This window comes from Pseudoalteromonas umbrosa (genome assembly GCF_030125375.1).
Taxonomy (GTDB): domain Bacteria; phylum Pseudomonadota; class Gammaproteobacteria; order Enterobacterales; family Alteromonadaceae; genus Pseudoalteromonas; species Pseudoalteromonas umbrosa.
This window is the reverse complement of sequence record NZ_JASJUU010000001.1, coordinates 1436725-1494395: the sequence shown is the minus strand read 5'-3', so window position 1 is coordinate 1494395 and position 57671 is coordinate 1436725. Positions and strand designations below refer to the sequence as shown.

Genomic DNA, 57671 nt, shown 5'->3' with positions numbered 1-57671 from the left:
AGGATGCGAGATATCAATAAACTATTCGAAAGTATGCTAATCCCGATAACTACTCTTGTTTTAATGGTAACTTACAGTTTGCTTTTACTATTAGAATATAAAAAAACGGCTTTAGTATTAGGCGGCTTTTGCGTCTTGTTTCTAGCTGAGCACGTCTGTAATTTTATCGAAAGAACAAACGTTAAAGTCGTAAAAAAATTATCCGGTACAATCATTCAAAGAACAGTGTCTTTGCTTATACCTGGGTTAATGTTGTTTAGCTTGTATTATATGTTTGGCATATAACAAACGCTAAAACCAAAGAGCACAATACAGCAGGCTTGTGCTTCTTCTTAGCTAATTTTAGCCAGTTATTTTATGCCGTTTAAGGGGTCGTTACGTACCTATGAAAATTCAATTAGCATTGGTGTTAATTCTTATAGCTTTGATTACTTTAGCTTGGCAACCAGCAAAGACTTTTTTACTTCAAGATTCTTGTTTAGATCAAGGAGGAAAGTGGGCATCGAATGGCAACTTTTGTATATATCAAAATTGTGCTGAAACCAGCTCTTGCAAACCAAGCTATAGGAATAACTCAATTTGTGAAGAGCTAAAATCAGGCATATCTCAAGACGAGTTATATTTTCATTTAGGTATGCCTGAATCACGCTCTGACAATAATTTCGTATTCACTGCTGGCGGTGGAGAAAAGGAAATTACAGCAACTATAATGTCTGGTAAAGTTGTTAAGTTGCAATGCGGTACATAAAAAGCGAATTATGAACGGCACCAAAAAGCTTGACTTGGTTCGTACATCATCAATTATAGCCAAGTATTTTGTTCCGCATATGTGGGCATTAGTTATCAGTCAGAAATTTCTTGCCTCTGGGTACATCTAAATATCCTTCTTAAGTTGATTTTATTTTCTTAATTATATCTACAATATCTTCAGTACTTATAAAGCCGGGTACTGCTTCTCCATTGGCAAATAAAATGGTTGGCGTGGCGCTAAAGCCAAATTTTTGCGCCAAAGTTTTTTGAGTATTGAGGTTGTTAATACATTCTGGAGTTGCTTGAATGTTTGTTTCAAAATGTCCCGTATGCATTGCAGAGTCCATCGCTGCTTGCGGGTTTGTGGCGCACAGTGCATTTACGGTTTTATTGAAAGCTTTACTACCCGCTTTTCCTCTGGGCAACATGACATAATCGACGCTGATACCTAGCTGGTTTAAGTCTTTAATTTGAGCGTGAAGCTTTCTGCAAAATGGACAGTCAATATCGGTAAAAATAGTTATTTTATGTTGCTCTTCAGCTGCTGAGTAGGTGAGAAGTTTCTCTCTTGGAATAGATGCGAGTAGTGTTTGTCTATGATGCTGATTTGCCTGTTCAATCAGGTCTGTGCTTGTAGAAGTGTCGATCACTTTACCCCAAAATAAGTGTTGCCCATCTTTACTGGCAAGTAAGATTTGATTGTCGATTGTGACGCGCTCAAAAGTGTCATTAAATGATGTTATTTCAAAGCTTGCCTTAGGGCCAAGCATTTGATGTAGCTTTGCATTTAGAACTGGGTTTGAGTAATCAGGTGATTGATTAGTAGGTACTTCTGCGGGTGCTACATTAGGGCTGGTAAAAGATAAAGTAGCAAACGCTAAAATTGATAATCGATTAAATGCTTTCATTGGCTGCTCTCAAGATTAGATAAGAAAATACCTTTATAAAGTGAGCTGCCCATTTTATGTCAGTATAAATGCCTCTAAGTTTCTATAATTATATATATTAACTTACTATTCATTGGTTTACGTTTAAGTGGTGAATTGTCTTATGCCTATTAACTGGGCCGTGAATTCAATGTTTTCACACTCAAGTTTTGAAGTCACAGAGTCTTTAAGTTCTTTACAAAGTTGCGCGTATTCGCTTTTTGCTATTTTATTTTCTGCGTGACTTGATAGGGCCTCTTCACTGTCGATTTGCATGCCTACCTCTGAGTTAAAAGGGTTATTTTGCTGCTTACTGACTAAGGCTGCGATTTGTTGTTCGAACATGTGCGCACTGCAGATTGCAAAACCTTCTTCAGCGGATTCTTTTCCTTGAATTGCAAAATCTAGAGCATCTTTAAAATTATGCTGCATCGTGGCTATTCTGCTCAATAAAGAGAGTGCTTGTCCTCGATAATAACTTTGTGATTTATTTTCTAGAACTAGTTCATGTGCTAATTGCTTAGCATGGGCTAGCTGCTGTTGATTGAATTTTATTTCGGCTAACAGTAGCTTGGCTTCTTGAGAATATGGGTTTTCCTTTAGGCTGAACTCCAGCCATTTTTGAGCTGTTTCGTAGTCTTGTGAACGATAAGCATCAACTGCATTTGTATAGCTGCTAAAAGCTGGTGGTAAAATAGGTTCAAATGCATTGTTTTCTTGAATTAAAAAGCTCGTTGAGGTGGCACAACAAATGGCCAGGCATACAGCAATGGCATAGTTTGTTACTTTATTTGACTTTTTTACTGCGAGTTTATCGATAGGAGCTAGCCAGTAATAGCCATGATTAGGTTGAGTGCGAATAAGGTTTTTATTGGGCGCGAGCTTACGTATTTCACTGATCACTTGAAAAAGGCGGTAATCTTGGTGTGGTGAATTGCCCCATAAAGCAGTATGTAATTCATCTTTGGTGATCAAAATTTGAGGGTTATTAATAAACATCTCTATTGCTTGCGCTGTTTTAGGTCGGATATGAATGGTTTTACCTGACTGACATAATTGATAGCTTTGATCACAAAAGGTAAAGTCTAAGAATTTAAAAGTTGCCACACGTTATCCTTTTTTCGCAAGTTAGATGACATTTATAATGCTTAATTTATGTGTAAGCAAGTTGGTCAAGCTTCTAAAAGTCACTTAAATTGGGCTGTGTATGTGCCATAAGGTAATTATGCATAGATTCTCTTTTACATAGTTCAATTATAATTAAGTAAATCTATAGTGTTTTGAGATTTTCTGTTTAATAAAATGAACCTGATAGTAAGAAATAATAACGGCATGAAAGATGTTTTAAATAAAGGATTAGAAGCATTAAAGTCCGCCTCGAAAAATTTCAGATGACATAGTTTCAGGTTTTTCGATGGTTAAAGACAAAATATCAAAAACCAAATAAAACAGGCACAAATTTATTGCATCAAGTGATTGAGGTGCAATAAGTTATGAAATCGCATAAAGGGGGTTACCCAATAGAGATGACATGAAATAGTACTTTTGGTATATCTTGCGTATATATATGTGGATATATATAGCGCCTAGTATTTGTCAAATATCACTGTTATACGACAAGTGACGTACTTTAACCATTTCTAATTTGGTGACATCTGCTTAACTTATTGTTATGGTTTAGAGTATTGAAGTGCATATTTAAAAAGCTGTTGTTATGCGGCATTTGTCTTAGATAAAAATGTTAGCACTCCCCATATCTTCAATAACAAAGGTGTACAGAAGTGGATATGAATCAATTAGCTGAAGCTTTACCTAAAGAAGCTATTACAAAAATAACAGATTTGGCTTGCACAACCTTTCAAAAGGTAACTTACCCTTTAACTGCTACGACTGCTGGAATTGGGCTACTTATAGAAACCAAGTTTGAAGCTTTAAATGAAATGCAAAAAGTACTTGCAGCCAAAGCTATCGAAAAAGCTAAAGAGAAAGTGGAACAGGCTAGCACCGCTACTTCAGAATCAATTAAACCTCAAATCTATTACATAGCATTAGAGTGTGCGGACACATTTGTAGATGAAGTTCAGGAAGAAATTTGGACCAATGTACTAGCCCGTGAAACCGTGCTGGGTGAAATACATCCAGAAATTGCAAGACTTTTGTCAAAGCTAACAACTGCGGATCTTATGCTTTTGAACGATATAGCGATGAATCAAGAGAAGAATTCCTTTAGCCGTATATTAGCAACGTTTAAGAAAGATAAATCAGCGTTAACACCCGTTAGAAAAAGCTTCAACCACTTTTTTCTCAGTGAGCTCGGTCTAATTACCCATCAGGAAAACCAGTGGATGACAACATATGCAGGTGTAGAATTACTCTGTAGCATCGAGCCTTTAAGTCCGTAGTGCTAACAAAGCGATCAAGAGGGATTCCCAACGCTCGGCATTTTGGGTTTGATTCAGTTTTCGTGATTACGGCACAATGGTTTAAGTTATGTGGTCTACGTTACTCACTTCTTAACGCGGCGTTATGTTTCAAGGAGGCTTAGTTGAAAATCGGATTACAGAGTAAAACTCAAGTTAAGAATGGAGTTATCCAATCATACTGGTTTGAAAACGAGAGCATTGGCTTACCTAAAACTCTCTTTCATAGAGTAACTCTTCCTCTTACAGAGTTTGATTCTGGTTTAGATTATGATGAGCAGCCTACTAAAACTGAAATTATTTTAGATTGGTATAAATTGGACTTAGGCTCACCTTCAAGGTTAGATGGAATGAATTTGAGTCACTCAATATATACAGATGCCGAAGGTTCTGTTTATATTGGTTGTGTTCATAACTGGTGTGATGTTAAAGAGCTAAATATTACGAAAAATGAAGATGGAAGTTTCAGGGTGTCTGGAACTATTTTCATTGAGTTTGACAATGAAGGTGTCGGTGAAAACGAAAGCTTCACTTTTCAAACGTGTTGCGAGTACATTGAAACATAACAAACGCTTCAACCAAGGGACGCAAAACAGCAGGCTTGTGCTCCTTAGTCGCTAATTTTAGCCTGCTTTTTTGTGCCGTTTACGGCAAGCGTTATGACTAAAGGAATCGTCAACATGAATATTATTATCCCGATCTTTCTTGCTTTTGTTCTTCTACAAGGCTGTGACGCTGCAGATGACATGATAGGAATGTTTGAGAAGCAAGAACTCGCTCAAGAGTTAATTAAGTCTAAGTATGGCTGGGAATCTCAGCTTGGCTTTAGCATTGATAATGGCGTCCTCACTCATGTGACCGTAATACTTGATGCTGACGAAGTCCGAGGGGAAACAGTGGAGAACCTAGAAGCAGTCAGTAGAGAAGTCGTCTCAAGCGTCTTCAAGAGCACTCCAAAAGCAATTTACATTCAAATTGCCAGTGAACCATAATAATCTAACGAATCTAGTCCGGTAAGCGCCGCTCACTGAGCAGCTTATTGGGCGTTATACGTATATCAAGTTATGAAAATACCCGAGTATTACCAAAAAGCTAAGGAAGTAGCTGAAAACAGTGAGCTACAAGGCTCCAATGAATCTCAAGAGATTTTGAATGCGCTTAATTACGATCGCTTAGATGATCACCCTTCATGTTGGGTGCCTAATGTTCAAAAGGCACTGTTAGAATGCTTTAAGGCAAGATCTGATATTAAGTCTTCACAGTTAGCGTTAGATCTTTATATCGAAGGGGAAATAATGTGGAGTAAAGCAGAGAGAAAGACAGCTGTTAAAGTTGGCTTCACATGTTTAATTTTAGGCATTTTAATAGGGGGGCTTGTTTGGTCGTAAATACGTATAACAAGGCGCAGCAACGAACCTACGGCCGCTGCGTGTGGCGTTATAATAACTTCAAGGCAAGAGTTTGTGTTCAAGAATAAATGGGAATTATCATTTTTTAAAACCAGATGGGACAGACACAAAGTCGTTTACTTCACCAGTTTTAAGTCAAACTTTTTGACTTGCATTAGCACAGCGCTATATAACTAAGGACAATCTTGAGTATGCCCAATCTTTTCATTCCTCAATGTTTCGAAATACCCAAATGCTTTGACACTGAAGATTTCCATTTTAGGGTTCTTGATGACGCAGTTGCAGAGTTAGATTTCGATGCTGTCATGTCTAGCCAAAAAAGGCTTCAAGGAGTTTTTGGCCCAGAATCAAAGTGGCCCCAAAAAGAAATGACTCTTGAAGAAAATATAGAAAGTTTGAAAGTTCATAAGCAAGAGTTTGAATCACGAGAAGCATTTGCTTATTCAGTATTTAACTATTCAAGAGATAAATGCCTCGGCTCTGTTTATATAGACCCAAGCCAGTCGCCAAACTATGATTGTGAAGTATATTTGTGGGTTAGGGACGATAATATCACTTTAGATAAGGTACTTTATCAAACAGTCTTGAAATGGCTTCAAGAGGTGTGGCCTTTTTCTATGATAGCTTTTCCAGGAAGAGATATTTCATGGGAAGAATGGGCTAAAGACTTAAACCGTGTATAACAAGCTGTTAAACAAGGAAAAAATACTAACCAAATGAGACAGGCATGACAAGAGCACGGGAAGCACTGATATAGTTGTCGTCGACGCCTTATTATCACTTGATAGCACGGAGTGTATACCGTGCTTTTTTTATGTTGAGAAGATAAGTACATAGGTAAAATCTTTTACCATAGTCAATTCCAAATGACATCCCGCCCAGCATACAAAACAGCGCCATAAACAGTTTGTTTATATCTATATTTACAGCATTTGATAACGCGATAAAAAAATTTTGAAAAAATTGGAGAAAAAACCTTTGGAATGCGTGTCTTAAATTCCATTTTTTATGCCTTTACATTAGATGTGAATTTCAAGTTTATTTATAACTTCTAAATAAATATGAAATGCACAACAATATTAATGTTAAATAGGAAAAGAAAATAATGAATAGAAATTTACTAGTTACAGTTGCAATGACTCTTGTTTCTCTGGGAGTTTCCGCAAGTGCCGAAGAAAGTAATGGAAGCTCATCACTACCTGCTTTCGAACAAAAAAAATCTGTTTTAGTAAATTCGAAGCCAGTGATACACCAAGCCGAATTGAGTTTATTGAGGGCCGATTCTGCGGAATTAGCCTTAACATATTTAAGTGCGGATAGAGAGAACTTTGACGTATTAGATGCTCATTTTGAAAGTCTATCGAATATGGATAAATTTAAATTGTTGTCTTTGGCAAAGAAAATCCAAATGTTTTCTGTGGATTCCAAAAATAGTAAGTGGTTTCAGAGTGATCATCAGGTATCTCTCCAGAATAAAGTGCTAGAAGAAGCGGTTAAAATTGCAGATGAACGCTATGGTACCTTTTTCGGATACTTAGCGGATAAGGAGGTTGAAGAAGTATTTAACGATGCTCTGGTGATTAAAGGGCTGACAAAAGAAGATGTTTTCTCAATAAGTAGCACTTGTGATCTTTATGTTTATGACACTAGTGTTACTTATAAAAAGAAAACGTCTGGTACGGCATACACTCCAAATAATGTTGTTAGGGCTATTAATGATGAAGGGGAGTGGCCTTGTGACTATGAAGTTCGTTATTTAAACCCTAAAAGTTATGTTTTTAGTAATAATTACTTCGTGAAATCTTTAATAACCGCAGAAAAACTTGGTTACGGTGGAACTCTCATAGCTAGAAATCAAGGAAGAAACATACTTTTTGGTTTTGGAAAAACGCTTTTTTGGGTTGGAAGTCCAGACTTTGTTATGAAAACATTTAAAGAAGATGTTTTGGCTTATTAGTTAATAAATAATAAATATATGGACAGACACAAATAATAACAGTAATTCGATCTGCTTTTCTAAAGTGCCTGTCCAATTTATTTCTCAACTTATTCAAAACTCTCTGTATATCCCTAAGCTCTGTGGTTTCATCGTTTTTTTAAATTTCAGCAAAAATGTTTTGTTAGTCTTTTTTTTAAGGACGTAGTTGTTTCTCAAGCAGCTTAATTCAACACACACAGAATTATCAAAAAAATAAGTGTGCTAAAGCAAGAAAGGATATTTATATGATGAGGCATAAAACAGTCGCGAAAATCGTACTATTGGTTTCAGCAATCTCTACTCAATGGTCTGTGCAAGCAGATGACAAGTTAGCGAAAATTTTAAACAAGTTAGAACCGAATTTATTTGCACCAAATACAGTATCGACCAGCCAATTTGAATATGGTTCTAGTTTATCTCCCGATGGGAAAAAGTTTGCGTTTGTTAGAGCATTGGCCCGATTCTCACATAGTGCTTTAGTCATTACCCACAAAAAAGGGGGTACATGGCAAACCCCAACATTACTGCCCTTTAGTGGTGAGTTTCATGACACTAACCCGTATTTTTCCAAAGACAGTGACACTTTTTACTTTACCTCTAGAAGACCAGTTGAAGGTGAGGATAAAGGGATCTTTAAAATGTGGCAAGTAAGCTATGATGGCAATAAATTTGGACAGCCTCAGTTAGTGCCAGGTAAAATTAACGGAGATCATAATGTGATCTACCCAACTGTGCACGTCAATAAAGATATTTACTTCTCATCTGTGATTAAAGGGTCGAAAGGTGGTATGGATCTCTTTATGTCTAAGTATCATCCTGAAGGTTATCAAGCGCCAATTGAGATTTCAGAGCTGAACTCCACGGCCAGCGATGCAGACCCCGAGCTTTCAACGGACGGAAAACTGTTGTTTTACACTTCAATGAGGCCGGGCGGTTTAGGCCATTATGATTTACATGTGTCAGTTAAACAAAAGGATGGTAAATGGGGGAAGCCAATAAATCTAGGTGATAAAATCAATTCACGTAGTATGGACTCAGATCCTATTCTATCAGCTGATGGTAATACCTTATTCTTCTCAAGTGATAAAAATCCCGACGTGAAAGCTGTGAAGAATTATAATGAATTGCTACAGCGGCAAGAGAGTATTCATAATGGCCTTATGAATATCTATAGCGTTGATATAACCGAACTCAATAATTACCTTCGCAATAATATATAAATTTCAGATAAATACTGAGTGCAATAATAGAAAGCCTTACAGATTACTCTTTAAGGCTTTCGACCCCTGACTATACTGCTAGAAGACACTCTGATGTTATTCTTACTCCACCCTTTAATTCTTCTGTGATTTTTAATAATAAGCTGGGCTATAAAATTGTAACAATCTGTATTGATATCTAAACAGAGATATTTTCGGATGTATATCGGCTGTAGCATAGATGAAATGGCGATTCTATATCAAACTCAATTCTAGCTTTTGTAAGGTAAACAGTCCCCAAGACTTGCTAAATATAATTATGATACCAAGGTAATCGTACTTTGATTGTTTCTAATTGTTTCCGATATGGTTACATATGGTTAAGTTGTTGTTATTGTCTAATGTAATCGAATGCGTATCTGGATAGCCATTAATATGAGGCAGGAGATACGCTGTATTAAGAGACAAAAAATGGAGTATTAGAATAATGTCAAAGTTCTCTGAATATCAGGTAAATATCAAAATTAAGCTTTGTGCTTTATGGTCTGCTGTAATGTCACTTTACATCTATTGTGATTATTTTGAACTTTATACGCCTACAAAAATCGAGTCTATGATAGACGGTACGACTATTTTTGGGGCTGGCGATCAGACTGCTTTGCTAGGATTGTCTTCGATAATGTTAGTAACGAGCTTAATGATCTGCTTGTCAGTTTTATTACCAGCAAAAATAAATAGAATATTGAATATATTAGTAGGGGTCATAATGACAATTATGCTTATGTTTCTTGCTTATGCTGTAGGTTGGTATTTTTATAAAATGTATGCTGTTGTTGAGTCGATTTTGACAATGGTAATTGTGTGGCTTGCTTGGAAATGGCCTCAAGAGTCCAACGAATAACAAAGCCTCAAAGTAGGGCCTGTATCGGATTGATTCGGGCTCGCTTTGCTTCTCTTTTTTATAATCAATTGCTCATCACTTGAGCCGGTATTTCAGCCCAAGTTTTGTGATTTTAAGTTCAATAAGTCTATTTTATTAAGGAAAAGTCATGTCTAAAAATAGTATTGCTAGGCTAGCTGGCTTATTTTATTTGGCAGTCGTTTTAACAGGAATATTTAACCTTATTTATGTACCATCTCAACTTATAGTATGGGGTGATGCGGCAGCAACGGCTAATAACATTCTAGATTCTGAGTTTTTATTCAGGTTAGGCATTGTGAGTGGGGTACTTTGCTACATCAGCTTTTTTGTATTGCCGTTTATTTTGTACAAATTATTCGAATCAGTTGACAAAACTTACGCATTTTTGATGGTGGCGCTCGCTGTTGTCAGTGTCCCTATATCTATTTTCAATATGGTCAATAAAGTCGATGTACTTACACTTCTTAGTGGAGCTGAATATTTAAACGCATTCGATGCAGAACAAATACATGCACAGGTGATGTTATTACTTAGATCATATAATAATGGGATTTCAGTTGTTCAGATATTTTGGGGCCTTTGGCTATTTCCTTTTGGTTATCTAGTTTATAAGTCAGGCTTCCTTCCTAAAATATTTGGTATTTTGCTTATGGTAGGCTGTTTTGGATATTTGATAAAATTCTTCTCTTATCTCCTATTTCCAAATGTTGCAATTCCTATCTTTGTCGAACTGCCTGCTTCTTTAGGAGAAATTGGAATATGTTTGTGGCTTCTAATTATGGGAACTAAAGATAAACCAACAGAAAGGAATGCTTAATTCATGTTAAAGAAGTTTTTATTTATCTGATGGCATAAAGTAAGGGAAGCCAGCATGAAGTAAAAAAGCGTCACTTCGCTATGTTTTTCCTCTGCTGGCAGACTTAAGGTTCTGAGACTATGGGTAGGTTTAAATCGGCTGTTCATAATATTGGGCATCATGTTTTAAGTGCTCATTGTGCCATTTTATCTGCGGGTTAAGCTTTTTGTGAGAGTAAGCGTACGCGTGAGAGTAAAGAGGTTCTCACTATAGATCTCTTAAATTCAATTATTCATTACTCTAAAACGTAACTTAGGACAGGCACCAATTTGCATAACTTAGGAGACATAACTTAGGACAGGCAGAAATTTATTGGTTGGATAAAGCCCGTTTACCGATTTTAAAGAGTCAGTTAGTGGCTTAGCTTAATGGCACAAAATAGGGGAGTAGGTAGAAAGGAAGCTATTGTATACGCCTATGTTTTTTTAAGTTTTGAAAAGGCGCAGTTTGTAAAGCATAGCATCTCTGAAATAATCATTAATCTATATCAGACGTGTCTAGAACACCTATTTAAATTGGTAGAAAATTTTGTTTTCCAGAGTGAAGGGAGGCGACTTTAGGTTTTGGGGTGACCTAAAGCCGTCATAAGTGGTTACCTGACGCTTGCCATTGTACGTCTAGCAAGGTCAACAGGAAAGCCTCGCTCTTGTGCCAGGTGTTCTGCTTTTTGAGCAATTTCCTCCTCAGCTATATCGCTAGTTACAGAAATGTCCATAGAGGTATTTAGGCTTTGTTTTGAGAGCTTCTCAGTTAACAAACCTAGTTCGACTAGCTTATCAATAATCGTGTTCGCAGCTGGCAGGGCTGATGAAGCCTTAACAATTTCACATCGTGCATAGCTATTTGATTGAAAAGCAACATCAGCAACTCTCAGTGTTGCATCTGCCCCTGGTATTTGCTGCGCCCCATACATCGGCCGGCCACCAATGTCGGCACTATTAAAAGCGGGGATAAAGCCTGCTACTTTCTCAATAGCTTTAGAGGTTCTTTCATTGATGACTTGTTCATCCCACTTATGATTTACTTTGTTGATGTATTTGTTTGGCAACTCAGGCTGAGCGCTTTCTTGCTTCGAGGAAACTAGGCCATCTTCGAAAAGAGTGATGTCGGGCGTCATAGCATGTATTTGAAAATAACCGTTAGGGTAAGGGGTTAATTGGGTCATGCCATTTTCGGTCCCTCGAGTACCATGAAAAATAATTTCAGGCCAATTAGTTTGATAGTCATTCCAACGGCTTATATAGGCAGCTTTAAATTCAACCATACGTTTTGGTTTAAGCCCGACCATGTCATCGATAGTGCCAGTTCTAAATCCACAAGCATTAATTAAATAATCAACTTCAAATGTTTCTTCTACACCCGAACGATTTGCCTCTATTATCCACTGTTCAGCATCGTTTTGTGCTACTGATGTGACTTTTGTACTTGTGAGTAACTCACAATGAGAACTACTTTCTAGTGCCAAACTGGTCAACGCTGCTAACCTAAAAACGCTAATGCCATATTCTTGTACCAAAAAAACGGGAAACTTGAGCTGAGTCAAATCGGTTTGCTTGGCAAAGGCAATCATCCATTCATCAGGCGTTTGAGGGTGATTTGGCACAGGTAACTGTGATAGGCGTTCAAGATCGATTTGTTGATACAGCCTAAAATATTCTGAGGCTGGTCCAAGTATTTCATTTTGTGGATCTGACGCGATTAGTCTTTGATACTCTTTTTGAAGCACTGTCAGCCTTGATGTAACGTCGTTCGGCTCTCCATTATCGTGTAATGGTACTGCTACGATTGTCGGTCTATAATCTATGGCTTCTCGATATAACTTTGCAGTATTAATCGATTGTTTCAATAAATCGATACATTGTTGGTCTGATATTTCTCTATATAAATTACCACCCGCATGAAGATGACACATGGGTGGACCATTAACTAGGCTACTTTCTTTTTCGAAAAGTAGTACATCAGCGCCTTGTTGGCTTAGTTGTAATGCGATAGTCGCACCGCCAATACCACCGCCAATGATTCCTACGCGGGTTTTGGCATACTCAGAATGTTTATTTAGCATGTTCTAGACAAATAATTGAAATGTTAAAACGTAAACCTTCAAAAGGTTGATCTTATTAATCTACTAATTCCGTAGCGGGGACTAAAGCATCAATAATATCCGCGAAATTATCCAATATTAGTGATGCGCCATGGCTATTAATGTCTTCACCATGGTTATATCCATAGGTTAACCCTACACTTTGCATTTGAGCTGCTGTAGCTGCAAAAATATCGTTTTTCGAGTCCCCTATCATTAAACAATTTGAGGGAGCAACGCCTAGTGTTTCACATACGTAAGTTAATTGCATTGGGTCTGGCTTGCGTTTTGGTAAGCTGTCGCCACCTACAACCATTTCAAACAAGTCATTTAGGCCTAAATGCTTTAGAATAGGTCGAACAAACTGTTCAGGTTTGTTTGTGACAATCACCAAGCGATAACCGCTGCGATGTAGGGTTTCTAATGTACTTTTTACATTAGGGTATAATGTCGTCTCAACACATACATTTTGCTCGTAATACGTTAGGAATATTGAAAGTGCTTTTTCAACATATGCAGTGTTTAAATCAGGGCTAATCTCAATACTGCCTGATAGTGCTCTTTTAGTTAACACTTCAGCACCGTTACCAACCCAGCTGCGAATGATATCTGTAGGGTAAGGTTTCATGTCTAATGCATTAAGCATCTGATTAATACTAAGTGCAAGATCTGGCACACTGTCAATCAATGTTCCATCCAAATCAAATAGCAATGCGTCTTTGTTGGTGAATTTCAATGTAAATTCCTACTGTTAGCCCTAATCTAAATCGCGCTAGTGTAACTTTAAAAGGACTCGCTTTCTACGGTTAACCTTGATGGATCTTTGCAAATTGCGAAATCTTAACAAGCTACATAACTTTTATACTGTTTTTCACTATTGTGATTTGGGGTCATTTATTTAAGTGTGGTGTTATACGGCGTTTTGGCGTTTTCGGTTCAATAATTAAATACCATGTCTATTTTATTGTTTTTTGTAGTTTATTGTTGCTTTGGAGTTTGGATTCTAGAGTTATGGAAGTTTTAATAATATATGTTCAGGATAGGCAACATAGGGCAGTAGGTAACGAGGTAACCTAGCAGATCTGATGATCTAGGACAGGCATTAATTTATTGCTTAAGTCGTGCCATTGAACTACTGTTTAAATATCCAGTTAAATATAGGGTTGAATCAGTATGACAAGGGCAAGGAAAGCACTGATAGATTTGTCATCGACGTCTTATTACCACTTAATAGCACGGTGTGTCCGCCGTGCCTTTTTATGTGGTGAAGATAAGTACACAGGCAAAAATTTTGACCATAGGCGAACTTGGTTAGTAGAGCGAATAAAGCTGCTAAGTAGTGTATTTGCGATCGAAATAGCAGCCTATGCCATTATGAGTAATCACTATCATCTGGTTGTTAAAGTAAATAGACTGCAAGCACTTAATTGGTCTGATAAAGAGGTGATATTGAGATGGTGCAAGCTATACAAAGGCAGCCTACTGACTGATAAATACTTATTAGGAAAAATACTGACTGAGACAGAGCAACTATTTGTATCTGAGTTGATTGAAAAGTGGCGTGCTAGGTTGTACGACATAAGTTGGTATATGAAAAACCTTAATGAGTACATTGCGAAGAAGGCGAATAAAGAAGACAACTGCACCGGTAAATACTGGGAAGGGCGATATAAGTCACAAGCCTTGCTAGATGAAACAGCGTTGCTCAGCTGCATGGCTTATGTAGACTTGAATCCAATTCGAGCAAACGTTGCAAGTAGGTTAGAAGATAGTGACTTTACATCGATTCAAGAGCGCATACAGCATTTTCAAAATACTAAAGGAATCGACAAAAAGTTAAATCAAAATGAAATTGAGGGTCAAGCTAATCAACCGAAGTCACTAAAACCTTTTGGAAAAAGAGAGCATGAACACACATTGCCTTTTTCATTTTTGGATTATCTTGAGTTAGTAAAATGGACAGGTAATCAAGTTCACCCAAACAATAAAGGGTATATATCAAATGGTATGCCTAATCTAATTGAGTCACTTAAAATGGAAGAAGCGACTTGGCTGGATAGGGTTCAAAATTATGGTAATCACTATGGTGATTATGCCGGTTCGCAAACAGTCTTAAGGGCACATGCTGCTAAAAATGACATGAATTGGTATAAGGGGGTTGGGTAGAAGTTAATTGCAATCTCTCTATTCCATTTCATTTCATTCCTCTTTCATTTGTTAAGCAATATGAAAATTTTCCTTAGAAAAATCTATTTTTAAAATAGGGTGGCTTCTGACAGTTTTACCCAGTGAGAAAGCTTCATTTAGAAAATTTAATTGTAGTAGTTCGATTAGCTTTTCAAAGTGTGCCTGTCCCGCGTATTCATTTCAAAGTGTGCCTGTCCTGCGTATTCATTAATACGTTACCGCTACTCTAGGTATTCTCTATTTGAGACAAGGTATTGGTTCCTTAGACTTTTAAGGAGCTATTTTAAATAGCCAGCTCAATTAATAATAAGTTACTACCTTAATGTGATTACCCTAAAATCGGTCACACCAGTGTAAATAGTACAATGATCATAACCTGATATAGATACCGGACTTCCAGACGCATACGCAGTTAATATTATACTCATATATTGTTCACCTTCAGTAGTAGAAGTATCTAATACATAATCAAAATTCTTGTTTGATTGGCAGCTAGATGTACTTTTCATTGTCCCTTCAATCTTTATAAAAAACTTTTTACCATACACTGGTCCCATTAATACGGACTTGATTTTTCCATCATGACTTGATGGCACAAAGCTCAATCCACTATAAATTGCTAATAAAAAAATTAAAAACGCATATATAATATCCTTTAAAGTTAAATTTAATTATAAATTAGGTAATCACAATTTGATATAAGGAGGGAAAAGATAAGTGTATTACACATTACGAAAAGCAAATGTTGATGATTTAGATTTTTTAATGAATCTGCGCAGAATAACAATGGATAACTATTTATTAAATGATGGCGTAGACATAAGTGATAGTGAGCATCTTTTTCGCATAAAGCATAATTTCGAAGATGCACAAGTAATCGAAATTAACAACACAAGTGTAGGTTTGTTTAAAGCCAGTTTTATACCAGAAAAATCACAATGGTACATTTTTCAAATACAAATTTTGCCTTTATATCAAGGTTTAGGAATAGGCAGAGAGATAATTACCAGTTTATGTGAAAAAGCCAACAAGGAAAAACTATCTGTTGGCTTAAGCGTTCTCAAGAGCAACCCAGCCAAGAGCCTTTATGATTCTCTTGGATTTCGAGTTATTGAGTCAAATAGTTCGGAATACGAAATGGTGTATGATATCTCTTAAACACAGGAAATAAACGGAAAGTAAAAGCGTTTGGCTATAAGGCGGAACTTAAGTTTTTGCCAAGGGTATATTGTAGTGTATTGTAGCTGGTTCTATCTTTGTCTAAATGTATATATTTAATAAAAATTTATATCAGTAGGAGGTTTTATGTTTGTTGTTGATCAAAAATCTTGGTCATGGACATTATTTCAAAATCATAATGATATGTATCTAAGTGTTGTCTGTGGAGGAGTTGCAACGTATGAGGTTGATATTCAATTAACTGTAACTGAAGTATCTTCGTTTAAAACGTTTGGGTGCTCTTTTATTGATGAACTAGCAAAAAGTATATCTTTTAGTCCAGGCTCTTATTCAAATAGAAAATCAAACTTTCGGAATGAATTTGATATATCTTGTGCGATTTCTAAGTGGAGAGAATCAAATTAACTTTGGCAAGAGCAAAGTTGCTAGCATCTGTAATCAAGTTGGCTATGAACATACATTATGGATATTATGTTGTTACATTTGCCGTTTATTTTTTATGTTATTAAATAAGTTAGATATGGAACCTGAAAAGCCAACAATACTTGGAGAGAACAAATTTAGACCATCAGCTAGGTGTCCTAATTGTAATTTAATAATGTATTTGGGAAATCGTTGTCCCCATTGCTACTATTTGCTAAATCACTCTGAGCAGAACGCGCAGCATCAATTCTGGAAGAGGACGCAAAGAGAGGGATACATTAAAGGGGCTATTTTCTTTTCGTTATTTTTTACATTTGTACTCCTCATTTTTGGCTTATGATGAAATCCGTTATTTTGAATGTCATTATCTAGTACTTCCAGAAGTGTAGTTTGGTTTTCTCTTTTTAGAGTTTTAAAGATTTTGAGGTGATTATTTAGTCAAAAGGAAGTGTGTGTCATATTTAAAGCTAGTTTTATTACTCATTTACACAGTGAATGGAGTTAATAATGATATTACACCATGATGCCGGTATGTACATTGCTATGATTTAATTTTATAAAATTAAATTAGAAAAATATTTAACAACTGGCACATTATTTATGTGCCAGTTGTTGAGCTGTAGTTTAGTAATAACTCGCCATGTAACACATGTCACCAGTACAAGATACATTGAAGTCGAGCGTCAAATAATATAGATATTCAATTGAGCTGATATCGACTTCTGACAATGCATTTTCGTGTAACGTGAGTGAGTTTAATTTACTATTATTCGTGAAATCAACAGCAGTTAGTTTATTGTTGTCGATATATAACGCTTCTAATGCAATATTATCTGAAGTATTGATTTCTGTTAGTTTGTTGGTGTGGGCGTGCAGGTTCTGTAATGCCGCACTTTGTGTGATATTCAATTGAGCGATATTGTTTAGGCTTACATTCACCTCGGTAAGTTCAGGCTGATCTGACAAGTCTAATGCACTCAATTGGTTGTTGGCTGCATATAAACTCTTCAAAGCTGATCCAGAGGCGATGTCAAGCTTGGTCAAATTATTATGGCTCACTTCTACCAACTGCAATGCTGGGCTTGCTGTAGTATCTAGCTGAGTCAGAAGGTTGTTACTGACATCTAGAGTAATAAGGGAAGGACTAGACGATAACTCTAGCTCTGTAAGTTGGTTGTCAAATGCTCTGAGTTCAATTAGTGAGTCATTGCTTCCCAAAGCCAGAGACGATAAGTGGTTGGCATTCAAATTGACCTCAATCAGCGATGGGGCATTGCTCAGGTCAAGATGAGTTAGTTGATTAGAATATGCATTCAAAATTTGTAATGTGGAGGAAGACAACTCTAACTCTTCTAACTGGTTTTCGTAAACATGAAGCTCCTTGAGTGCGTCCATATCTGCTAGCTTGATTGATTTTAGCAAGTTATTATTGGCATAGAGATAAGCTAGAGAAGGTGCATTTTCAACTGTTAGAGTCTCTAGTTTGTTACTACTTGCATTTATTGTCTCCAGCTTGACTTGATCTGAAATGTTCAATGAAGTTAGCTGATTACCCTCTACATATAGGAGAGTCAAGGCTTTGTTGGCGCTTAAGTCTAATTGCTCAAGTTGGTTAACATACAATACTGCAGACTCTAAAATCACATTGTTAGTTAAGTCAATCTCGGTTAGCTGATTGTAAGCAGCATTTAGGTACTGCAAGGCGCTATTGTTGCTAATGTCTAATTGCTTAAGTTGGTTATCAAAGAGTGTGAGATACTCTAAAAGAAGATTGTTGGATAAATCAATATCGGTAAGTACATTGTCAGAAGCATGCAGTGACTTTAACTTTGTGTTGTTAGAAATATCTAGCGTCTCGAGGGCATTACCGCTAACATCCAAGTAATCCAGTTTTGTATTGTGCACTAGACTGAGGCTTGAAAGTTGTGACCATGTGACATTCAGAGATTCGAGTTCAGGTACATGTGACAGGTCAAGGTGCTTAAGTGGCAAGCCTTGCAGCCATAAATACTGGAGTTGAGGGTAAACAGATAGATCTAAGTCACTTATTTGTATAGAGTTCAACTCTAAGTTCGTTAGTTGTGTTAAATGAGATAACGCTATGTCGCTCAGGTAATTACTGCTTAAGCTGAGATTTTTTAAATCTGGTGTGGCAGAAAGATCAAGCTCAGCAAGTTGCCAAGCATAAATCGACAGTTTTTCAAGTTGAGAGTTGTTAGATACATCGAGCGAGGTGATCCGACCACTATATACTGATAGACTTTTAAGTTGCTTATTACTTGATGTGTTGAGGTGATTCAGTTCCCAAGCCGAAACATACAGCTCTGTTAATGACTCATTTGAAGAAATGTCCAGCGCATTAAGTTGTGAGTTATATATTCTCAGTGTTTCCAGTGCTGCATTGTTGCTCAAATCAAGCGTTGAGAGTGCTTTCCCCTCGATTACTAAATGAGAAAGGAGGACATTTTTTGACATATCTAGCATTTGCAAACTTTCTGAAAAGACTGTTAATTCTGTCAAGTTTATATTTTTTTCTAGTTTAATGGCGCTTAGCTGAGAGCCTGATACAGACAGCTTTTCAAGAGCTTTAAAGTTCGAAAAATCCAGATTAATAAAACCATCCCCAGAAACAGATAATTCAGTCAGTGATTCGTTAACCGGAAAGTTGAGCTGTGTCAGTTGGTTATTTGATAAATGGAGTGAGGTTATCAACGGGTTACGTGAGATATCTAGTTCAGTTAGCTGGTTGTTTTGTATATAAAGTTCAGAGAGATTAGGTAACCCAGTTAAATCTAACGCTGACAATTGGTTGTTCGCAAGTTGTAAATAAGACAATTCTGTATTATTTGACAGATCAATCGAATTTAAAGCATTACCGTAAAGATCAAGTGATTTCAGACTCGGTATATTGCTTAAATTAATGCTTGTTAATTCATTAGAATGCAGCATTATCTGTTCCAAAGCAGTGTTCTTGCTGAGGTCAATCTCTGATAATTGGTTGCTTGACGCTGACAAATATATTAAGTGCTCTGCATCTGAGATGTCCAAGTTGGTAAGTTGGTTATTAGACAACTCAAGATGAGTTAATTTCTGCGTATTAGCTAAGTTTAAACTGGTTAGTGGCGTATTATAAATATACGCATCAAGTAACTCTGGGTTCTGCGACAGATCCAACTGAGTGATAGCTGTTGCGTTAAACCATAAGCGCTCAAGTTTAGGGTTACCAGAGAGCTCTATACTAGTGAGAGCTGTGTTGTTAATGTTTAAATTTGCAAGGTGTATGTTAGCACTTAGGTCAAGATTGGATAGGACTAGGCTGTCTATTGACAGGGAAGTCAGTTCTTTTTGCTTTGATACATCAAGCGTTTCTAATTGAGCTGCTTCAATGCCTAATTGACTAAGTAGCGTGTTATGTTCAATATTTAGGTTGTTTAAGTGCTCGCTGTTTATAAGCAAATTGACTAGGGCTTTGTTGTTGGAGATATCTAAAGATGTTAGCTGGCTATCATTTATTGTTAGATACTCGAGTTGATTGTTATTGGAAAGGTCAAGGCTTTCAAGAAAAGGACTGGATACGGTCAATGAGCGCAACTCTAAATTTTCTGATGTGTCCAAGCTTGTTAGTTCTTGATTTTGTAGCTCTAGATGATTGAGCTTTTCAAAGTGTTTAATAACATCAGTATTAATGGGCTGAGGACAGTATAAGTAAGTTACTTCATCTGCGTACACATAGTTGGAATCGTCAAATTGGCACTGAGTGAGTAACGAGTCGACATCTAGTGAATCTAGAGTAACACGAGGCTTAAATTGAATATCAACGGTACAGTTCGACTGTATGTTTTCAATAATATATTGATTGTCAATCAGTACGCCCCCACAGCCAGTAGCTGAGCTTAAGTAGTGACCGAAATCTGGCTCTACTAAGAAGTAGGTAGAACTACCTTCTCGCACCGATGGCTCTAAGTTAGTGACTTTGCCGGAACCACTAATATTGGTATTTAGAGTAAAGGTTTTAACTGGTGTTATGGTAGAAGAGTTACTCGATTCATTATCACTATTATTGCTGTTACCACCGCCGCCACCGCCACAGCCAGTCAATAAAAGCGAGAACAACGCAGCTACAAGGGAAAAAGGTTTATGTGTCAATTGGGTACTCCAGATGTTTTTCTATAGATTGCCAAACTGCACAGGCTCTGAATGTGCGGGCAATGAATTTGCCGCTATTGTAATCGTGTACATAAAAAAACTACAGAGTAAATGTACTAAAGCTTATAATTGATAATAAAATTAATGTTAACCCTTTGTATGCTAGAGAATTTTATCTTTTAAGTGAGTTGTTGGTTATTTGAACTACTGGAGTGTTTGTCAGTCAGCCCTGTAAGCAATGCTACAAACTTGTTGCATTGCTTTTGCTAATTAATGCAAAGGATCAGTATCTTTTGTGCTCCTTTTTATGGTTCAGTTTAAAATCGAATCTTTTGTTTTATAACAAGACCCTTCCGTTTGAGATACAGTGGTATGATGCTTTAACGAACCATGGTGAGACGGAAAATACTTGGTTAAAAATGCATCTGTAGTTTTAATTGTCCAGAGTGGGAAGTGCTGGGCTTTTCACATTCGATAGATGTATATCTAGACTTTACTGGTTGGCGAAACTTAGCTTAAGCCTCTCTGCGACTAGAACGTCAACGAAGAGGAATTGTTATTTTTGAGACTTTTTTAACGATGTGATTAAGCTACTCTAATAAAAGGATATGTTATGGTGACTAACAACAAATACAAAAGGCTAGACGCTTGTAGGGATTTTATAGTAGATAATTATCATGAAACGCTTAGTTTATCTGTTATTGCAAAACACTCATGTATGTCACCATACCATTTCTTGCGTGTTTTTAAGGATACCTATGGTGAAACACCAAATGAATACTTGATACGGCTTAGGGTCGAACAAGCGAAGAAAATGCTCATTACGGAGCAATGCAGTGTTTCTGAGGTTTGTGAAAAAGTAGGTTATACAAGCCTTGGTAGCTTTTCCTCTTTATTTGTTAAGCAAGTTGGTCTAACGCCGACTTCATATCGTCGCAAGCTGTGGGCTTTATCAGCAGAAGCATATTGTTTTCCCTCTCAAGCGATACCTGCGTGTTATGCATACCATTTTTTGGGTAAATTGGTGAAATGAGCAAGATTGAAGAAATACTCTGTTAATTATTTTTGTAAGATGAAGATGATTTAACAAATAGGGAATATATAGATGATCACATCCATAGCACACGCAACAATTTATGTACTCAATCAAGATGATGCGCTTGATTTTTATAAAAATAAACTTGGCTTTGAAGTAGGGGATGATATGAAGGTGGAGGGGGGCTTTCGATGGTTGACAGTGCACCCAAAATCTAAGCCGCAGCTCCAATTAGTGTTAGCTGAGCCCAAAGAAGGGCCAATGTTTAGTAAAGATGCGGCAGATAAAATACGCAGTCTAATTGCAGAAGGAGCATTTGGGGCGGGTGTTTTTGAAACAGAAAACTGCCATAAAACATATGATGAACTTATTGCTAATGGCGTCGAGTTTATCCAACCGCCAACAGAGCAGCTGTATGGCATTGAGGCCTTAGCTGTAGATAACTCTGGGAACTGGTTTAGTCTGGTCCAACGTTGAGTGAAATCTAATGAGGGCGCCGTTACTGGCGTTCTTTATTGGCATGGCTTATTTTTTCCAATAGTAAGGAAAACATGAAAATACTATTTGGACCATACTGTTAAGTTTAAAAAGTCGGAAGTTTAATGAGTATTTCATTACGTATTTGTATTTGCATATCTAACATGTTGTTTTTTCGCTGAACTCTTAATGTACCTTGCTTTAGCTGTAAAAAGTGGCAATGTACTTTCCTAAGCTTAAGACGTATATAAATTATGTATAAAAGAGCTGGCGACTTTTGAACTTAGTATTGTGCCAACTCTTTTGAATAACGTTATCTCTGCGCAGCCTTATTCGGCTCTGTTTTTAAATAAATGCGGGCAGAATGTGCTCAGCGATTATTTGTTGGAAAGGAATGCTGTTATCATTTGCCGTATGTACTATCAGCAAATCTAGTTCTTCAACTATCATAATGAGTTGGCCATTCCCGCCTTGAGCTGAAATACCCACATAGCTTTTTTCTCCAACATTCAAGTTGACCCCCCACCAAAAATAGCCATATCCTTGCTTAGATACATCTTTACCCCCCCAATGCACCTCATCATCACCAGTCATAACAAGCCTGCTCATACCATCAGTAATAAACTTCTCAGGTATAATTTGCTCGCCTTGCCACTTTCCTTTATTCATGGCAAGAGTGCCCCATTTGACCATATCTCTAGATGTCATACTGGTGCGCCAACCCGCTTCAGGCAGGCCTGATGCTCCGTTTGTTCGCCATCTAAAATTATTGATCCCCATTTTATTGAGTAACTCTTTTTTGATAAAATCTTTTGCTGATCCAGGTACAGATGCTTCAAGTACATGCATGACCAAGAGCGGGCCATAGCCGTACTTGAATGTTTGACTGTCTGAAGTGATGGGTGAACTGTGTTCGAGTAATGTTTTAATTTCTCCTTGTCCCATTAATTGATTTGGTAATTGATCAATCTTTGCTCTTTGCGCATCACTAGTTCGAATACCTGAAGTCATAGTTAATGCGTGACGTAAGGTTATTTTATTCGCGCTTTTTTTAACGGATTTATCTAAGTTTAACTCAGTAAGGAAACTTGTGATTGGCTTGTCTAAATCCTCCATGGAGAGGTAACCTAATTGGATAGCTCGACCAAGTGCTAAGCCCGTGTAGGTTTTTGTTGCTGAAGCTTGATAATGGGGAAGATTAGCTCGTCCTTTTGCATAATAGGATTCTAAAACAAGCTTCCCCTTATGTGAGATCAAGAGACTGTCGTAATGGCCATGTTTATATGCTGCAAGGTCATTTGCAAACTGCATGAGCATTTTTTTATTACCACCATAATTTCCTAGTTTACCAACAGGGATGCCGTCCTGTTTATCTTTTGGAGATGTATCAATAAATGCTTTATCAAGATAGGGAATTTCTGAATACCCGATATGTGCATCGGCTTTTGCAACTTCAGGCGCTATGTGTATATTTTCCTTACTGTTTGCTGAAGTAAGGCCGCTATAGCTGGATAAGACAGCAATGGTGAGTAAGCTTTTCACTGCGCATTTTATAATCATTATTTATCCTTGTTACCTTGTTGATAATTATTATTTAAACTGGATTGAGGTGATTTACGTTCGTTATTATTCAAACCAGTTCATCTGCTGCTAATTACTATAACGAAATAACAAAGATGGGCTTGAACTCTCTATGATTTTTAGATTACAACTTGATGATTGGAATTATATTTATATATATCAATAATTTGAGTTTTTTTGATTGCAGTTAGGTTAAGTGAAACTCGGTTTTTTCAAAGCGTTTATGCTGATTATCTGTTTGTTTTGAGGCTTAAGTTTTGTAGTTTAGATGAATTGAGGTAAAAGTGGAGTATAAAAATGGATAGGGCGGTTAAAGCATGCTGGCAGCATTACCCAGAGCATGTACGAGACCGGCTTGAATTACTTCGAGAGGTAATTTTTCAAGTTGCCCATGAACTTGATTTGGGTGATGTTGAAGAGTCTCTTAAGTGGGGAGAGCCAAGCTATAAAGTAGCATTAGGTAGTCCGGTAAGAATCGATTGGAAGCCGAAGACTCCTAATAATTACTTTCTGTACTTTCATTGCCAAACAAAGTTGGTTGATACCTTTCGAGAGCTATATAGTGAAGCGCTCGAATTTAATGGTAATAGAGCGATAGTGTTACCTTTAACTGAGCCCTTGCCAAAAAGTATCATCAAACATTGTTTAGAATTGGCGCTTACCTATCAGCAGAGGAAGCATTTACCACTTTTGGGTGTTTAGCTATGACTTAAGCTCTAACGATTAACGACGGCTTGTTCTTTAATGCTTGGTGTTAAGCAACTCTTTAAATGTACTTGCTAGCAATGCAATTTGGTTTTATGTCTACACCAATTAGATTTTAAAGTTTTTCTCGGGATGTTTTGATTGATGTATCCAAGGCCAGCAAGGTTGAGCTGGTCAAATCAAAAGTATAAAACTGGGGAGATTGGCCTTCTTGCGATATAAGCAACTTATTGTTTTCAATTGTTCTAAATGATCCGACGTCTTCCAATATTAGGCTTAAGTCTTTGCCATCAAAGGTTGAGGTAAATAACTTGGCTGAATCTTCATGGTCAAGATACCCATTTCGATTAGTGTCTTCATTAATGATCCGGTAAATGTTTTTATTTAATAAGTGGTTCTCTTCACTTGATGAAAACCTTGCCTTTGAAAACTCAAGTAGTAGTCCGTCTTTTCTCAATAACATATGTGGTTTGCTATTTTCTCTTACAAACATCAAGTTAACGGCGTTTCTGGATAAGAAGTGTCCGTTATATAAGTCATGCGACACTTTTGAGCCTGTAAACATAGAATAAATCTCACTGTTATGATGTTGAGTAATATCAATTTCTTTGGAGATCAACTCAAAAATGTACACATCTCTTAACTTTGTTGAATACTCTTTTGTGTACTGTGTTTGTTTAATTTGCTCTTGAGTATCACTGTTATCGACGAGTGCAATTTTAGGTGGTTCATATCTGTGGTCGAAGAAATCTGAAATAAACTCGATGGAAATGACGACTATAAAAAGTGTCACCGCCAAAAAGAATAAGACGTGATTAGATTTTTTTATGAAGTTTAGCGCGTTATCCATAATATTCCTTGGAAAGTAGATATGTATTCCTGCTGTGCTTATTTAAAAAGATCATAGCGAAGATGGCACAAGTACTGTTCGATTGAATTTAAGATCGAATATTGAGTGTATATTTATGTCTGAGTTTTTGATAATCAAGGTAGGATTGTAACTTCACCTAACATTTGTGCTCTAACATGAATAAATTTATATATTTTATAAAAGAGCAAAACCATAGAGTTATACCTCATAGTTATCCAGTGCTCTGTTTGGGAGGGGATTCGAGTTTTACCTTTTTCAACTGCACCCTTCTATTTTAGGGTGTTAGCTGTAATTAAAGGCGTTACAACCTAAGGGACAGATTATTATTTCCTTGGCTACTATTAAATGTGTGATGAAAAATACCAAAAAAATCACGAGTTAGTAGCCGTCGGTTTCCATTGAAAAATTACTTGGCGCACTTAAGAGCATTTTTTACATTATGTAAGATGGGCGCGTTGATTAACAAAAAGCACTTCTACAAAGCGTTTTTGTAAACGTCTAGTACATAATGCTCAGTTACAGTGTTTATATCAGAGTAGGTATTCTTATGTTGGCGATATGAATATACACTGTCGCCATGAGTGTTACGAACTGCTTTTATCATTTGGATATAGTGGTCACTATTTTTGAGTAAAATGATAAACAAGCAAGGTTGCTACATGAAGACACAAAAAGCTATTTCGTTATCTACTGCCACTTTTCTGTTTCTACTTTTTGTCACTAGCCTTTTTGCTGCTCAAAGTGCAAATGCCAATACATCTATTGATGGCGGAGGCAAAACAATGGAGACGCAAGCGCTAATCGGGTTAGAGCAGTATGTCGACTCTTTGATAGAGCGGGGCATGGCACAGCATTCAATACCAGGTGTCAGCCTTGCCATTGTTAAAGGTGACGACGTAGTAATGCTCAAAGGCTATGGTTATGCTGATGTGAGTAGTCAAAAGAAAGTTGACCCCCATACGACCTTGTTCCGTATAGGGTCAGTTACTAAAACGATGACCGCTATTGCGGTTATGCAATTGGTAGAGCAGGGTAAGCTTGCTCTTGATGTTGATATTAATGAATATCTAACTGAGTTCAAAATTCCAAATACATTTGAAGCGCCAATAACTATTGCTGCTTTACTCAGCCACCGAGCTGGCTTTGAAGAAGCGGACGCAGGTCATTTAATCAGCGACCGGCCTGAACACATGCTAAGTACACCTCAATATCTGGCTAAATACATGCCAAAAAGAATTTGGCCTGTTGGTTACAACATGTCTTATTCAAATTATGGGTTTGGTTTGTTGGGGCACTTGATAGAGCAAAAATCGGGTATGGATTTGGCCTCCTATATGAAGCAGAACATGTTTGCTCCTCTAACTATGAAAAATACCACGCTACGTGAACCGCTTGGTAGCAGCTATGGTGCTGCCAATATGAATGACACTCTGCGGCAACAGCTGGCAACGGGGTATTTCAAAGACACTGTTGGACGAAATTTGGCAAAGCCGTTTGAATTTCTAGGGCACATTGGCGGTGCCGGAGCGGTCTCTTCAACTGCACATGATATGGCACTGTATATGCGTGCCCTGATGCGTGAAAACAATCAACTAGTCTCGCCATTAACCAACGAAAGCATGAAGCACAGGCTTTATGACGATAGAACGCTCGCTGCAGATGTCGTTCATGGTATGTTTGAAGGTCACTTTAGAGGGCATCATTACTACCATCATTCGGGGGCTACGCTCACGTTCTCATCTAATATGGTAATTTACCCCGAGTTACAGTTGGGTATTTTTATCGCGAGTAATGTGGTTGGCGGAGCCGCTCATTTAGCAGACTCTTTACCTAAGGTTATTCTAAATAAGTACTATCAAAGTAAACCGTTAAAGTTAGTTGAATCAACTGCGGCTGGTGCCTATAGCCAGTTTCTGTCAGTGCCTGTTGCCACGCGTAAGTTAGAGGAATATACCGGATCTTGGTTGAGTACCCGCCGCTCTTACACTCAGTTAGAAAAAATGGCTGCTTTGGATAGTTCAGTGACAATTTCACTCGATGCACAGGGTGATTTGAAAATGCGTCGTTTGGGAAGCAATGTGTCATTTAAACTTAAACGACTCCAAGAAAATGTATTTCAAGCAGAGTCTTATCACGGTTCTATTTTTTATTTTTATCCAGATAGCTCAGGAAAAATAGCACGCTTCTCCGCAAGTATGTGGTCTGGTGACTATGAAAAGATGAGCTTGTCGCAAAGCCCGTTTTTCTTTTATTTTGTTTTGATGTTTACTTCATTATTTGCTCTGTCTACGTTAATAACCACAGGTAATCGAAAGAGCCGAGTGAAGCACCTCAGTATATTCGAAAATACAGCTTGTATCTCTGCGGGTTTGATATTGCTTACCGTGACTGGCTTTATTTTCATGAATTCCGGTTTGGTGTTGGACGAATATAATTTCTTATTAAATTTCCCGACACTTGAAGTGAAGTTTTTACTTTGCTTGGTATTAATCGTTAGTGTTACTACGTTAGTTAAGGTGGTTGGACTGGCATTTATTTGGCGTATGGCAGAACTAGGGTGGATGCACAAGCTTCTCTATTCGATTTTCACGCTGAGCTGTATAAGCTTTTTATATGTTTTTTGGGTATGGAATGGGATAGGGTTTAAGTACACCAGTTAAGACAATTAGCTGAATAGACTCAGTCATACGCAAGCTCTGCGTATAAAAGCTTTTTGTGTTGAGCCCACCACCATATCACTGTTGCTGAATGATAAGTGGGCTCATTTGAGTCTAAAAGATAGCGCAAAGCCTTGCTGCTACTTGCTCACTTTTTTTAGGTTTAAATCATGAAAGTTATAAGAAAAATCAGTGCTAGAACTTACAGCTTTCATTTTGAATCCGCTAACCTTACCGTCGAAGTCGACGTCAAAGTTAACAAACGCATCTGCATTCAGTGTTCGGTCATGCCATTTTGCAACAAATCGGTTGCCTTCTAGATGGTCAAGCTCACCAGTTAAAGCATTACCACGAGAAAACTTAATATTAAGCTCAGAGCCTGTCACTGTGACATCCACTGTGCCATACCAATCATCCTTGTAAGTACCGGCATATTGAACCAGTGCCATAGGCGGTTTGGTTGTGCTCAGTTGCAAAGGCTTTGCTGTTTTCTTTTGCTGTTTTTTGTAGGCTTCGTATCGTTTGTTGCCTTCTATGTACACATCAATGTAATTTGTGGGCTGTGCTTCAATATAGTGTTCTAGGATAGTTGCGGTTAGACCTTGAGCTGCTCGTGACCATTGATTTGTAAGCGCAATAACAGCAACATCTTTTTCAGGTAAAAAAGCGATATGCGAGGTCATGCCTTGTACCGCACCGCCATGAGAAACATGGAGGTGGCCATGAAAGTCCATCAAATTCCAACCTAATCCATATGCTTGAAAATGTGTCTGCGCGTATTTTTGATCAATATAAGAGACTTTCTTTAAAGTCACAGGCTTCCACAGTTCTGCGTGTTGTTTTTCAGAAAGCAAGTTTTGCCCATCAGGTAGTTTTCCTTTGGAAAGAAATAGCTGTGCCCACTTTGCCATACCTGCTATGTCACAATTAATCTGGGTATCATCTTTGAAAAAAGTGGTTTTGAGCTCACCATCCACTTCCATATGCGGTATTGCACGTTTACTTGGTATTTTAATTCGAGTCGGGCTTGCTACACAGTTAGTCATTTGTAGCGGTGTTAATAATGCTTTTTCGACATATTCGTCCCAAGGCATCTTGGTGATTGCGCGTATCACTTCTTCGGCGACAATATACATTAAATTGACATAGGAATATTCAGAACGAAATGAACTAGTTGGTTTTAAATACTTTAATGCTGAGATGATTTCATCAGGCGTTGCGTGTGCCTGTGCATCAGGCCATTGTAATAAGTCCCCAGCTCCCAGAGGCAAACCAGAGCGATGAGTTAACAAGTCGCGAATAGTAAACTCTCTTGTTACCCAAGGATCATACATTTGAAAGTGCGGCAGATAATCAATGACCTTATCGTCCCAGCTGAGTTTATTTTCATCTACGAGTAATGCCAATGCCGCAGTTACAAATGATTTTGAAATTGACGCGACCTGAAATAGGGTACCCGTGTTTACTGGTGTGTTGTTTTCAATAGATTGAACGCCATAGCCTTTCGCATGGACCACTTCTCCACTTTTTACAACTGCCAATGCAATTCCTGGCACATTAAGTTCGTTTGTTGCTTTTTCAACAAGTGCATCTATTTGTTTTGGCGTTAACTGTGCACTTAGACATAGTGGAGAAAAAATTAACTGTGATAAGACGATTCCTGTATATACAGACTTTTTGATATAGTTCATTTAAATAGACCCTTTAAAGCAATTTACTAATTGATAAGGACATTACCAATTACTTCTTACTTTTCCAGTACTTATATGCAAGCGGTGGCGTTTCTTCTGCAAAAGGCAGCAAAACTTATCAGTATGTGCGTTCGACAATTCTTGAATCCCATTGTGATAAATATCAAGCAGATATGTGGATGCTTGTTGGTTATTTTTAGCATGATATTTTCTACACAACTCGTAGCAGGTGAGTTTAATAAGTATTTTATTCAAGACGTTAGGGTTTGTTATGATGAAAATGAAAAGCTGTCTTTAAAGTCGTTTTTTCTTCAAAACTGTAAAACGATGCCTCTAGGCGAGGTAAAGCTGAGTAATAAGTTAACTTGGATAGGCACCACGTTTGACATAGACGCACCTGAGCTGATCGATAAACCAATTGGGTTGTTTTTTTCTGCCCAAGCGGCGGCTGAGTTTTACTTTAATGGCGAATTAATAGGCCGAAATGGTTATCCTTCTTCTCAACCTGATGAAGAGCGGCCAGGTGTGATGGACTTTGTAACTTATATACCTAAAGGACTATTGAAGCAGCAAAATGAGTTAGTTATTAAACTGTCATCTCACCATAAAGCATTTGATATCAGTCGTTCAATTGGGCTTGCGATAGTTACATACTATGATTCACCTCAAGATATTGTATTGCGTCACTATCTACCTACATTGGTTCCGTTAGGTGTTTTGATCATTGGTTTTGTTTTCTCAAGCTTGTTGGTGTTGCAAGACTTAAGTTCAAGGCGAAATGCTTTTTGGCTTCCTTTACTCTCTTTGCTAGTAGCACTTCAACTATTGACTGAAGTGTCAAGGGGATTCGTCGCATATGAATACCCTTATCATGAGATTAGATTGATGGTTATTTTATTACTGGGGACGTTGAGCGGTCTGAGTTTGCTGTTATATATCATAGATGGTTTTGTAAAGAATCATCGTAAGAGCTGCTTTTTCCTATCCATGTTATTGACGTTTATTTTTATTTATCTGGGCAGTACGATAGAAGACAAAACCGTGCTCGCCATTCAAGTGCCTGCTGGTATCAGCTTTTTAATCACAGCTTTTCAAGTATTTAATAGGCAGGGAAATACGAGAAAACATGCAGGTGCACTTTTTATATTTTTTATCATAATTGCGGTGAACCCTAATCAATTCCTTGATCTCTATTTCTACTATTTTGTTGCTGCGCTTTTATTGTTCTTTTTTGTTCAACATGCAATTGCATATAAACACGAGCAATCTCAAAAGCAGATTGCACAGCAAAGAGCTGATCAGCTACAACAAGCATTAGATGAGTATAGTGAGCAGCAGACCCCATCTAAGATAAAACTAAATCTTTCGGATAAAAATGAATTGGTGTCATGTGACAGCATTTGCTTTGTTAAGGGGGCGAGAGATTATGTGGAAATTTGCTTAATAGATGAACGAAATGTGTTGCACAACGAGACTTTGACTATTATGGAAAAAAAATTGCCCGCAACGTTTCTACGCATACATAGATCATACATTGTAAACAAACAATTCATTCAGTCGCTGCAAAAACTTCCATCAGGCGGTGGGGAGCTCACACTGAGTTCGGGTGATATTGTGCCTGTTAGCAGGCGGATCATGCCTAAGGTTAGAAAACAGCTTATGTAATACTGTCAGTTATGCCATTGATTTTTAGACACTCGAATTAGATATGATTGTTATTCAGTTCTAAATTTTATCAACTTTTTATTTTTGATTGCAGACAGGTTTAGGTATTACTCTGTAGGTTAACGCAGTTATGTATATCTTTGTTGCTATAACAATAGCCTAATTAAATATTGTCTTTTATAGGGGTGTAAAGTCGTTACTATTTATAGGGGTGTAAAGTCGTTACTATTTATAGGGTGGAAAGCTCCTTTAATATGTCTGCTTAGACTGTGGTGGATATATTTTTAGTTATCACTCAAAACATGAGAACAAAGAGATTTTAATTAAAATTTTAATTCACAATGTTAACCTTCCTACGTTTTTACTTCTATTGATATACCTTTGTGATTTTTTGTAATTGATTTTTGTGCTTAATAAGCTTTATTGGTGTGAATTTTAGCTTAATAAAAAGTTTTATAAAGCCTGCTTTTTGTTCATTTAATAAAGTTTTTAAATTTTACTTAAAGATTTTTTCAAAAATCACCCTTGGTTTTTAAAGTGCTTTCAAAAAGCTTTTTAAAGCCTGTTTCTACTTCGTTTTCCATTGTTTTTATTAGTTTTTATTGTTTCTTTACCTTTAGGGTTAGGCTTTTTTTAATTATGGTTTTAATGAGGTTTTCAATTAAATTTTTTATAAGTTGTTTGTTTTTATTTATATTGTTTTTTTGAATTAAAGTGGTGGTTTTTACCTGATTTGCAAACAGGTTTTTTAGGTATTACTATGGTTGAAGTGTTGGGGTTTTAATGCCTTTTTTATAATGTTTTATTAAAGGTAGTCTTTAAATATAAAAAGGAAGTAATTATGGGGAAGAATAGAAATTTAAAACCAGTTAGTATGGCAGTTAAACTGATGTGTTTAGGCGCACTCACAACAGCTCCTGCTCATATTGCATTCGCGAATGATGAAGCGATAGAAAAAATTGAAGTGACAGGATCACGTATAATGCGTGAAGGTGCAATAGCTCCGAGTCCTGTTTCAGTGCTTTCAGGCCAAGATTTAGTTAATACAGGCGCTTTAAATATTGGTGAAGCATTAAATAAATTACCGAGTCTAAAACCGACATTTGGTATGCAAAATTCCGGTCGATTTATCGGTACATCTGGTCTTAATGTTTTAGACTTACGTGGTATGGGTGAAGATAGAACGCTGGTGCTTGTTAATGGCAAACGTCATGTTGCGAGTAGTGGGGGCTCTGCTCTAGTTGATACCAATACTATTCCTACAGCTTGGGTTGACCGTGTTGAGGTTATTACTGGTGGTGCTTCTGCTATATATGGAGCAGATGCGGTAACAGGTGTTGTCAACTTTATCCTCAAAAAGAACATCGAAGGGTTTTCAGTTGCTGCAACTCATGGTGAAGCAGAGAATTCAGATTACGATAATCAAAAGTTTAGTATTTCTTTTGGTCAGGATTTCTCTGATGGGAGAGGTAACTTCGGTATTTCTTATGAGTTTGCCACTCAGTCAAGATTAAACGCACTCGATAACGAATTTACTAATCATGCTGTACGTGAATTGACTAATTTTGAACGTGATCCTAATAGACCTGACGCGTTAGATAATCCAGATGAAAAATTTTATGATAATGCTGGTTTCTTTAATCTAACTGAGTCTGGTGTATTTAACGCAGGTGGTATCTATTATACATTTAACGAAGATGGTTCTCCGCGCCCAATGCAGTTAGATTATAACAAGTTGGATGGGCTTGCTTGTGTAGATTGTGAGTTTTTAAATTTACGAAAGTTTACTGAGATTCAACCAAGCTTTGATCGCCATATTGTCAATTTCAAAACAAATTATGACATTAATGATGACACCAATATATATTTAGAAGGTAAGTTTGCAAGTATCGAGTCTGAAAATTGGGGGCAGCCTAGTTTTCATACACGCTCAGGTATCACACTCTCGAGAGATAACGCATTTTTGCACCCTCAAACAGCTCAGATAATGGACTCAACTCTAGATGATGAAGGTAATCCATTAACAGCACTTCGTATTAACCGTTTTAATGAAGATATCGGCCGTCGTTTTGAAATTAGCACCCGTGAAACAACACGCTTTGTGCTTGGTATTGAAGGGGTTGTGGCAGAAGATTGGGATTATGAAGTATTTTTAAACTCTGGTACAACAGAAATTGAACGTGCTAATCACAACAACTTGGTTAGGCCAAATTTCCAAGCTGCTATAGACGCTGTATTTGATGACAATGGTAATGTGGTTTGTCGTGATGCACAAGCACGAGCTAACGGCTGTGAGCCAATGGACATTATGGGCTTTAACCGTCCAAGCCAAGAATCTATTAATTACGTAAATACGGTGTCTGTTGGTACTGTAAAGGTTGAGCAGTTAAATGCTGGTGCAAGTTTGGCCAATGGCGGTTTGTTTGAACTTCCTGCCGGTCCAGTGGGCGTTGCATTTGGTGTCGAGTATCGCGAAGAAAAGAGTCGTCAAAGAGAAGATGAGAATGCCAAATCAGGAGAAACTTTCTTTAACTCTTTAGGAGAAGATGAAGGTGAATACGATGTGTCAGAAGTGTTCTTCGAAACATCAATCCCCCTATTAGGTGATGTTTTACTTGTTGATACATTGACATTAGAGCTTGCTAGTCGATATGCCGATTACAGCACTGTTGGTGACGTAACGAGTTGGAAAGTAGGCTTAGATTGGCAGGTATATGACGATTTAAGATTCCGCTCTACTTTAGCTGAAGCAATCCGAGCGCCAAATATCGGCGAATTGTTTGGTGCAACAAGTGAGACTTTCTACGGTGTAGATGATCCTTGTAGAGTGAAAAACTTAAATCAAGTAACTGGTGCGACTCAAGAACAAAGAAAAGCGAATTGTGCAGCTTTAGGTGTTCCAGCTGGATTCGATGATTCATATGATTCAGCGAGAATAAGAGGAGCGCAGTCAGGTAATAAAGAGCTTACTCCAGAGGAGTCAACCAGCTATACCATAGGTGCTGTTTTTACGCCTGAGTTTGTTGATGGGCTAACATTTACAGTCGACTATTGGAATATTGAGCTAGAAGATTCAATTAGCTATGTGTTATCACAGCAAATTGTAAATCGATGCGTGGATGCACAGAGCATTGATAATCAGTATTGTGCTTTGATAACTCGCGCTGACGACGGAAGAATGACGCTTATTAAAAATACTGCACTGAATATTGCTAAGCAAAAATCTTCTGGTGTCGATTTTGAGATTAACTATGATGTTAAGACAAGTTTAGGTGATTTTAAAACTCGTTTGATGGCAACGCGCTTAATTGAACGTCAGCGCTTCCCGTTCCAAGATGAAGTGAACGAGTTTGAGGAGTATGCTGGCGTAGATACTGAGCCTTCATGGTCAGGGGCGCTTGATATTGGCTATGAATATGAAAACGTTTTTGCTAGTTGGAAAATGCGTTATGTTGAAAAAACTAGCCGTTTCCGTCCAGATGAGTTGGAGAAAAACCCAAATCCATCCAATCATATGGAATGGCCTACTTATATCGTGACTGACATTTCTGGTGGTTATAACTTTGATAATGGTATGTCAGTTAAGCTGGGTATAGACAACCTCTTTAATAAAGAGATGATAAAATATACAACAGGAACCACGCTAGAAGGTGGTACTTATGACAATATAGGCCGCTTTGGTTATGTTCAACTTTCATATAAATTCTAATTCGTAATTTTTACTTTAAAAAGGCATGCTTTAGCATGCCTTTTTAAATAGTAACTTGTCACTTAATCATATTTAATTAAATTTTTAAGTTGGTATGTAACGGGAGTTTCTATTTTCTATATTTATACCTTCCATAACCAAATGTATTATTCACATTTTTCTATTCTTAAACTGGTTTTTAGCAGTCTATAAATAGGCTAAATCGCACATGCTGTTGGCATTGACATAAATTAAGTCATGAGATGTATGCTTGTTAATAGCATGGCTATATCAGGTTGAAGTAAAGTTTAAACCCTGTAGATATGAGGGTTTAGTGATAAGTCGATTTGACAATAACATTGTGATCAGAGCTATGGAATATTTTAAATTGTTATTCATGCGTGATAATCATTCTGACTCGTAAGAGGGGATTGATAAAGCGATATATTAAGTATCTAAAATTTACTTAAATATATGAAGAACTGAGTAAAATTTGTTTGGCACAAGGTAGGGAAGGTTTAGCTGTCATGAAAATCTAACTTGCTCAAGCAGAGTTATAATAAGTATCTCTTCAGTGAGCTAGTTAGCGCGCTAGAACAAATCTAGCGCTTAACTTATTTATGGTTTAGGGATAGTATCGCGCTTAGCTTGAAAGAGAGAGCGCTTATCAGGGTCCGATGCTCTTTCAACAGCCAATGCAAGTAGTTTATCGGTTTTCTCTATATCCCCTTTTGAATGGTAAATTCTGGCTAATTCAAAATATGGCTCAGGCAAGTAGGGGGTTTCAATGATGACTTCCTCCAGCTTTTGGATGGCTTTAGTAAAACGCCCCTTTTCAGCAGATCTTTGTGCGACTTGAATCTTATCAAACGGTGTTAAAGCCGTTCTATCTAGTAAACTTTCTAGTTGTTTGACAAGCTTGATATTATTCTGTTTTTTGGCAATAGAAAGGTAATTTGAAAGTAAGTTTTGGCTCGTTAGGTTATGGCCCTTTGCGTATTCATAAATTCTAATAGCATTGCTTTTTTGTCCGCTTCGACGATGCAGTACAGCAGCAATATTAATGAGTTCAGGGTCATAAGGTCTGTATTGAAGTGCTTTATTGAGCAAGTTATAGCCTTTGCTAAAATTATTTTCTAATAACGCGTCGACAGATTTATTTGCATAATATTTAGCGACAAGATCATCATAATTTGCATTGTCGATAAAAAAACTGTCTTGTGCAGGGAAATAATCTACGACTGTGCCTGCCCTGATGATTTCAATAGTATTTGAATTATTGGCCGTTCTTGGTGCCAGTAGCTTGGTACGAAAGTGATTTGAGATCAAGATTGTGTTGTTATTTTTCTTAAATATAGGAACTGTTCCCACCTCTATAAATGTCGTATCTACTTGCGCAAGTTTTGCATATGCTTGAGTTAATATAGCCAAAGAGATGCAATTACCTTCATTTCTTTCCAATGACTCCGTGGCTGTGAGGGTGTCTCCATCGTAAGTGAATAGCTTAATTCGTTGCTCAAGATAATTGAAAATGATTTTATCTTCTCTAATACCTTTGGTTTTTTCATTGTTAAAATAGCTTAAGAATTTTTTTTGCTCTTTAGGCGGGAGAGTGAAGATGTCTTGTTCATTTATAATTGGGGTTTTCTCGAATGTATTATCACTAAAAAGCTCCGAGACAGGTGGAATTATTTCTGATGGGGCAGAAGTTGTACTAGAGCAACCGTTTAGTAGACCCATAAAAAGTAAAAAAGTTATATGCTTAGTCATAAATAATACCCTTAATGACAGTGAACGCAAACTTAGTTATGACATGAAATTATATATCTTTCAATATAATAACGTAGTAGCTTTGGAATGAAGTTAATAGGTGTAGTATTTTGGGGCTATTTTTTATTTTGTTTTTTCTAATGGTGAGATTTGAATTTAGTATAATGGTTAACTGCTATTTTATATTTGGCTTTATATTGATTTTTGACTAAATAGGTTGGTGAACCTTAAAGCTTCAAAAATTGCTCAATGTTAGAAATGATGAAAGTTTGAAGGCATATGAATGATGCGTTAAAAAGTTATAGATTTAGACACCGATAGTTTCAACTGATTATGAGAAATTGAAAATAAATCAATTCATATTTGTTGGAATTTTAAACAGTAAACGGTTAGCTTATATTTCCAATACAAACACAAGGAAATGAAATATGAAATTCTCTGTCAAGGGTATCGCAGTCATCCTACTTTCTGTAAGCGCACTAATACCAGCTGTTCAGGCATCAGGTTCACCATACACGTTGTGTAAATATGAATTTGAAACTGGCGCACCAGATCATATCAGGCCACCAAACTCAGATTCATTCACTAAGTACTATTCTGGTCATGTTAGCTGCCCGTCAACTTATGTTGGTGCTTGGGGCTATTATTTATTAAAGATTCAAAGGCACTTTAATTAAAATTATGTAACCAAGGGATTCGGGTCTCCTAATATCAATTATAAAAAACCTCTTTTTAAGAGGAGGTGATGTCAGGGGAAGCCTAACAGGTAGCTTTATTTAAGGTAAATAGAGCTACTTTATTCCTTGAGTTCTCCCCACACAGTTGTGTTAATTCAACATCATTCTATTTTGTAGTCTTGTTTTTAAATTTTTTGAGTTTAGCCATACGTGAAATTTAAAGGGCTATGCTACTTAGTTAAAAGCTCATAACCCAACGCCAGTAATGCGTAGTGTGAGCTGCCTACTGATACTTTATCGTTTAGTTTCTACATTTAACGATAGATTCACATTTTATACTTAAGCTACCTTGTAATGCCTAAAATATAACCCCCAAATTATTGTTAGATAACAGTAAAGGGAAAAGGCAAGCAGACTTTTTACTACAGTATTTTCTACTTTTATTGTTGACAAAGTCTAAATTAAATAAAATCATCAGCTTTATTTTTATTGAACCTTTAGTTATGTCGAGCTTAAAAATATGATGTCTAAAATAACCGCTTTAGTTGAAGCAAAGCTTTTCCAAAACTTTTTGATAGCAGTCATTTTATTTAATGCTGTTACCTTAGGCTTGGAAACCACTACTTTTGGCAAAAGCAATGCTGACTTATTGCACAAAATTGACACTGTCATCTTACTTATTTTCACTTTTGAATTAGTGTTAAAGCTAATTGCGTATCGATTGCAGTTTTTCAAATCTGGCTGGAACTGCTTTGACTTAATCATTGTCGCAATTTCTTGGGTACCTGCTGGTGGCGCACTGTCAGTGTTACGAGCATTCAGAATTCTCAGAGTATTACGCCTGTTCTCTGTGGTACCACAGATGAGAAAAGTCATAGGGGCTTTGGGTCATTCTTTACCTGGTATGGCATCAGTTGTAGGTGTGTTGGGGGTTGTGTTCTATGTTTCTGCGGTATTGACCACCAAGTTATTTGGTCAGCATCCAGATCCGAATATGCAAGAGTGGTTTGGTAGTATAGGCGCGTCTTCGTACACATTGTTCCAAGTCATGACGCTAGAGAGTTGGTCAATGGGTATTGTCAGACCCACAATGGAGCTGTTTCCTTACTCTTGGCTGTTTTTTATTCCGTTCATTGTTTTTACGAGTTTTGCAGTGCTAAACCTTTTCATTGGTATTATTGTCGACGCGATGCAAGTCATGCATGAGCAAGAAGAAAAAGAAGAGGGCGCATCTGCGACAAAAGAGGATATTCAGCGTCTTGAAGCCAAATTGGATGCGTTGTTAAAAAGCAACAAAAACAGTTGATTGAATTTGTGCTGAGTAAAATTGTTTGAAAGGGTGAGTGCAGTTAAACACTTATTGCACTCACTTAGTTATACATATCAATAGGTTAATTTGATTGCGACAAGTAATCGAGGGTGAACTCAGTGAGTGCGCGCGTACCTAATTTAAAGGCTGATTCGTCGGCAAAAAAGTAAGGTGAATGGTTACTTGGTGCATCTTTGGGGTGTGTGCCTTTCGGTGTTCCCCCTAAAAACACGAATAAACCAGGTACCTCCATGGCGTAAAATGAGAAATCTTCGGCTCCTGTCACTTTCGGCATATTTATGAGCCCAGCGTCGCCGACCACTTTTGCAAGAGATGGTAGCATTTTCTCGGTCAGCAGTGGATCATTGACTGTGACTGGGTAGCCTTCTTTGATCACGACTTTGGCCTTATTGCCAGAGGCTTTTGCTGTATGCTCTGCGGTGTGGGTTATTTTATCAAAGATCTGCTGTCTATTTTCCATATCAAAGTTGCGAATTGTCCCTATCATATTAACTTCTTCAGGAATGATATTGTTTCGAACGCCGCCTGAGATTTTGCCGAAAGACACGATAGCAGGCTCTTTGGTAATATCTATTTGTCGGCTCACAATATGATTGACTCCAGATACAATTTGAGCGGCGGCTGCAATTGGGTCTGCCCCAGCCCAAGGTGTAGAGCCGTGCGTTTGTTCTCCGGTCACTTTAATTTCAAATCTATCGGCACTGGCCATCGTTGGGCCACTTCGATAGCCGATTTGGCCGACATTGAGTTTGGATGTGATATGTATACCAAAGGCCACATCGGGCTGGTATCTATCAAATATGCCTTGCTTTAACATTAGCTCGGCTCCGCCTTCCTCTCCTTCTGGTGCGCCTTCTTCAGCCGGTTGAAAAACGAACATGACGTTACCTGCGAGCTCACTTTGCATACCGCTTAGTACTTCAGCTGCACCCATTAACATTGCGACATGTGTATCGTGGCCGCAAGCATGCATAATACCGACATCGACACCCTGATAATTTGTCACCTTTGTAGATTTAAAGGGTAAATCAGTTTTTTCTGTAACCGGCAGCGCATCCATATCAGCGCGTAACATAACTGTTGGCCCGGGCTTTGCGCCTTTTAAAAAACCGACGACGCCAGTGTAGGCAATGCCTGTTTCAACTTGCATCCCTAAAGACTTTAAATGTTTTGCGACGAGCGCAGCAGTGCGCACTTCACGGTTGCCCAGTTCGGGGTTTTGGTGGATATCCCGCCGCCAATCAATGACTTTTGATTCTACTTGATTGAGTAGTTTAATGTGATCAGATAAAGCCAACGTGTTATAGCTTAAACCCATCAGCAAAATTGATAGTCCTATTTTATTTGTTATTTTCTTCATATCCTTTCTCATATTTTTATTGTTAGTACTTAGCATATCTAACACGAGAAATAGGTATTTTGAATTAAATTCGACGAGTTGCTAGGTAAAAAGGATTGGCTTTTATTTCGTTATTACAACTTGAGGTGTTCTATGACATTAAGCTTGTTTGTTTATACAGGGAATTACCTTGTCAGATATTTTGTGAACGATGCGTACCTTTGCTTTTTGCAAGGTAAGCATCGTTTTTTATCTTTGATTACTTATTAGCAAAGCCTTGAGTGGCAAGTACCAAAAGAGTGGCAACCATAAGTTGTACCTGTACAGTCTCTCCAATCTGTTCTAAAACCGCCTGCAACCTTATCTGTTAATTCCTGTGGTAGGTTTTTGTTTGTTCTTGTGAGGCTTTTCATATTTTTTTTGTTAAGTAATAGTTTCATTGTAATTTCCTTTTTTGTTTGATAATTGCTCATTCATCATAGTTTGATTGAGATATTTGGCTATTGAAAAATAATGAAATGAAATATTTTATATTTAGTTCAATAAATAGGATAAAGTTTGATGAAAACGGGCGTTTTATAAGTTGGTTGTAGTTATAAAGTTTTGGATTGCTTGTTGAGTTAAGCTTTTTGTACTTTTTCTTTTAATAATGTGCCGTGCTGTTACACATTCATATTGCTCAAGTTTGGTTTAGCGATTCAACATATTTATGTTGTTTTTGTCACTCATGCTGAGCTTATTCTCGGGGTGTAAAGTATTTTTATTAGGCACGTGTGTAGTGTCATTATTATCACGATCATAAGTTGATTTTCTGGGCTTTAAGATTTTAATCTTTGATTTTCATAGTCTTGATTGAAGTTTAGTCGCGGTGGGTTCTGTTTACTTGAACATTTCACTTTTCGCGCACATACGGGAGTTTGGAGAGCAACAAGTGATTGGTTAGATGCGCAGAAAATTGAGTTGATTAGGTCGAAGAGAACCTAGCTGGTTGTGTTAGAGCTTCGAAAAATCAACATGTCAGCTCCCAACTTATTACAGATGGAATGTAATTAACAATTTGATATAAATACGTATTATTTTCTGTTGTGTGCTCCAAACTGATTTTCAAGAAAAATCAAAGAGAAATCATAAAGACGTAAGGCGCTTTTTGTTTGAAGTGCATACGCTGAATTTGCTTAATCGAGTTTGGCCTCGATGAGATAACGAATTGAGCCAATAATAAGGAAAAAACAATGAAGCTTTACTCTTATTCAATCACGCTACTTTTATCAAGTTTAATATTTAGCGCTACTGGATTTGCCAAAGATATTACGGGCCCTTATTTTGGGCAAACACCACCTGACGAGACGCCAGAAGTTTTCGCGCCCGGTATTGTATCTAAAGAGCATCGCGATTGGACTGGCAGATTTACGCCAGACATGACTGAATATTACTTTACAAGAAACAATCGTGAGGCTCGAACCAGTACGCAATTAATGTTTAAGCTGATTGATGGGAAGTGGCATGAAATAGAGTTGCCAGCAGGCGTTGGCGGCGCTTTTTCTGCTGATGGTATGAAAATGTATTCAGGCAGAACCTATCGTGACCGCATTGGTGAACAATGGTCTGAACCAAAAAGTATTGGCAAGGCATTTAAATCGATACCAATTATGGTGATCAGCGTATCAGACAAGGGTATGTATGTTTTTGATGAGCGAGAAGTTAAAGGTACGATTCGATACTCCCGTTTGATTGATGGCAAACGAGAGGCACCCAAAGCGTTTGGCAAACAAATAAATTCAGGAAAATGGACAGCGCATCCATTTGTAGCACCAGATGAAAGCTACATTATTTGGGACAGTGAAAGAGAAGGTGGCTATGGAAAGACTGACTTGTATGTGAGCTTTCAATTGGAAAATGGTATATGGAGTGATGCAATAAACTTAGGAGATAAAATCAATACGCCCGGACCAGATACAGGCGCTGTGGTATCTCCTGATGGAAAGTACTTATTTTTCAACAGAAAATTTAGCGAAGATGACTCGGATATTATGTGGGTGGATGCCAAAGTCATTGATGATCTCAGGCCCAAGCGTTAACAGTCATATTATATTGTTAGTTGAATAAAGGCGCCTATGGAGCGCCTTTATGCATTTTAGTGTAATTGTTGTCCTTATAGTTAAAGTATTCGCTGTTTTTTCATCTACTCGTGCATATATGCGTTTTTTTTCGCTGAGATACTCTACAATGGAGCCTGCACCTCAAGAGCGCTAGGAGAAAAGTTTGGCTAAAAAATATTATGTTGTTTGGAAAGGCAGAGAAACGGGGATCTTTACGACATGGACGCAATGCAAATCTTTGGTTGATGGCTTTGCGGGAGCTCGATATAAGTCTTTTCCGTCGTTAGCAGAAGCTGAAGCCGCGTTTGGTAAAAAATCTAATTTACAAGGTGAAAAAAGTACGGCAAGCAAAGGTGCTAAAGCCCCAAAACCAGCGCCGGTGACGCAAGCGCAAATCGATACTATGCCATATGAATTTAAAATCTTTACTGATGGTGCGTGCGATCCGAACCCTGGAGAAGCGGGAACTGGGCTTGCTATTTATCAAAGCAATCAATTAGCTGAGCTTTGGTATGGGTTTTATCAGCCGGTTGGCACAAACAATACGGCTGAATTGCGAGGGTTGAAGCAAGCACTGGTGGTTGCTCTTGGTTATTTAGAACAAGGGCACACTGTTGGAATATTTTGTGACTCTAAATATGCGATTGATTGTATTACTAAATGGGCCATAGGTTGGCAAAAAAAAGGTTGGACCAAGTCCGATGGTGAGATCAAGAACTTAGATATTATCCAACCGACCTTTGAGATTTATCAAAAAATTGCGACTAAGGTTAAGATCCATCATGTCAACGGGCATGTTGGCATAGAGGGTAATGAACTTGCTGATCGGATGTCAATTGTTGCTATCGAGCGTCAATGCGAGACACTACATCAGTTTGAAGGTATTGATAATATTGATTCCATATTGGCTTTGCGAGCTGGCTAGGCACATACTCTTTAATACAATGATTTTATTTAATTAAAAGCAATCTATTTTCTGATAAGAATAATATAGGGAGATATTGAACAATGAAATTCAGTTTTATCATGTTTGTAATGGTGATTCTCTCTGGCTGTACTGCACAGTTATGGCATTCACCCAGCTATCAAGAGAAAGTTACCGGCTTTTACGCGGCTAGTGATAAAAAGTTGCTATTAATTACTGGCACAAAATACAGCTATGTTTTTGAGGCTGGTGATTTACTGACAAGTTCATTAGAAGTAAGCAGACATATTGAATTTATTCCTACGTATAGTGGCTTCAAAATCGATAGGAACAACCAGCTCACAGGTACACTTAAATTAGTGTCTAATAGGGTTGCAGATAAGAAAATGCTAGCGGTAAATAACATCCCATTTGATCAGCATGGCAATGTAGCGCTGGAGTTTAATTTAAAAGGTAAGCGCTATGATGTTGAAGGAGACTTTCCTTTTCAAACCTTAGCGGATGATCATTATGTTGTGATTGAAATGCCTGAAAGTGGGGTTACTAGAGTGGGTAAAATCGTCGTGACTCCAGTCGCCGTTGCCATTGATGCCACAACAGTTGTGCCTATGGCTGCTTTTTTTGGTGTCTTGGGTATTTTAAACAAGGTTTAAGGACTTGCCCATTGATCATAAATTTATCGTGTACTTAAAGACGCTTTTGAAACCAATGGTCGGCAATAAAGCGTTTCGTTTTATATTTATGCTTTTTGTTACTTATTAATAGTAAGTTGTGGACTTTATCAAGTCAGCTTTATTGTTAGGTCGATACTTTGGGATCGACCACTTTACATTTGTTTATACTTCCTGTGTCTCATATCTATTTACAATGATGGGCTCGGCCCAGCCATTGATTAATGCTCTCTTCACCGTGAAAGCGCTTCCATGTTTTACATTAGTTTACACCACATATCGATTAAAGTTGGTAAATTGGCTTCAGTGAATTGAAAGCTACTTACTTGATAATAAATAAAAATTAAATCTGCTCTGTTTTTTCTGGTAAACACTTGCATGAGTGCGACTGGCCAGAGTGGTAAAACAAAATGCAAAGTAAACTTGGAAACCTAAGTTGATTTTCGAGTGACAAGAAGTAAAGGATAAAACCATGAATAAAATTAAATCAGTTTCAAGTGTGATATGTATTGCGGCGACAATGATGTGCAATGTGAGTGTAGCCGCCTCATTTTCTGCTCTAAAAGGGGATTGGTTTGGTCAAAAAACGCCAGGGTTAACGCCAGAGGTATTTGCAGCAAATACAGTGTCAATTGAAGGTCGTTATGAATTTGGTATCTCTTTTTCTCCAGATTTAAAAGAGATGTACTTTACTGCATTAGATGTGATTGATGGGGTGGATACAAGCCCTAAAATTATGTACTCAAAGATTGAGAACGGGTACTGGACAAAACCAAAAGAAGCTGGTTTTACTGGCGGAAAGATGGAGTATGAGCTCGTTCCTTACGCAAGTTTAAATGAAGAGCGAGTGTACTTTACCGGCAGAAGCCCTGACTCTAAAGAGTCTGGTATTTGGTATGTCACCAGAGAAGATGGAGGTCTCAGTGAAGCAAAGCGTTTTGAATCACCACTTAACACGGGGCGACTCTCTGATTTTAATCAGGGCATTGATGGCGATATGATCTTTACCAATATGTCAGAGCGCAGAATGTATACCGCACAAAAAGAAAATGGGCAGTTTTTAAAGGCCAAGCCAATGGACATTGAGTTTGGCTTGCATGGATTCATCTCGCCAAATGAAGACTACTTACTGGTTAACGCAAGAAACCGTGACGATAAAGCGAGAAAAGACAGTGATTTATTTGTTTACTTTAAAGAAGCTGATGGTAGTTGGTCTAAACCGATTAATTTAGGCACGAGTATCAATACACCTTACTCAGAAACAGTGGCCAGAGTATCGCCAGATGGTCAGTATTTGTTTTTTGCCAGATATAACGAGCCAAATGATGTATCAAATATTTATTGGGTCAGCACGCAAATCATCACTGAGTTGAAAGAGGCTTACTTCAAAGGGTAGTTAAGAATAATGCATGAGCATGGTAAGGGAGACCAACTTACCATGACTACTTACTGGGTAAAATTACTACTATTGTCTGGGCATTTAATATTTCATAATTTCAGTAATCATGTCCTTTCTTCTTTTATAGTTTCGTTTGGAAAAAAGAAATCCTATATGCTTTTAGCATTGAAATTTAGTTTGTTGTATTTTTTAAGGAACTTTATCATGCAGTTAGGCTCTATACTCCGAATATTCACTAAACTTGATAAATCAAAGAAGTAAGTAACTGTAATCAAAGCTCATTGTTTTTCTATTGGATTCATACAAAAAGGTGAGTAGTGGAACTTTTGAAAATGGACAAAGTAGCTTATCAACTTGGCTTTATTGGTACGGTGGAATAATCAAAATAAATCAAGGAGATATATAGAGTGATTAGAGTGGCCCTTATCTTTTTGCTGTTGTTGCAGTTTAGCGTACATGCACAATCGCAAGTCAGTATTGCAAAAAGCTTTGAATTTGAATCAAAAATACTAAAAGAGCAGAGAACAGTAGTGGTCTCTCTGCCGGATGGATATGACGCCTCAAAAGCCGCTTATCCCGTGATCTACCTATTGGATGGTGTTCAAAATCTAAAACATGTAGTGGGGAGTGTTGATGTTTTAACACGCGTTGGTAGCATGCCGCCCAGTATTATTGTTGGGATCAAAAGTGAAAACCGCATGAAGGATTTCAGCCCTACAAAAATGGTTGGTGTTGAGGAGAGTGGTGGAGCGAAAACTTTTTTGAATTTTTTGAGTAAAGAACTCATTCCATATATCAACAATACATATAGAACAAATGATTTTAGCGTGTTGGAAGGTCATTCCCTAGCTGGGTTGTTTGCCGCTTATACATTGATGGAATCGCCAGATTTGTTTGATGCCTACATAGTGATGGGTCCCGCATTTTGGTGGAATAAAGAAGAGCCAGTGAAAGACTTTCAAGCATTTTTAAGCGCTTCTGATGCGTTAGATAAAGCATTGTACTTTGGTGTTGGAAAAGAAGATGGTAACCGTCATTCGTTGAAGCGATTTGTCAAAGAGCTTGAAACTACAACACCTAAAGGTGTTCGTTGGAAACATGAAGAGTTTGATGATGAAGGACATATGTCGGCACCACTGCTTAACAACTATTTTGCGCTTAAATTTATCTTTTCAGACATGAGGCTTCCTCAGGCGATTATGGATGACTTTAGCAGTGAGAAATTCTTAGCCCATGAAGCAGACATTATGAAAAAATATGGTCAAGCAGCGAAGCAGCCTCAAGAAATATATGTGCCTTTGGCCCTAGAGTTAATGAAGCAGGAAAACTATGCTGGTGCTGTTACTGTGTTTAGACGTAATGCTGAAGCTTACATCATGAATAAATACCCGCAAAATTATGTTTGGTTGGCTGAAGCTTTAGAAAAAAATAAGCAAGTGAAAGAAGCGATAAAAGTATATGAGCAAGCTTATACACTCTCAAAAGAAACAGGTTACGGTGAGGCTGATAAATTTGCTGAAAAAGTTAAAGAACTAAAAGCAAAGTTGTAGATATCGGTTTGTTTATTTCACAATGTGCTCCTTGAAGATTTTAAACTCGGAGCAGACTGACAACGAAGATATTTAGCGGGTGGGCTTAGGAGTTGATTTACCCAGAGATATAAAGAGTGAACGGTCTAACTTGCTTTCCACCTTATATTGATGGTTTTAAGACGTTTATTTAAGTCACTACACCTGCTGAGTAAAGGGAAAGAAATACTTACTCTCCCTTTTATTAATACTTTATTCAACAGGGCTTATCTGAAATTAGCGCTTTCTAATACCTGGTACACAGCGGTAAAAGTTTGTTTTCGGTGCGCCAAACCATCCCATTGCTTTTGAATCATGAACAGCATATAGCTCATATTCAGCACCAGGCTCTAATGTAATAGCAATAGATGCCATACCTTTAAAACCAGCACGCTCTGGCTCTTTACTAAAGTTACACTCTAGGTTCAGTACAACTTCGCCAGATAAAACCTCACGAGGTTGGCTTCCTTCGCCTGTATAGTAAATGAAACCATGCTCATCATATTGTACACCTGGGATTAATAACGCATTATTGTTATCAAAATCGAACTCAGAAACAGCCACCATTTTAACTACATCAACATGTGCGTATATAGTAGGGTCTGCAACTTCAGGTGCGTTTAATACTTGGTCATACGAGTAAATTGTAGCGGTTGTTGCCATTGCTGAGGTAGATAGAGCCGTTAGGGCAAGTGCAGTAAGTAATTTTTTCATTTTTTATCCTTATAAAATTTAGTTAACTTATGATTTGGTGCCTGTTGATAGAAAAATAGTACCCATAAAATGTTTTAATTGAGTTTATCTTTTATTAAGTATTTGTTAAATGGGTTTGATCATATTTATAACTAATATTTAATGAATTCAGGTTTGATTTATGAAGATACTTTCGTACTTGAAACTATTTACATTGATTTTTGAGTGTTATTTTTCTGTTCGAGTAATTGTTATTTGATATCTCTAGAACCTGGTTTTATTTAAAAATACGCAGTTAACATCTCCTAATTATGAGAGGGAAAGTTTTAGAGTTGACGAGCAAAAAATATAAATTGAGCTACTTTATTTAATGAAGCAAGGAGCATGGTATAGGTATTGCTGTCTTGTTGAATAAAAGCAGAAGCGCTTAACAATTAGATTAAACGGCGCTAAGATATCGTGAGTTTATTTTATACCAGTTCGATAATTAGCCTCTATTGTGTTTAATGCTTCGGCTGTAGTTTAGAGGTTGCATCTAAGATTATGCGCAAATCAGATAAGAAATTAGAAAAAGCCATTGTAGCTGCCTTGACAGAAGCGTGTGAAGACGCTTTGAAGGTATATAAGGGGTTTGAGTGGTTAACTCATGTGGTCAATTTTCAAAACTTTCCCGACAGCTTAACGGTCGTATGTATTTTTGATAATCAAGAGAGCTTAAACTTGGCAATGGGCGACGATAAAGGTGCTGGGTTTAAGTCGGCTATTGAGAGCAAGTTAACAGCACACAACATAAAGGTTAAAGGCATTAGCAAGCGTATTTTATTTGATACAGAAGAAGCCTGTGACGCCGAGCATAATGGCAATTGGAGTAAAAGGTTGGATGGTGTGCAGCACGCACGTCATGTTTAACTGAAAATGCACTTTTATACTTAGCCAAGAGATGGTCAGTGTTTTAAAAACATACCTATTTTTGAAGTTAGTATTTTATCAATCTATATTTTAGAGTTTAAACTCTAAGTTGGGCTTTTATGGCTTGCTAACTGGTTCTACCAGTTGTAAGCTGTCAGCATATATTTCTTCATTTATTGCAACTATGCCATTTATTGTATGTCGAGAAATCACAGTGCACTGTGAGGATAAATACCGACTATCTGCAACGGTGTATTTACCCAAAGGTACATTAAAAGGTGCCGTTTTAATTGGTCCTGCTACTGGGATAAAACGACAATTTTATACCGCTTTTGCAGAGTTTTTGGCTGCCAATGGTTATGGCGTTTTAACTTATGATAATCGTGGAATTGGGCAATCATTACAAGGTGATATCAGTGATCATGACGCGACATTACAAAGTTGGGGGCAGTTTGATCAGCAGGCCGCCATTGCTGCGCTAATATCTGAATTCCCTGACTCCAATTATCATTTAATTGGCCACAGTGCTGGTGGACAGTTAGTTGGTTTGGCATCTAACGCATTGAAGCTCCATTCAATGTTTAATATTGCGAGCTCATCGGGGCGTTTGCTTAATATGAAGTTGCGGGATCAAGTTAAATCACATTTTTTTATGAATGTGTTTATTCCGTTTTCTAATTTAATTTTTGGTCATACCAAGTCGCAGTGGTTTGGCATGGGAGAGCCATTGCCTTCAGCTGTGTCAAAGCAGTGGCGTACTTGGTGTAATGGAAAAGGCTATGTGAAAACCGCATTTGGTAAAACTATAGACAAGCACTACTTTTCAGAACTGACTTTTCCCGCTATGTGGGTGAATGCTGTGGACGATTTTATTGCAAATGATAAGAATGTGCGGGACATGATGTCTGTAAGTCCTAACACGAAAGCAGAAACTTTAACTTTAAACCCCAAAGAGTTTGGTTTGAAAGAAATTGGTCATATGAAGTTTTTCAGCCGCAGATCAGAGGTACTTTGGCAAATATGTTTAGATTGGTTAGCTAAACACTCCGAACAGTGATTTTAGGAGACGCCTTGCAAAATTGATAGTGGTATAATCGTGTCCTTTAATCTGTATTAGCAGTATAAAAATCAGGAGATTAAATAAAAAATGGAGTTTAAAACAGAGCAAAAAGTTAAGGTGCATGGGCTTTATGTAGTTTTAACTATATTAACTATGTCACTTGGCCTTGTAACCAGAACGAGCATGTTGGATTTTCCTCAGTGGGTCCATCTTTACCTTGGGGATTGTTTGTGGGCACTAATGGTATTTTGGCTAATATGTACATTAAAGCCCAAGTTTACCAATATGCAGTTAGCTATGATCGCATTATTGTTTGCTTATACGATAGAGTTCTCTCAGCTTTATCAAGGCGACTGGTTAAATACAATAAGGCATACCAAGCTTGGCGGGTTGGTGTTTGGGTTTGGTTTTAAAGTGAGCGATCTAGTGTCATATACACTTGGTATTGGGTTTGGTGTGTTTATTAAACAGGCATTGTTGGATCAGAAGATAAAGCCGTAATATCCTTCATGCGATATTCATCGAACTATTTGCTGCATCTATTTGTTACTTTGATTTAAAGCTGTGCTTTTAAACTTTATTGACAACATTGCATTAAGTATGGTGAAAATATTACTTAACCAATTAGGAACAGTTAAAAGGATATTTTCATGAGTGCACAATCAGCTAATGCGCAAACTAAACACACGCAAGCATACTATATTGGAAAGGGCGTCGCTGCAGGTAGCATAATTGGGTGCATTATTGGGTTGGCTATAGGGATACCATTTGGCTTCCTCGCTTATATCGGCATACCAATTGGTGCGGGTGTTACTATTGGTGTTGCTTGTGGTTTAGCTATGCACCGTGCGAAGCATAAAGCTTAAATATGCTTTTGAGGGCGCTATGGATTTTTCAGTCACTATAGATGGTTTGATATTGTTGTTTAGTGGTGCTGTAATCTTACTGTATACCAGTGGAAAATTGTTCCCTAGTCTCATCAAGAGTGAAGCCACACAGGGTTATAGAATCCCTTTATATTTGATTGGGGTCGTCATCACTCTGCTGGGTATTGGCGCAATGATACACGCGTTGTTTTGAAAATACAGCTCGACAACTTATTACTTTTCTTAGGCACCTAAATACCTTCCACTTGTATTTATATTTTTTTGTTGTTTATTAACTTTTGAATTTAAATACCTCATTGTCAATGAATTGTATTAGTAATCGCTTATGGATTAGCTTTTGGTTAATAAGTGGGTTCATGCAATAATGCAGGTGATATAAATAACAAAACAATATGTTGCAGGTTTATCTAGGGAGTACTCATATTGAAACTAAAAATATTATCACTATTTTCAGCGGGTGTTTTTTCTTTATCGGCGCAAGCAACTACATTTGGGGCGTGCGACTATGCCATTAATATATCAGGTTTTGAAGCATCCACATGTGCCAAAACAAAGGTGCCACTTGATTATACTAATCTAGAGCTTGGTCAAATAGAGCTTGCTGTTCGTCAATTTCCAACAAAAGATGCTAAACAGTCCCGTGGGCAAGTGTGGCTTATACATGGCGGACCTGGTGAAGCAGGCGCAGGGTTCACTCCTTTTTTGTCCGTCTTTCGGGAAGCGTTTAAAGGGTATGACATTGTAGTGCCGGATCATCGAGGAACTGGTGAGTCTAGTCGACTTTGCCCAGCTCAGGAGTCAGCAAACAGTGAAGCCGGTTATGCACTGGGTAATACAGAATGGGGGCCCTGCATAGGCTCTCTATATGCTAATCCATCTAGAACACAGGCGTTTACAATTACTCATGCTGCTAAGGATCTGGCAGGCTTAATCGAAAAGTACCGCTCAGATAAAGAAGTGTATGTATATGGTGTATCTTATGGTACGCAATTGACGTTACGCCTTATGCAGGTGGCTTCTCCAAAGTTAGACGGTATTATTTTAGATGGGCTTGTACCAAAAGAGGGAGATACTGAATGGGAGATCAGTTATCGCACCAGAGTTGTTGATACTGTAGGGCGTAAGCTACTGACAGAACAACAAGAAAAACAGTTTAAAGCACTACTAAAGTCTAATAATCAAGTGTGGAAGCCAGCACTGGAGGGGGGAGATATTCGTTTTTTCATGGCCTCATTGCTTAACTATCATGACTTACGAAGCCGAATCCCGGATTTAATTAAGCAATTAACTGCTGGTGATACGTCACTTCTCAAGCAAACATTGCAGGCACTTAAAGATAAGCAAGGCGATATCATTTCTGCATATCCATTGGCAGCACCATCCTTGCCACTTTCAATGTTGATCACCAGCTCAGAGAATAACAGCCGGACTAATTTAACCAAGGAAATAGTGAGCAAAGAGGCAGAAGGTGCGCTATTTACTAGTCACTTACCTCGACTGTTGGTAGATGTTCCCGCGCCATTATATTCACGTGATAAATTTTTTGGGAAGTTACCAAAGCAGCTCCCAAGAACCCTAATTGTACAGGGCACACTTGACCCCAACACACCTTATGAAGCGGCCCAAACACATTCTAAATACCTTGAAAAGCTTGGCGATGTTCAGTTTTCCACTGTGAAAGATGCTGCGCATATTTTACCTATGGTCGCGCCTAAATGTTTTACTCATTTGGCGTCTCAATTTGTATCTAAAAATAAAGTCTCTGAGATATGTGAACTTTAAACAAGCTCAGTAAATGCATCGAGCATCTTGTTAAAGTGTGCGGTGCTTTACTTTAAACTTCAAGCTTGAACTGAGTTTTATCAAAAAGTACGTTCATCAAAAAAATTCTACAAAAGGCTTGACCCTTACGTTAGGTGATAGTTAACGATTAATTTGTCTTTCAGTAGTAACTAAAGGATTTAGAGTTGAATAAAGCAAAACGTTATAGCGTGAGTCAATTAAGCAAACTTGCTGGGGTGAGTGTTCGCACGCTGCACCATTATGACAAAATTGGCTTATTAAAGTCGCTTCGAGGAGCAAACGGTTATCGTGAGTATACGCAAACTCACTTGATCAAGTTGCAGCAAATTATTGTGTATAAAGAGCTCGAATTTAGTCTTGAAGAAATACAAAGTATTTTAAACGCAACGGATTTTGACTTATTACAAGTTCTAAAAGACCAAAAAAGTATGCTGTTGAAACGACAAGAAAAAACACAGTTAATTATCAACAGTTTGGAGAATTCAATGAGCATATTAAATGGTCAAAGTAACTTAAATATCTTGTTTAAAGATTTACCTTCAGAAAAAGTCGAGCGTTGGAAAGATATGATTGCGCAGATTACAGAAAGTGGAACGTTAGATGAGTTTTATTTATCTTTGCAGCACTTAAGTAACGAAGAGGCTGAGTTTGAGCAGCGTTGTTTTGATGAGTGGGTTGAAAATTATAAATCATTGCTAAGTTTGCCTGTTCACAGCGAAGAAGTGCAAGCCTCAGTTGAACAGCATTTTGCGATAACCAACCGACTTACCTACATGATAGAGGATAGTGGTGCTGATTTTAAAGGAGTAAGTTACGAGGGGTACGTGGAACATGCCGACTCAGTTGTATCGAATGATATTGCTCGAGACATGTATGAGCATTACAGCATCGGAATGGCAAGTCATTTACATAAGGCAATGCTGCACTTTGCTGATAACACATTAAAAGGTAACAGCGACAAGTTTAAAAACTTGGGGTTAGATAATAGTTAAATAGAGGACTAACCTACAAAAATGTAGAACAAAGCGGTGATGATTTCATCACCTCTATTATATTTACCAATCAACACAAACCAAATTACTTCCCCTAAGGGCATTATCACAGATGTCCTTATTTATTGTTTAAATTCATACTATTTCATAAATTTAGCACTTTAAACTCAGTCAAAATATAGGTGTGACCAGTTAATCACCTTGATTGCTTTTAAGTTATGACCGTTTTATGTAGTCTAGACGGGTTTTTATTTTTGGAGGCATTTCGCTATGTTGCGAATTCTTATTTCTGCAAGTTTAGGCCTTGCAGTAAGTGCAGGTGTGTCAGCACAAGATGTGATGACCCCTGAAAAATTGTGGGAAGTTAAACGTGTTACTGCGTTGGGATTAAATAAAGATAAAACCCATGTCATTTACAGTGTAACGACCCCGAGCGTGGCAAATAATGATTTTGCTAGCAAGGTTTATCAGGTGCCTGTTAAAGGTGGAAGTGCTCAGCTATTAGAAGCCTATCAAGGTCAGTTAATCGATAGCAATATCTCTCCTGATGGCACTAAGAAGCTATTCCATAAAAAGGTGAATATTGAGTCGGTTTTAGCAACTCATAGACATAAAGACTTGTCTCAAGCGAATGCTTATGTATTCGATGACCTAAATTATCGCCACTGGGATACGTGGAATGATGGTGGCTTTAAGCACGTTTTCTATCAAGATTTAGCGACTGAAAAGAAAGTCGACATCATGAAAGGCAAGCCTTACTCAAGCCCAACCTCTCCATTTGGTGGCTCAAGTGATTACATTTGGGGTCCTAAAGGCGAGAATATTTACTATGTGAGTAAAAAGCTGACGGGCACTGAGTATGTTACCAGTACCAACACAGATATTTATCGTTATAACCTAGCAAGTAAAAAAACCACCAATATCACCGAAAGTAACCTAGGTTATGATAAAAGCCCTGCGTTTTCGTCAAAAGGAAATCTGGCGTGGCTTCAAATGGACGTGCCAGGGTATGAAGCGGATAAAAACGACATCATAGTGCGCATAAAAAACAAAGAAGTTAATTTGACTGAGCATTGGGATGGCACGGTAAATAGCTTCAAATGGAGTCCAGATGGCAAGCGTATTTACTTTGTTGCGCCAACCGATGGCACAATCCAATTATTCCAAGTATCAGTCAGCACTAAACCAAAAATCAAACAGCTAACGAAAGGCCAGTTTGATGTGAATGGTATTGTCGCGGCAATGGATAAGCACTTAGTTGTGACGCGTAGCAGCATGAACCGCGCATCAGAAATTTTCCGTTTTGACCTGCGTAAGAAAAACCTAACAGCACTGACTAAAGTCAATGATGCATTTTATGCGGGCCTTGACTTGCCAACTGTTAAGAAGCGTATGGTGACGACAAAAGACGGTCAAGAAATGCTAACTTGGGTGATTTATCCACCTAATTTTGATGAAAGTAAAAAATATCCAACATTACTTTATCTACAAGGCGGCCCTCAGTCTGCGCTCTCGCAGTTTTATTCGTTCCGCTGGAACTTCCAAGTGATGGCTTCACAAGGTTATATTGTTGTAGCACCAAACCGCCGCGGTATGCCAGGTCACGGTGTTAAGTGGAATGAAGACATTACGCAAGATTGGGGTGGTAAGGCGATGCAAGACTACCTTGATGCCATTGATGATGTGTCAAAAGCGTCTTACGTTGATAAAAAGCGCATTGGCGCAATCGGTGCAAGCTTTGGTGGTTACTCTGCATTTTATTTAGCGGGCAACCATGATGGTCGCTTTAAAACCTTCATCTCACATTGCGGTATCTTCGATTTACGCAGTATGTACGGCACAACGGAAGAGCTATTCTTCGTAAACCATGAATTTGGTGGCCCATATTGGGAGCAAGGCAATGCGTCTATCAACCAAACGTATAATGAGTTCAACCCAATTAATTATGTAGATAAGTGGGATGCACCTATGTTTGTGATCCATGGTGGCAAAGACTACCGTGTACCATTAGGCCAAGGTATTCAGGCGTTCCAAGCTGCAAAATTACGTGGTTTAGAGAGCCGTTTCCTTTACTTCCCGGAAGAAAACCACTGGGTACTGACGCCGCAAAACGGCATCGTATGGCAACGTGAGTTCTTCAAATGGTTAGAAGACACACTATAAACTAGCAACAAGTTAGTTTGTATTAAACGTTTTGATGCCTGAGTACAAACCTGTGCTCAGGCATTTTTATTGCTTTGATGATGGTTTTGAAGCGATAAAGTTGGCTATTATCACGGTAGTTACTAGATTAATTAAAGGACTATAAATGAGTTTCAGAGGCTTATTGTTCAAGGGCATCTTACCCTGTACTCTATTGGCAACAGCAGGTTGTGATGGAGATCCTTATACCGGCTTTGGTTGCATTGCTAATGAGTCACACCCTGCGGTGGGCCATGCAAGAGCGCTGTCAGCGCAGCAGCTCCAGCAAACCTACTTTACACTGAAAAGTTTACGTTCAGTACATACTGTTGATGTATTTGGTAAAGTTCTGCGAAACGAAGATATTCCTGATAGTTTGCATTTTTTAGAGGCGGACTCAATCAAGTTGCGAGTGTCAGGCCTTCCCTATGTTGTTTTGGCAAATTGTTTTGATGAACGCATTGAACTGAGATTAACTTCACCCGAAAGCCAGAATGGCCCGTCAATTACCTTGCAATGGGCTGCGCCGACAAAAAACAATGCGTACGCAATAGGAATGCAAGTGCTTTGGGAAATGGAAAGTCTTTAGTAACACGCAAAAATAACATACAAAATTATTAGCTGAGTTCCAGTACAGCTTGATTCAATTAGATAACCTGATCTAACAACACATACTTATTTTTATGTCTGATATTTTCCAAGCGAAGGGCTTGAGTGGTTTTAATTTATTGATGAGTTTGCCGCTAAAGCTGTACTCGTAATCTAAGGGCTTTCATCAACCTCAAGCCACTACCATAAAGTAAATAGGCTTTTAGTAAATGTTGATGATGGTTGTGTTATTAACCTATTTTTGTCGATTGGCTGAGCAACTAAAAATTACATTATCGTCTCATCTCTAAGTGTTTTTGGGTGCATTAGATTATGAAATCAGATAAAGACGGTTATCCTATAGAAGCAGCCTGAAATGTTACTGGTGGTATATCTTTTTCAAAATATGTGCTTAGAACATGGGTATAATGGCGGCTTAATAGATGTATATATTTATACATGCACATGTAAATGCAATTATATATGTAAATATAAATAGCTCGGTATTTGTCAAGTATCACTGTTATACGACAAGTGACGTATTTTAACCATTGCTAATTTGGTGACATCTGTTTAAGTTGTTATGGTTGAAAGTAATAAAGCTCGTATCTGAATCGCTGTGGTTATGCGGTGGTAAATATGCTGTTATTATGCGACATTTTCGTAGATAAAAATGTTAGCTTTCTTGGAGGAGTTGTTTGAATATAGTGCTGACAGTATGGAAAGCTATGATAATTGCACTTTTTGGCTCTTTTTCGCTGTTACTTTCATCTGTGATTGTTGAATTCGGTTTTATGAGATTAACCTCATATTATGACGAAAGACTAAAGTTACCTTTTCATATGTTGCTTATTAACTACGAATATCAGTTAGCGGTTATTTTTACCTTGTATGCAATTGGTTGCTTAATGGCTTGGGCAAGCCTTAAGATAGTAAATATAAAAAAAGCGGTTTTAATAGCTTCCTTTATTGGTATTGTATTGGGGGTTGTAACTTCCATTCTAGAAGCTCTGCCAAATGACCCTTATGGTGTTAGGTTAGTTGTTTTTTTATGCGGCCCAGTTGTAATGATTATCGTCCCCTTTCTATCTATAAAACTATTAGGTAAAAAGGTTTAAACTTGACAGCGAAAGCTAACAAGGTCTTAAAGCCGGATTCGTAACTGTTGGCTCGGTTCCGCTTCGCTTCACATTTTAGCCAACAATCACTCACCGCTTAAGGCGGCGTTATGTTTCACGGATGGAATGGATGAAAAATAAAGTTTGGGTTATCACTTCATTAATTTTTCCAATAATTATTAATGTGTTAAGTGTTCAAAGTACATTTTGGTTTTCTTCCGTAAAAAGCATAAATAACTTCGAGAGTGTTTATATTTTTACGTCAATAGCAATAGGCGTTTTCATTTTTTCAAAGGTAAATTTCCCTTCTAATTCTTGGCGTATTTGGGCTTGGGTTATTTATTTGGCTGCATTGTTTCAAATTATATTTTGGGGTAATTTATTAACAGCATGTGCAAACGGGGATTGTTTGTAAAACATAACAAGCCGTTTCAGTCAGGGACTTTTAACCGTTGGCTTTCCCTCACTGCGTTCGTCATTTTGGCCAACTGCTTAAAAGCCCCTTAACGGGAGGACCAAATGGGACAGGCACATATTTATTAACTTAATACATACATTCTCTATTTTAAGTTTTTTGAGGACCTATTTTGACTAAAAAAGACTATATCGGATGGGGTGTTATTTTCCTGCCGTTGCTCATATCAACATCAGCTTGGTTGTTTTTTGATGTGTCAGTTTTGACTGGGCTTATAGATAAATTATTAGTTGGGTCAAATTTTTTAAATAATATAAATGAATATGCGAAATACCCTGAATTTTATAAGTGCTTATTAATTTTTCAATTACTCTTATCACCAATTCAAGGTGTTCTGATAT

General features: G+C 37.7%; 49 protein-coding genes (1 of these 49 running past the window's edge). 37 read left to right on the top strand and 12 right to left on the bottom strand.

The genetic code is table 11. From position 1 onward, the window contains the following. Positions 1–385 precede the first annotated feature (385 nt). Positions 386–748: a hypothetical protein gene (locus QNM16_RS06415; protein WP_284019714.1), complete on the top strand. Its 363-nt coding sequence runs from the start codon at positions 386–388 to the stop codon at positions 746–748. 139 nt (positions 749–887) lie between these two features. Here the strand turns inward: QNM16_RS06415 and QNM16_RS06410 are convergent, their stop codons facing one another. Both QNM16_RS06410 and QNM16_RS06405 read right to left on the bottom strand, forming a co-directional pair. Next, entirely contained in the window at positions 888–1658 is a 771-nt protein-coding gene (locus tag QNM16_RS06410; protein WP_284019713.1) for a DsbC family protein, read from the bottom strand. Positions 1659–1781: 123 nt separating this feature from the next. Then, the gene (locus QNM16_RS06405; protein WP_284019712.1) at positions 1782–2783 is read right to left on the bottom strand and encodes a tetratricopeptide repeat protein; all 1002 of its coding nucleotides are present in this window, start codon (positions 2781–2783) and stop codon (positions 1782–1784) included. Between the two features lie 674 nt (positions 2784–3457). On the opposite strand from QNM16_RS06405, the gene QNM16_RS06400 reads away from it, so the two are divergent. From QNM16_RS06400 to QNM16_RS06360, 9 genes are all read left to right on the top strand, one after another. Beyond that, the gene (locus QNM16_RS06400) at positions 3458–4078 is read left to right on the top strand and encodes a hypothetical protein (RefSeq protein ID WP_284019711.1); all 621 of its coding nucleotides are present in this window, start codon (positions 3458–3460) and stop codon (positions 4076–4078) included. Positions 4079–4221: 143 nt separating this feature from the next. Continuing rightward, positions 4222–4662 (top strand): hypothetical protein, encoded by a 441-nt coding sequence (locus QNM16_RS06395; protein WP_284019710.1) that lies wholly within the window; start codon positions 4222–4224, stop codon positions 4660–4662. A 114-nt stretch (positions 4663–4776) separates the two neighbouring features. After that, on the top strand, positions 4777–5088 hold the full coding sequence (locus QNM16_RS06390; RefSeq protein ID WP_284019709.1) for a hypothetical protein: 312 nt from the start codon (positions 4777–4779) through the stop codon (positions 5086–5088). Between the two features lie 72 nt (positions 5089–5160). Beyond that, positions 5161–5484: a hypothetical protein gene (locus tag QNM16_RS06385; RefSeq protein WP_284019708.1), complete on the top strand. Its 324-nt coding sequence runs from the start codon at positions 5161–5163 to the stop codon at positions 5482–5484. A 212-nt stretch (positions 5485–5696) separates the two neighbouring features. After that, complete coding sequence (locus QNM16_RS06380; RefSeq protein ID WP_284019707.1) at positions 5697–6188, top strand: hypothetical protein; 492 nt, start codon at positions 5697–5699, stop codon at positions 6186–6188. A gap of 422 nt (positions 6189–6610) precedes the next feature. After that, entirely contained in the window at positions 6611–7462 is an 852-nt protein-coding gene (locus tag QNM16_RS06375) for a hypothetical protein (protein ID WP_284019706.1), read from the top strand. A 266-nt stretch (positions 7463–7728) separates the two neighbouring features. Continuing rightward, positions 7729–8703: a TolB-like translocation protein gene (locus QNM16_RS06370; protein WP_284019705.1), complete on the top strand. Its 975-nt coding sequence runs from the start codon at positions 7729–7731 to the stop codon at positions 8701–8703. 466 nt (positions 8704–9169) lie between these two features. After that, positions 9170–9583: a DUF6326 family protein gene (locus tag QNM16_RS06365; RefSeq protein ID WP_284019704.1), complete on the top strand. Its 414-nt coding sequence runs from the start codon at positions 9170–9172 to the stop codon at positions 9581–9583. A gap of 148 nt (positions 9584–9731) precedes the next feature. Then, on the top strand, positions 9732–10421 hold the full coding sequence (locus QNM16_RS06360) for a DUF4386 domain-containing protein (protein ID WP_284019703.1): 690 nt from the start codon (positions 9732–9734) through the stop codon (positions 10419–10421). Positions 10422–11052: 631 nt separating this feature from the next. On the opposite strand, the gene QNM16_RS06355 is transcribed toward QNM16_RS06360, so the two are convergent. Both QNM16_RS06355 and QNM16_RS06350 read right to left on the bottom strand, forming a co-directional pair. Next, positions 11053–12522: an FAD-dependent oxidoreductase gene (locus QNM16_RS06355; RefSeq protein WP_284019702.1), complete on the bottom strand. Its 1470-nt coding sequence runs from the start codon at positions 12520–12522 to the stop codon at positions 11053–11055. Between the two features lie 55 nt (positions 12523–12577). Further along, complete coding sequence (locus tag QNM16_RS06350) at positions 12578–13276, bottom strand: phosphoglycolate phosphatase (RefSeq protein ID WP_284019701.1); 699 nt, start codon at positions 13274–13276, stop codon at positions 12578–12580. A 437-nt stretch (positions 13277–13713) separates the two neighbouring features. Here QNM16_RS06350 and QNM16_RS06345 point away from each other — a divergent pair, with 437 nt between their 5' ends. From QNM16_RS06345 to QNM16_RS06335, 3 genes are all read left to right on the top strand, one after another. After that, on the top strand, positions 13714–14706 hold the full coding sequence (locus QNM16_RS06345) for a transposase (RefSeq protein WP_284019700.1): 993 nt from the start codon (positions 13714–13716) through the stop codon (positions 14704–14706). A 738-nt stretch (positions 14707–15444) separates the two neighbouring features. Next, positions 15445–15885 (top strand): GNAT family N-acetyltransferase, encoded by a 441-nt coding sequence (locus QNM16_RS06340; protein ID WP_284019699.1) that lies wholly within the window; start codon positions 15445–15447, stop codon positions 15883–15885. A gap of 147 nt (positions 15886–16032) precedes the next feature. Further along, a complete protein-coding gene (locus QNM16_RS06335; RefSeq protein ID WP_284019698.1) occupies positions 16033–16311 on the top strand; it encodes a hypothetical protein in 279 nt (92 codons plus the stop codon). Positions 16312–16953: 642 nt separating this feature from the next. On the opposite strand, the gene QNM16_RS06330 is transcribed toward QNM16_RS06335, so the two are convergent. Next, a complete protein-coding gene (locus QNM16_RS06330) occupies positions 16954–20475 on the bottom strand; it encodes a hypothetical protein (protein ID WP_284019697.1) in 3522 nt (1173 codons plus the stop codon). Positions 20476–21088: 613 nt separating this feature from the next. On the opposite strand from QNM16_RS06330, the gene QNM16_RS06325 reads away from it, so the two are divergent. After that, positions 21089–21508, top strand: coding sequence for an AraC family transcriptional regulator (locus QNM16_RS06325; protein ID WP_284019696.1), 420 nt, complete (start codon positions 21089–21091; stop codon positions 21506–21508). A 72-nt stretch (positions 21509–21580) separates the two neighbouring features. Continuing rightward, entirely contained in the window at positions 21581–21988 is a 408-nt protein-coding gene (locus tag QNM16_RS06320) for a VOC family protein (RefSeq protein WP_284019695.1), read from the top strand. A 345-nt stretch (positions 21989–22333) separates the two neighbouring features. On the opposite strand, the gene QNM16_RS06315 is transcribed toward QNM16_RS06320, so the two are convergent. Next, a complete protein-coding gene (locus tag QNM16_RS06315) occupies positions 22334–23548 on the bottom strand; it encodes a serine hydrolase domain-containing protein (RefSeq protein WP_284019694.1) in 1215 nt (404 codons plus the stop codon). Positions 23549–23866: 318 nt separating this feature from the next. Between QNM16_RS06315 and QNM16_RS06310 the strand changes: the two genes are divergently transcribed. Beyond that, positions 23867–24271, top strand: a complete 405-nt coding sequence (locus tag QNM16_RS06310) for a DUF1801 domain-containing protein (protein WP_284019693.1) — start codon at positions 23867–23869, stop codon at positions 24269–24271. Positions 24272–24389: 118 nt separating this feature from the next. Here QNM16_RS06310 and QNM16_RS06305 read toward each other — a convergent pair whose 3' ends face one another. Further along, complete coding sequence (locus QNM16_RS06305) at positions 24390–25124, bottom strand: hypothetical protein (RefSeq protein ID WP_284019692.1); 735 nt, start codon at positions 25122–25124, stop codon at positions 24390–24392. 680 nt (positions 25125–25804) lie between these two features. On the opposite strand from QNM16_RS06305, the gene QNM16_RS06300 reads away from it, so the two are divergent. Continuing rightward, complete coding sequence (locus tag QNM16_RS06300) at positions 25805–27805, top strand: serine hydrolase domain-containing protein (RefSeq protein ID WP_284019691.1); 2001 nt, start codon at positions 25805–25807, stop codon at positions 27803–27805. A gap of 137 nt (positions 27806–27942) precedes the next feature. On the opposite strand, the gene QNM16_RS06295 is transcribed toward QNM16_RS06300, so the two are convergent. Beyond that, positions 27943–29493 (bottom strand): serine hydrolase, encoded by a 1551-nt coding sequence (locus QNM16_RS06295; RefSeq protein ID WP_284019690.1) that lies wholly within the window; start codon positions 29491–29493, stop codon positions 27943–27945. 201 nt (positions 29494–29694) lie between these two features. On the opposite strand from QNM16_RS06295, the gene QNM16_RS06290 reads away from it, so the two are divergent. Further along, positions 29695–31158: a LytR/AlgR family response regulator transcription factor gene (locus tag QNM16_RS06290; protein WP_284019689.1), complete on the top strand. Its 1464-nt coding sequence runs from the start codon at positions 29695–29697 to the stop codon at positions 31156–31158. An 841-nt stretch (positions 31159–31999) separates the two neighbouring features. Then, positions 32000–34867 (top strand): TonB-dependent receptor domain-containing protein, encoded by a 2868-nt coding sequence (locus tag QNM16_RS06285; RefSeq protein ID WP_284019688.1) that lies wholly within the window; start codon positions 32000–32002, stop codon positions 34865–34867. A 597-nt stretch (positions 34868–35464) separates the two neighbouring features. On the opposite strand, the gene QNM16_RS06280 is transcribed toward QNM16_RS06285, so the two are convergent. Beyond that, positions 35465–36616, bottom strand: a complete 1152-nt coding sequence (locus QNM16_RS06280; protein ID WP_284019687.1) for a tetratricopeptide repeat protein — start codon at positions 36614–36616, stop codon at positions 35465–35467. A gap of 428 nt (positions 36617–37044) precedes the next feature. Here QNM16_RS06280 and QNM16_RS06275 point away from each other — a divergent pair, with 428 nt between their 5' ends. Further along, complete coding sequence (locus tag QNM16_RS06275) at positions 37045–37293, top strand: hypothetical protein (RefSeq protein ID WP_284019686.1); 249 nt, start codon at positions 37045–37047, stop codon at positions 37291–37293. A 520-nt stretch (positions 37294–37813) separates the two neighbouring features. Then, complete coding sequence (locus QNM16_RS06270) at positions 37814–38599, top strand: ion transporter (RefSeq protein ID WP_284019685.1); 786 nt, start codon at positions 37814–37816, stop codon at positions 38597–38599. An 85-nt stretch (positions 38600–38684) separates the two neighbouring features. Here QNM16_RS06270 and QNM16_RS06265 read toward each other — a convergent pair whose 3' ends face one another. Both QNM16_RS06265 and QNM16_RS06260 read right to left on the bottom strand, forming a co-directional pair. Further along, entirely contained in the window at positions 38685–39983 is a 1299-nt protein-coding gene (locus QNM16_RS06265; RefSeq protein ID WP_417709419.1) for an amidohydrolase, read from the bottom strand. Positions 39984–40228: 245 nt separating this feature from the next. Continuing rightward, the gene (locus QNM16_RS06260; protein ID WP_284019684.1) at positions 40229–40402 is read right to left on the bottom strand and encodes a hypothetical protein; all 174 of its coding nucleotides are present in this window, start codon (positions 40400–40402) and stop codon (positions 40229–40231) included. Positions 40403–41194: 792 nt separating this feature from the next. Here QNM16_RS06260 and QNM16_RS06255 point away from each other — a divergent pair. The 5 genes from QNM16_RS06255 to QNM16_RS06235 all read left to right on the top strand — a co-directional run bounded on the left by QNM16_RS06255 (position 41195) and on the right by QNM16_RS06235 (position 46606). Then, positions 41195–42040, top strand: coding sequence for a TolB-like translocation protein (locus tag QNM16_RS06255; RefSeq protein ID WP_284019683.1), 846 nt, complete (start codon positions 41195–41197; stop codon positions 42038–42040). Between the two features lie 184 nt (positions 42041–42224). Beyond that, complete coding sequence (locus QNM16_RS06250) at positions 42225–42986, top strand: ribonuclease H family protein (RefSeq protein ID WP_284019682.1); 762 nt, start codon at positions 42225–42227, stop codon at positions 42984–42986. Positions 42987–43069: 83 nt separating this feature from the next. Beyond that, positions 43070–43639 carry a hypothetical protein gene (locus tag QNM16_RS06245; RefSeq protein ID WP_284019681.1) on the top strand — a complete coding sequence of 190 codons (570 nt, stop codon included), beginning with the start codon at positions 43070–43072 and terminating at the stop codon, positions 43637–43639. 490 nt (positions 43640–44129) lie between these two features. After that, positions 44130–45053: a hypothetical protein gene (locus QNM16_RS06240; protein ID WP_284019680.1), complete on the top strand. Its 924-nt coding sequence runs from the start codon at positions 44130–44132 to the stop codon at positions 45051–45053. Between the two features lie 410 nt (positions 45054–45463). Beyond that, positions 45464–46606 carry an alpha/beta hydrolase-fold protein gene (locus QNM16_RS06235; protein ID WP_284019679.1) on the top strand — a complete coding sequence of 381 codons (1143 nt, stop codon included), beginning with the start codon at positions 45464–45466 and terminating at the stop codon, positions 46604–46606. 255 nt (positions 46607–46861) lie between these two features. On the opposite strand, the gene QNM16_RS06230 is transcribed toward QNM16_RS06235, so the two are convergent. Beyond that, entirely contained in the window at positions 46862–47338 is a 477-nt protein-coding gene (locus QNM16_RS06230) for a hypothetical protein (RefSeq protein ID WP_284019678.1), read from the bottom strand. 522 nt (positions 47339–47860) lie between these two features. On the opposite strand from QNM16_RS06230, the gene QNM16_RS06225 reads away from it, so the two are divergent. From QNM16_RS06225 to QNM16_RS06175, 11 genes are all read left to right on the top strand, one after another. Then, positions 47861–48226, top strand: a complete 366-nt coding sequence (locus QNM16_RS06225; RefSeq protein WP_284019677.1) for a Fis family transcriptional regulator — start codon at positions 47861–47863, stop codon at positions 48224–48226. A gap of 184 nt (positions 48227–48410) precedes the next feature. Continuing rightward, a complete protein-coding gene (locus tag QNM16_RS06220; RefSeq protein WP_284019896.1) occupies positions 48411–49283 on the top strand; it encodes an alpha/beta hydrolase family protein in 873 nt (290 codons plus the stop codon). A 90-nt stretch (positions 49284–49373) separates the two neighbouring features. Beyond that, complete coding sequence (locus tag QNM16_RS06215) at positions 49374–49787, top strand: ribosomal maturation YjgA family protein (RefSeq protein WP_284019676.1); 414 nt, start codon at positions 49374–49376, stop codon at positions 49785–49787. Positions 49788–49936: 149 nt separating this feature from the next. Then, the gene (locus QNM16_RS06210; RefSeq protein WP_284019675.1) at positions 49937–50152 is read left to right on the top strand and encodes a hypothetical protein; all 216 of its coding nucleotides are present in this window, start codon (positions 49937–49939) and stop codon (positions 50150–50152) included. A gap of 444 nt (positions 50153–50596) precedes the next feature. Further along, complete coding sequence (locus QNM16_RS06205) at positions 50597–51955, top strand: alpha/beta fold hydrolase (RefSeq protein ID WP_284019674.1); 1359 nt, start codon at positions 50597–50599, stop codon at positions 51953–51955. A gap of 185 nt (positions 51956–52140) precedes the next feature. Next, on the top strand, positions 52141–52968 hold the full coding sequence (locus QNM16_RS06200; RefSeq protein ID WP_284019673.1) for a MerR family transcriptional regulator: 828 nt from the start codon (positions 52141–52143) through the stop codon (positions 52966–52968). A 270-nt stretch (positions 52969–53238) separates the two neighbouring features. Then, the gene (locus tag QNM16_RS06195) at positions 53239–55131 is read left to right on the top strand and encodes a S9 family peptidase (RefSeq protein ID WP_284019672.1); all 1893 of its coding nucleotides are present in this window, start codon (positions 53239–53241) and stop codon (positions 55129–55131) included. Between the two features lie 145 nt (positions 55132–55276). Further along, complete coding sequence (locus QNM16_RS06190; RefSeq protein WP_284019671.1) at positions 55277–55738, top strand: hypothetical protein; 462 nt, start codon at positions 55277–55279, stop codon at positions 55736–55738. A 697-nt stretch (positions 55739–56435) separates the two neighbouring features. Beyond that, positions 56436–56855, top strand: coding sequence for a hypothetical protein (locus QNM16_RS06185; RefSeq protein ID WP_284019670.1), 420 nt, complete (start codon positions 56436–56438; stop codon positions 56853–56855). Positions 56856–56985: 130 nt separating this feature from the next. Further along, positions 56986–57270 carry a hypothetical protein gene (locus tag QNM16_RS06180; RefSeq protein ID WP_284019669.1) on the top strand — a complete coding sequence of 95 codons (285 nt, stop codon included), beginning with the start codon at positions 56986–56988 and terminating at the stop codon, positions 57268–57270. 172 nt (positions 57271–57442) lie between these two features. After that, positions 57443–57671 carry the 5' end (the start) of a hypothetical protein gene (locus QNM16_RS06175; protein ID WP_284019668.1) on the top strand. The gene runs 269 nt beyond the window's last position, so only the first 229 of its 498 coding nucleotides appear in the window; the start codon lies at positions 57443–57445; its stop codon lies off the right edge, out of view.

Bases quoted from the DNA above. Each gene is read 5' to 3' on its own strand.
- QNM16_RS06305 (WP_284019692.1), bottom strand. From the start codon at position 25,124: ATGGATAACGCGCTAAACTTCATAAAAAAATCTAATCACGTCTTATTC.
- QNM16_RS06315 (WP_284019694.1), bottom strand. From the start codon at position 23,548: ATGATTATAAAATGCGCAGTGAAAAGCTTACTCACCATTGCTGTCTTA.
- QNM16_RS06260 (WP_284019684.1), bottom strand. From the start codon at position 40,402: ATGAAACTATTACTTAACAAAAAAAATATGAAAAGCCTCACAAGAACA.
- QNM16_RS06215 (WP_284019676.1), top strand. From the start codon at position 49,374: ATGGAGTTTAAAACAGAGCAAAAAGTTAAGGTGCATGGGCTTTATGTA.
- QNM16_RS06220 (WP_284019896.1), top strand. From the start codon at position 48,411: ATGCCATTTATTGTATGTCGAGAAATCACAGTGCACTGTGAGGATAAA.
- QNM16_RS06380 (WP_284019707.1), top strand. From the start codon at position 5,697: ATGCCCAATCTTTTCATTCCTCAATGTTTCGAAATACCCAAATGCTTT.
- QNM16_RS06285 (WP_284019688.1), top strand. From the start codon at position 32,000: ATGGGGAAGAATAGAAATTTAAAACCAGTTAGTATGGCAGTTAAACTG.
- QNM16_RS06360 (WP_284019703.1), top strand. From the start codon at position 9,732: ATGTCTAAAAATAGTATTGCTAGGCTAGCTGGCTTATTTTATTTGGCA.
- QNM16_RS06255 (WP_284019683.1), top strand. From the start codon at position 41,195: ATGAAGCTTTACTCTTATTCAATCACGCTACTTTTATCAAGTTTAATA.
- QNM16_RS06280 (WP_284019687.1), bottom strand. From the start codon at position 36,616: ATGACTAAGCATATAACTTTTTTACTTTTTATGGGTCTACTAAACGGT.
- QNM16_RS06385 (WP_284019708.1), top strand. From the start codon at position 5,161: ATGAAAATACCCGAGTATTACCAAAAAGCTAAGGAAGTAGCTGAAAAC.
- QNM16_RS06345 (WP_284019700.1), top strand. From the start codon at position 13,714: ATGACAAGGGCAAGGAAAGCACTGATAGATTTGTCATCGACGTCTTAT.
- QNM16_RS06370 (WP_284019705.1), top strand. From the start codon at position 7,729: ATGATGAGGCATAAAACAGTCGCGAAAATCGTACTATTGGTTTCAGCA.
- QNM16_RS06355 (WP_284019702.1), bottom strand. From the start codon at position 12,522: ATGCTAAATAAACATTCTGAGTATGCCAAAACCCGCGTAGGAATCATT.
- QNM16_RS06415 (WP_284019714.1), top strand. From the start codon at position 386: ATGAAAATTCAATTAGCATTGGTGTTAATTCTTATAGCTTTGATTACT.
- QNM16_RS06275 (WP_284019686.1), top strand. From the start codon at position 37,045: ATGAAATTCTCTGTCAAGGGTATCGCAGTCATCCTACTTTCTGTAAGC.
- QNM16_RS06210 (WP_284019675.1), top strand. From the start codon at position 49,937: ATGAGTGCACAATCAGCTAATGCGCAAACTAAACACACGCAAGCATAC.
- QNM16_RS06335 (WP_284019698.1), top strand. From the start codon at position 16,033: ATGTTTGTTGTTGATCAAAAATCTTGGTCATGGACATTATTTCAAAAT.
- QNM16_RS06410 (WP_284019713.1), bottom strand. From the start codon at position 1,658: ATGAAAGCATTTAATCGATTATCAATTTTAGCGTTTGCTACTTTATCT.
- QNM16_RS06195 (WP_284019672.1), top strand. From the start codon at position 53,239: ATGTTGCGAATTCTTATTTCTGCAAGTTTAGGCCTTGCAGTAAGTGCA.
- QNM16_RS06310 (WP_284019693.1), top strand. From the start codon at position 23,867: ATGGATAGGGCGGTTAAAGCATGCTGGCAGCATTACCCAGAGCATGTA.
- QNM16_RS06180 (WP_284019669.1), top strand. From the start codon at position 56,986: ATGAAAAATAAAGTTTGGGTTATCACTTCATTAATTTTTCCAATAATT.
- QNM16_RS06390 (WP_284019709.1), top strand. From the start codon at position 4,777: ATGAATATTATTATCCCGATCTTTCTTGCTTTTGTTCTTCTACAAGGC.
- QNM16_RS06325 (WP_284019696.1), top strand. From the start codon at position 21,089: ATGGTGACTAACAACAAATACAAAAGGCTAGACGCTTGTAGGGATTTT.
- QNM16_RS06240 (WP_284019680.1), top strand. From the start codon at position 44,130: ATGAATAAAATTAAATCAGTTTCAAGTGTGATATGTATTGCGGCGACA.
- QNM16_RS06365 (WP_284019704.1), top strand. From the start codon at position 9,170: ATGTCAAAGTTCTCTGAATATCAGGTAAATATCAAAATTAAGCTTTGT.
- QNM16_RS06245 (WP_284019681.1), top strand. From the start codon at position 43,070: ATGAAATTCAGTTTTATCATGTTTGTAATGGTGATTCTCTCTGGCTGT.
- QNM16_RS06190 (WP_284019671.1), top strand. From the start codon at position 55,277: ATGAGTTTCAGAGGCTTATTGTTCAAGGGCATCTTACCCTGTACTCTA.
- QNM16_RS06295 (WP_284019690.1), bottom strand. From the start codon at position 29,493: ATGAACTATATCAAAAAGTCTGTATATACAGGAATCGTCTTATCACAG.
- QNM16_RS06290 (WP_284019689.1), top strand. From the start codon at position 29,695: ATGATATTTTCTACACAACTCGTAGCAGGTGAGTTTAATAAGTATTTT.
- QNM16_RS06300 (WP_284019691.1), top strand. From the start codon at position 25,805: ATGAAGACACAAAAAGCTATTTCGTTATCTACTGCCACTTTTCTGTTT.
- QNM16_RS06225 (WP_284019677.1), top strand. From the start codon at position 47,861: ATGCGCAAATCAGATAAGAAATTAGAAAAAGCCATTGTAGCTGCCTTG.
- QNM16_RS06320 (WP_284019695.1), top strand. From the start codon at position 21,581: ATGATCACATCCATAGCACACGCAACAATTTATGTACTCAATCAAGAT.
- QNM16_RS06230 (WP_284019678.1), bottom strand. From the start codon at position 47,338: ATGAAAAAATTACTTACTGCACTTGCCCTAACGGCTCTATCTACCTCA.
- QNM16_RS06375 (WP_284019706.1), top strand. From the start codon at position 6,611: ATGAATAGAAATTTACTAGTTACAGTTGCAATGACTCTTGTTTCTCTG.
- QNM16_RS06265 (WP_417709419.1), bottom strand. From the start codon at position 39,983: ATGAAGAAAATAACAAATAAAATAGGACTATCAATTTTGCTGATGGGT.
- QNM16_RS06270 (WP_284019685.1), top strand. From the start codon at position 37,814: ATGATGTCTAAAATAACCGCTTTAGTTGAAGCAAAGCTTTTCCAAAAC.